This window comes from Pseudomonas sp. Pseusp88, from assembly GCF_047303955.1.
GTDB lineage: Bacteria > Pseudomonadota > Gammaproteobacteria > Pseudomonadales > Pseudomonadaceae > Aquipseudomonas.
On the sequence record NZ_JBGLYM010000033.1, the window covers coordinates 1 to 55,075 of the forward strand.

Consider the following 55,075-nt stretch of genomic DNA (forward strand, 5'->3'; position numbering starts at 1 on the left):
TTTTTTTTTTTTTTTATTTTTTTTGTTTTGGGCTTGTGTGCGTTTGTTGACTACCTTCCTTCACACCGCACGACTCCGGCAGCCGCCAAACGAGCTGTAACTCAATTTTTGCTGACAAACCCGGCAATCAAGCCATTGACCTGTTCCGCCGCTTCCATCTGCACCATATGCCCCTGGCCCGGCAGGACCTCGACCTGGGCATCGAGCCCGGCGCTGTGGCTGGCCGGAATGATTGAGTCATTGGCCCCCCAGATCAGCAGCGTCGGTTTCTCTGCTACAACACTGCGCAGGTCGTTGTGTTGCCGCCCTTCGGTAAACACCGTCGAGACCAACAGACTCAAGGCCGCATCCACGCCTTCGAGGCGCTTGTACTTGAGCATGTCTTCAAGCATCTGTCGGTTGACCAGCTCGGGATTGGAGAACAGCTTGACCAGTTGTGGCTTGAGAGCATTGCGATTGGCAGCGTCGACAAAGCCATGCAGGTACTCGCCATTGATCTCGCTGCCCAGCCCGGCGCTGCCGATCAGGGTCAGGGAGCGCACTCGTTGCGGCGCAAGCCGTGCTGTGTTCAGCGATACCGCGCCGCCCATGGAATGGCCGACCAGATGAGCCTCGGCAACATCCAGATGATCGAGCAGTGCCAGTACCACTTCGCTCAGCTCGGCCAGATCGCCGCGTTGCAGCTGTTTGGCCGATTCGCCATGGCCGGGCAGATCCACGGCGATCACCCGCCGCTCGCTCGCCAGAGCTTCGTGATTGAACATCCAGTTGTTCAGATCGCCGCCAAAACCATGGATCAGCAGCAACGGTACCCCGCCTTCACCGCGCTCGAAATAACGGATCACCCGGCCATCCAGCTCGACTTTCTGCGGCTTCGGCCCGCTGTCTTCCTCGGCGCCATCGCCGGGCACGAAACTGGCCTGGAATTGCTCGACCACTGTGTCGATTTCCGCCTCGCTGGCTTCGCCCTCAACCACGATGCCTAGCAAGGCGCCCACGGCCAGGGTTTCATCCGGGCGGGCGATCTGCCGACGCAGTACACCGGAAAACGGCGCTTCGACGCTGCTGGAGATCTTGTCGGTTTCCACATCCAGCATGTCATCGCCCTTGGTGACCGTTTGCCCCTCCTCCTTGAGCCAGACATCGACACGACCTTCGGTCATGGACAGGCCCCATTTGGGCATGGTCAGGGTATGGATCTGGCTCATGCCCGGCCTCCCCATTCGATAACCTTGAGTACAGCCCGCTCGATCTTCGCCGCGTCCGGGATATACAAGTCTTCCAGGGCATCGGAAAACGGCACCGGGGTATGCGGGGCGGTGACCATTTCAATCGGTGCTTTCAATGCGCCGAAAGCTTTTTGCGCGACCAGGGCCGAGATATCGGTGGCCATGGAGCAGCGCGGGTTGGCTTCGTCGATCACCACCAGGCGCCCGGTTTTTTCGACGCTCTCCAGAATGCTGTCTTCGTCCAGGGGGCTGGTGGTGCGCAGGTCAATCACTTCGCAATCAATACCGCGGCCAGCCAGGCTGCGGGCGGCGTCCATGGCGGTGTTGACCGTGCGTCCGTAGGAGACCAGGGTCACGTCCTTGCCATCGCGGAGAAAGTTGGCCTCGCCGAAGGGGACGGTATACAGTTCTTCCGGCACGTCGCCCTGCATGCTGTAGAGCAACTTATGTTCGCAGAAGATCACCGGATCGTTGTCACGAATGGCCTGAATCAACAGGCCCTTGGCGTCATAGGGCGACGACGGGCAGACCACTTTCAGGCCGGGAATGTGGGTCCATAGCGACGTGAGCATTTGCGAGTGCTGGGCTGCCGCACGCAGACCGGCGCCGACCATGGTGCGGATCACCAGAGGTGTGGACGCCTTGCCGCCGAACATATAGCGAAACTTGGCCGCCTGATTGAGGATCTGGTCCAGGCAGCAACCGGCGAAGTCGACGAACATCAATTCGCACACCGGGCGCACGCCACAGGTGGCCGCGCCCACGGCGGCGCCGACATAGCCCAGCTCGGACAAGGGTGTATCCAGCACTCGGCCGGGGAACTGGTGATACAAGCCTTTGGTCACCCCCAGCACGCCGCCCCAGGCATCGTTATCACCGGGAGAGCCTTCGCCGCCGGCGACGTCTTCCCCCATGATGAATACGCTCGGGTCGCGGCGCATTTCCTGGGCCAGGGCTTCATTGATTGCCTGCTGATAACTGATTTTTCTCGCCATGATTAAGGTCTCGATTGTTGTTATTGGACGAATCATTCGTAGGCGCGGTCGCGATACACGCTGTCTTTAGCCAGCCATGGCCCTGTAGGAGCTGCCGAAGGCTGCGAAAGCGGTGTATCAGTTGATCCATCCGCAGCCTTCGGCAGCGCCTACAGATCCCATTTCAATTCAGAGAGGTGTGCCGTGTTTGATAAAGGCGGCTGTGATCAGGGATAAGACACATACACATCGGTCAGCAGATCCGCCGCTGTCGGCTTGGGATCTTCCTTGGCCTTGCGCACGGCGTTTTCGATCAGTTGCTCGACTTCGCTGTCGATCAGGTCAAGTTGGCTGGTCTGGACCAATCCCGAGCGGGTGCTGCGCTCGCGAAATTGCATCAGGCAGTCGCTGCGTTCACGGAAGTTCTTCACTTCGTCCGGGGCGCGGTAGGTCTGGGCGTCGCCTTCGAAGTGACCGTAATAGCGGGTCAGCTTGACCTCGATCAACGACGGCCCCTCCCCGGCCCGCGCCCGTGCCACGGCGGCTGCGGCCGCTTCATGCACGGCAAAGAAATCGAAACCGTCGACGGTGACCCCGGGCATGCCGAACCCGGCGGCGCGGTCGGCGATATGGTCACAGGCCACTGACCAGTTGGACGCCGTGGCCTCGGCATAGCCGTTGTTCTCGGCGACGAAGATGCATGGCAGATTCCACACCGAGGCCATGTTCATCGACTCGAACACCGCGCCCTCGTTGGAGCCGCCGTCGCCGAAGAACGCCACGGCTACGTTATCGGTACCCTTGAGTTTGGCCGCCAGGGCCGCGCCAACCACCAGGGGCGCACCGGCGCCAACTATGCCGTTGGCGCCGAGCATACCTTTCTCGATATCGGCGATATGCATGGAGCCGCCCTTGCCCTGGCAGACCCCGGTTTTCTTGCCGTAGATCTCGGCCATCATGCCGTACACATCTACGCCCTTGGCGATGCAATGACCGTGGCCGCGGTGGTTGGAGGCGATGCAGTCGCCGTCGCTCAGATGTGCCATGACTCCGGCCGCCGAGGCTTCTTCCCCGGCATAGAGGTGGACGAAACCGGGGATTTCGCCGGTGGCGAATTCCACGTGCAAGCGCTCTTCGAAGACGCGGATGGTGCGCATCACCTGGTAGGCATGCAGCAATTGATCAGTGGTCAGCGATGTCGACATTTTTATTCTCCGATGTTGTCTTGATTGCAAAGATCAGGCGTTAAGAGGGTGCAGCGGATGTTCGCGGTCGATGGCCAGCAAATGCTGTTGTGCGGCATAGGCCAGGACCGTTTCGACGTCGATGGTCAGGGGGCCGTCGCCATCGAGGGTGACCGTGGGACGGTCATGGGGGTTGAATTCGATTTCGCGCTCGCCATCCAGAGCCAGGGTGCCGCGATCAAGGCACAACCGATGGGTGACGCCTGGCTCCAGGCTGCCGGCGCCGAGCACACCGCAGCCCTGCAACAGGCCCGGCGCCAGGGGCGCCAGCAAGGCTTGCGGGGCCTGAGGATCAAGACGCATCCAGGCCCCGCCCGGCGCCTGGCGTGGTACCGGAAACCACAGCCCGCACAGGGCCGAAATACCGATGGATTGCGGTTCGGCAAAGGTCACGAAGACTTCGGCCAGGTCCGCCCCGCTGCTGATCGCCCGGGCTCCGATGAAAGCCAGGGGTGATACCGCCACGTCGACCAGGGCCATCTCACAGAGACCGCGACTGGCCTCCCGCACCACCAGGCGCTTGTTTCGGCGCAGGGCCAACTCGGACGGCACCCGCTGGCTGGCAAACAGGCCACCGGCAAGGCCGACACTGGTGGCTTCGCGCAATTGCGGGAATGCGTTATTGGTGCCAGTGGACAGGGTCAGCAACGGGATATCGCCGACTTCGGCAGCCACCGCCTTGTGCGTGCCATCACCGCCCAGCACGGCAATCAGGCTGACCCCGCGCTCAGCCATCCAGCGTGCCGTGCGGCGGGTGTCTTCGACGGTCTGGCTCAGAGGCTGATCAAGAAACTCCAGCTGCGGCCAGTGGCGCCCCTGGCGAGCCTGGCTGTTTTTCAGAACCGCTGCCGCGATACCGGTCATGTCAGTGGGCATCAGCACCCGCTCGATACCGGTGGCACCAAAAGCTGCCAATAGACGCTGAATCACCGAGACCTTGTCGGTACTGGAAAACAACCCGGCATTGGCAGTCAGGCGGCGCACGTCCCGACCGGAGGCAGGGTTGGCAATGATGCCGACAGTCAGGGGCTGGCGATGGGCGTGCATGGGGCAACCTTTTTATTATTCGATTGCCAGGAGCAGAGCAAGGCCGGTGCCAACGCCGGTCAATATCGCGCAAAGCACCGGGCCAGAGCGCTTCCTGAGCAGCGTCGCGGGCTTGAAAAAAGCGACGATTGAGACAGTTGATATCAACTGGCAGCGAGGTCGGGCGAGACCCTGAGACATCCCGTCTCACCGACAGCCGCCGCTTGTTTGCCTTTGATGAACGGAGCTTAATAGCCCTACAACTAATAAGAAGATCGGAACGGAGGCCTGCAAAAATGCTTTCCGCACACTCAAAAGCGCACGTCGACTGCGTCAGCCGTGTCCTGAAAAACGCCGAACAACTGCCGCAGTTGCCCGTCTCGGGCGTGATTCTCGATTCCTGGCGGCGTTCCATGGAGCAACACCACCTCGACCCCGGCTCGCTGCAAGGCCCGCGGATCCTCTCGCAGAATGTCCTGCAGGAGTGCCGCGAGCGCTCGGAACTGTTTCTGCGTATCGCCAGTGAAGAAGTCGCCCGCCTCCATGGCCGGGTGCGTGATGCCGATTACTGCGTGTTGCTTACCGACGCTCAGGGCCGGACCATCGATTACCGGGTGGAAAGCAGCATCCGCAATGACTGCCGCAAGGCCGGGCTGTACCTGGGCACCTGCTGGTCCGAGGGCGAAGAAGGCACCTGTGGCGTCGCTGCCGTGCTGACCGCGAAAACACCGATCACCGTGCATAAGCGCGACCATTTTCGCGCCGCCTTCATCGGCCTGACCTGCTCTGCCGCGCCGGTGTTCGACCCCTTGGGTGAATTGCTTGGCGTGCTCGACGTTTCGGCCGTGCGTTCCCCGGATGAACGCCGTTCGCAGCATCTGATCCGGCAGATCGTGGTGCAGAGCGCCCGGGAGATCGAGCAGGCATTCTTTATGAGCAGTGCCCAGGGCTACTGGGTCTTGCGCGCCCATAGCAGCCCGAGCTACGTCGACAGCCGCCCCGATTACCTGATGGCCTGGGACGATGATGGCTGCCTGCAGGCCCTCAATCCTGCGGCACGGCAATGGCTGCTGCAGCGCTTCGGACAATTGCCGCAACACATTGGCCAGGTGTTCGATCAGCAGTTGCTGCATCGCGCGGCGGATCAGTCGCTGTGCCCGTTGCAGGGCCTGGACGGCAGCCCGACATTACACGGTCGCCTCAGCGCGCCGCGACGGGTCAAGGCCGCCGCCCCCCGGCCGGCCTTGGCGCCCAGCGAAATCGATCCGCGCGTGGAAGAAAGCCTGCGCCTGGCCGTACGGGTCAAGGACCGTAATCTGCCGGTCTTGATTCAGGGCGAAACCGGCTGCGGCAAGGAAGTCTTCGCCCGCCAGGTGCATCAGGCCAGTCGCCGGGGTGCCCAGCCTTTCGTGGCGGTGAATTGCGCGGCGATTCCGGAAAGCCTGATCGAAAGCGAGCTGTTCGGCTATGTCGCCGGAGCGTTTACCGGCGCGTCGAACAAAGGCATGCAGGGCCTGCTGGAACAGGCCCATGGCGGCACGCTGTTTCTTGATGAAATCGGCGACATGCCCCTGGCCTTGCAAACCCGTCTTCTGCGGGTGCTGTCCGAGGGCGAAGTGGCGCCGCTGGGCGCGTCCAGGCGCAAGGTCGTGGATATCCAGGTGATCTGCGCCAGCCACCGCGATCTGGAAAGCCTGGTGGCCACTGGAGAGTTTCGCGAAGACCTGTTCTTCCGTCTCAACGGCGCACGCTTTCGCCTGCCGCCGTTACGCGAACGCAGCGACCGGCTGAGCCTGCTCAACCGGATCCTTGGCGAGGAAGCCGGGCTCTGCGGGGCCAACGTGCAACTGGGCAGCGCCGCCCTGGAATGCCTGCTCGGCTATCGCTGGCCGGGCAATGTCCGGCAGCTGCGCCAGGTACTGCGCTACGCCTGTGCCGTGTGTGAAGACAACTTCATTCAGCTCGGCGACCTGCCCGAGGCCCTGCAAGGCAGCATTGAGCAACCATCCGACCGGCCCGAACATAATGCCAGCCCTGAACGTCAGGCCCTGATCGATGCCCTGGTCCGCCATCGCTGGAAACCTACCGCAGCGGCCAAGGCCCTGGGTATTTCCCGGGCGACCCTGTATCGCCGGGTGCATGTGCATGGGATTGATATGCCGGGGAGAAGTCGGGGGGCGCCGGGATTGGAATGAGGTTCTGTGGGAGCCTCGGTCAGCCGAATTATCCAGCCTGGCCCCATAAGTAAAACGCCCGATACCGGGTACCGGGCGTTCCAACTCCATCACAGCATCCGTCACGACCGGGGCTTGAGCAGCGTCCTGCTCGGCCCGGCCGTGCCGTTATTGATCTGCTTGCGCAGCACCAACAACCACCAGAGAGCCCCCACACTCAGGGTAATTGCAGTGGTGATCGCACCGGTATGGCTTTCCTCGGGAACACTCAAGGTCAGGATCACCGCCAACGCCCACAGTCCACCCAGTACGATCATTGGCAACAGCCAACGTCCGAGGCTAAACACCCCGGCCGGTGCATTGGGCATGCGTGCGGACCGGTAGGCGATGAAGGCCGCGATCAGGGTCAGCAGATAGGTGCAGTAGTAGGTCAGGCCGACCATCGAGTAGATCGCCGTGACGAAACCACCACTGGCCAGGTTGAGCAACACGGCAATGCCGGTAATCAGCAGAATGGCTCCGACCGGCGTGCCGAAGTGCGGATTGATCCGGCTCAGCAAGCGTGAGCCCGGCAGCATATTGTCCCGCGACAGAGCAAACGTCATACGGGTGGCCACGGCCATATTGGCGATCAGGCAGGCCAGGATCGAGGCGAAGGCAATCACAATCATCACCTTGCCCGCCGCATCACCCAGTTGCAGGCGCACGATATTGATCACCGGGTTTTGCGCCTGGCTGAACAGATCGGGGACGGAGCCAGGAATGGCAATACTGAGCAAGGCGAACACGGCAAAGCCCAGCACGCTGGAGACCAGTACCGCGCGGATCATTGCTCGAGGCGCCGCACGCCGCGGGTCCTTGGTTTCCTCGGACAGGTCCGCCGCCCCTTCCCAACCCAGCAGCACCGACACCGGCAGCAAGGTCGCCAGGGCAATGGTGGTAAAGCTGATGCTACCTCCGTTAACCGGTGCCGCCGAAGTGAGAATGGCCACGCCCTGGGTGTGTTCAAAGAAAAAGAACACGCCGAGGAACAAGGCAATCGCCAACAGGGCCGTACCGATGATCTCGATAATGGCGCCGATATCGTTGATCCGCGTAGCCAGGCGGATGCCGCAGATATTCAACAGCCCCACGACCAGAGTAGCGCCGATGCTCAGGCCCTGGATCTGACCCTGGGTCGGGTTCGGCCAGATTTCCGGGGCGAACACCGTGCCAATCGCCGCCGAAGTGGCCGCCGTACCGGCAATGAAGGAAATGAACGCCACCCAGCCGGTGAACCAGCCAAAGTGATTGCCGGCCAGCCGGCTGGACCATTGATAGGCATAGCCAGTCAGGGGAATCCGCCCGGCCAGGTGGCAATAGACCATGACGATGCAGCACACCAAGGGAATCACCAGCAGCCACAACAGCACGCCGATCCCCCCGACCCGGTTGAACGGGTCGGCAAACAGGGTCACCACGCCGGTATTGATCGACACCATGGAAAACGCCAGGGCGAACGACGTGAAAGCGCTCATGGTGCGGTGCATTTTCTGCTCGTAGCCCAGGCTGGCCAGGTCGGCGTCATCACTGGATAAAGGCGCAGTGCCTGCGGTTTTGGTGCTTGCCGCGTGCTCACTTTCGATGATGGTGCTCATACGCCCTGCTCCTCAATGATGCCGATGACCTCGTCCAGTACATCCAGGGATTTTTCCAACAGCGGTCGCTCGATATCCAGCGGCGGCTTGACTTTGATCAGATTGCCCAGGCCGGCATAGCGGCTTTCACCGAACAGCACACCACGCTCAACACCCAGGCGGTAAACCTCTTGCGCCTCACGGCAGGCAGGCTCTTTGGTCGCCCGGTCCTTGACCAGTTCGATGGAAACCATCAGCCCCGGGCAGCGTACGTCACCGATCAATGGGTGGCGTTTTTGCATCTCGAGCAGGCGCTCAGTAGCGTATTCACCCGCGAGCCGGGCTTTTTCACAGAGTTTGTCAGCGACTATGGATTCGACCGTGGCATAACCCGCCGCCAGGGACACCGGGAAATGCCCGAAGGTCAGCGCCTCCTCGCCTTCATCGAACCAGTTGAGCCTGTTGCTGGCCAGAATCCCTGCAAGAGGAAAGCCACCTCCGACGCCTTTGCCGAAGACAATGATATCCGGGGTGATGTCGTAGTAATCCGCAGCCCACATAGTGCCCATGCGACCAAAGCCGGTCTGAACCTCGTCAAAGATCATCAGCACGCCGAGGCGATCGCAGATCTCGCGCACCCCTTTGTAGTAGGAGCGTGGAAACTCGATATGCCCGCCATTGCCCTGAATCGGCTCCATCATCAGCGCAGCGACCGGGCCGTCAACGCCCTTGAGGATGGTTTCTTCCAGCAAGGCCAGGCACAGCTGCGATTCGGCCTCGGGGTCCATGCCCAGGCGGGGGCGATAGGGGTTGGGATGGGCGACCCGGGTAAAACGCGGCTGAATGGCCAGGAACGGGTTGTTCGGATGGGGCCAACTGGCACCCATGGTGGCCAGGGAACGACCGTGATAGCCATCTTGGAGCACCAACAGATTCTGCGCGCCGGGACGGTTTTTGAAGGCAAGCTTCATGGCCATCTCTCCAGCCAGGCTGCCATGCAGGGCAAAGCCGATCTTGCCCAGGCCCGCAGGGGCCACTTCCTGCAGCTTGCCGACCAGACGGGTATGAGCCGCCGAACCAAAGTTGGGGCGGATATGAGTCATCTCGCGCAGTTGGGCAATGGCAGCCTCGACTACGCGCGGGTCATTGGCTCCCAGGTTGTTGGACCAGGCCTGGGCCGTGCAGTCGATGTACTCCCTGCCCTGGTCATCCCAGACCTGTGAGCCACGGGCCTTGACCAGGTTGATCCTGCCGCTTGCGGGTCCAGTATTCGTCGGAGTGTTTGTCACGTCATTCATCTGCGTTTATCTCTATTGTTGGGGGCAGTTATCAATGGGTGCGCAGTGTTTTTGGAAGGCTCGCCTGCATCGAGTGGTCTTCATCCTAAAGCCCGGTGCCCTTGCATTAGAAAGACGGATTCCAGTGGGATTTATTGGCAGCGCTTATAAATGATGTAATGATCCGCGCATCATTCGCAGGTATGGCGGGACGGGCTCATGTCGATTTCGGGTGTGGATATTCGTCAGTTGCGGGCCTTTGTCATGGTCGCCCAGGAGCTGAGTTTTCTCGGCGCCGCCCAGCGTCTGTTCGTCTCCCAGCCTGCCTTGTCCCAGACGGTGCGCCAGCTCGAAGCGCAACTGGATGTCACGCTGTTCGAACGCAATACCCGTAAGGTCAGCCTGACGGAAGCCGGAGCGGCATTGCTGCCACAAGCCAGGGACATTCTTAAGAAACTCGACGGCCTGGCCCAGACCGCCCGGGATCATGCCAATGGCGTGCGTGGCTCGTTGAAAGTGGGCTTTCTGATTGGTGCCGGGGTTGACCTGATACCGCAGATTCTCAGCTCATTCGCCAAGCGCTTCCCCCAGGTCAAGGTCATCGTCAGCGAGTTTGATTTTGCCAATCCTCATGCCGGTATCACCGATGGCATGGAGGTGGCGATCCTCAGGCCACCGCTGGATATCGACGACGTCGAACTGATTACCCTCATCGAAGAAGATTGTGTCGCCTGTCTGCCCAGTACCCATCGGCTGGCGGGCGAGACCTCGGTGAGCATCCATGAGTTGCTCGACGAACCCATGATCGCTGCGCCGGGCAGCGGCATCTGGCGCAATTACTGGACTGCCAACCATTACCGCCAAGGCAGCCAGGCACCGGTAGTGCACGAGGCATCGACGGTTGAAAGCGAGTTGCAGGCAGTTGCCTCGGAGCGCGGCATCAGCATTACCGCCGCTTCCACAGCGCGTTTCTATGCCCGTCCCGGCCTTTCGTTCCCGGTGATCCATGACATGCCGCTGTGCACCGTCTGTGTGGCCCTGACCAGGGAGCCCAGCGTTGCTGCACGCAACTTCGCCCAACTGGCGGTGGAAGTAGCCCAGGGCAGAAAAGCCTGAGCCGCAGCCGCTACTGCCTGTCCCTTGCCTGCGGCTGCGGCCCGTCCACAGCCTCACCGGCCCTGTCACCCTCTTCACCCAATGCCTGATATTGCTTGCGCAAAGCATGCAATTGCGCTGGATCCATATCTTCCAGGTCGAGCAAAGCAAGGTGGGCGCGCTTGGTGGTTCGCAGCAATTCATCAATCTTGATATGCAGGGCGTCGTTGTCACGGTTCTGGGTGTTCTGGATCAGGAACACCATGAGGAAGGTGATGATGGTAGTGGACGTATTGATCACCAGTTGCCAGGTGTCGTTGAAATGAAATATCGGCCCGCTGACCGCCCAGGCCACAATCACGATCAGTGCCAGGGAGAAGGTCAGCGGGTGCCCGCTCCAGGTAGCGAGCTTTTGGGCGAGCTGTGAAAACTTCATGACGTGTTCCTCAACAAGCTGATATCTCAGACGACATCCTCGTTCCGCGCTTGGTTCAAGCCCTTGCCTCGCCCCGCCGTTCGTCAACTCTGCTGAACCCTGGCCCATCGGCATCAGTCGGAATCTACAGATCGTCATGACGGCGACCGTCTTCGCGCATCCGTAATTCCGATGTGTAATCAAGAGGAACAGGGCAATGGAACATGCAGACACTGTGAAGCCTCGCCCCGCCCACGGGAAGCTGCCATGAGCCAGATCCGCATCGGCATCTCCGGCTGGCGCTATGCGCCCTGGCGCAAGGATTTCTACCCCGAAGGACTACCCCAGGCGCGTGAGCTGGCATTTGCCTCTCGAGCGGTAAGCAGCATTGAGATCAACGGCTCGTTCTACAGCCTGCAAACCCCCGAGCGCTACGCCAACTGGCGCGACGACACGCCGGATGACTTCGTCTTCTCGGTCAAGGCACCGCGCTATATAACCCATGTGCGGCGGCTCAAGGATATCGAGGAGCCCATGGCCAATTTCTTCGCCTCCGGGCTACTGGACCTGGGCGACAAGCTGGGGCCTATCCTTTGGCAGTTCCCACCCAGCATGAAGTTTGATGAGGAGCGCTTTGCGCATTTTCTGCAACTGCTGCCCACCACCTGGACCGCTGCCGGCCGCTGCGCACGGCAATGCGCCGAACGCCTGAAACACAATCGCATTCCTCGAGCCAACGGCCGGTCACGGCTGCGTCATGCCGTAGAGATCCGCCACGACAGCTTTCTCTGCGACGCCTTTATCACACTGCTGCGCAAGCACAAGGTGGCATTGGTGGTGGCCGATACCGCAGGCAAGTGGCCCTACGTCGAGGAACTGACCAGCGACTTCCTCTACCTGCGCCTGCACGGTGACGCCGAGCTGTACAGCAGCGGTTACACGCCGGCAGCGCTGCAACGCTGGGCCCGCCGCATTGAGAAATGGAGCCATGGCGGCCAACCTGCCGACGCCCATCGCGTAATCAAACGCGCCCCTGTCCCGCGTAAATCCAGGGATATCTACTGCTACTTCGATAACGATCTGAAAGTGCGTGCGCCTTACGATGCCCGTCGTCTGCTCGAGCGCCTTGGCCTGGACAAGGGCCTGCAAACCGAGCCAGGGGTAGCGCCAGGAATGGAGCTTCAACAATGACATTGACCGAACCCGCTGACCGTATCGAGGCCGCTACGGCGGTACATCGCCTTACCGTCCTGACCATTAATGTGCATAAAGGCTTCACCGCCTTGAACCGGCGTTTCATCCTCCCGGAATTGCGTGAAGCGGTGCGTACCGTCGGCGCCGATCTGGTATTCCTGCAAGAAGTGCATGGCAGCCATCAGCATCATGCCCAGCGTCACCCCGAGTGGCCGACCATGTCGCAATATGAGTTTCTCGCCGACAGCATGTGGCCGCAGTTCGCCTATGGCCGCAACGCGGTCTATCCCCATGGTGACCACGGCAACGCCCTGCTGTCGAAATTCCCGATCCTGGCCTTCAACAATCTCGACGTGTCGATCCATGGCAACGAGCAGCGCGGGCTGCTGCACTGCCGCCTGGATGTGCCGGGTCATGATGGTGTGCATGCCATCTGTGTACACCTGGGGCTGCGTGAAGAGCATCGCCAGCAGCAGGTGCGCTTGCTGCTGGACTGCCTGGAACAGATCCCCGCCGGAGCGCCGGTAATCGTCGCCGGAGACTTCAATGACTGGCGCCTGCGCGCTGATGCCTTGCTCACCCGCGAATCCCTGATCGAAGTCTTTAGCCATGACGGCGGCGCGCCAGCCCGCAGCTTCCCGGCGCGTCTGCCACTGTTACGTCTGGACCGCATCTACCTGCGCAATGCCACCCCCCTTTCAGCCAAGGTGCTTTCAGCCCGACCCTGGTCGCATCTCTCGGACCATGCCCCCCTGACTGCGCAGGTACAGCTATGAAAAATACCGGTACCTACAACAGCTGGATCGCCGGTAACAACGTACAGCTATTGATCAATGGCGAGGATTACTACCCGCGGGTGTTCGACAGTATTCGCCAGGCCCGGGAGGAAGTGCTGCTGGAAACCTTCATCATCTTCGATGACAAGGTCGGTCAGGCTCTGCAACAGGCCCTGATCGAGGCCGCCCAGCGTGGCGTTCGGGTCGAGGTTGCGGTGGATGGCTACGGCACGGCCGACCTGTCAGAGAGTTTCCTCGGCGCCATGACGACCGCCGGGATCAGGATCCACTTCTTCGACCCGCAACCCCGGCGCGTCGGCGTGCGTACCAACCTGTTCCGCCGCCTGCATCGCAAGATCGTGGTGATCGACGGCAAACAGGCCTTTATCGGCGGTATCAACTACGGCGAGGATCACCTGGCGGAATTCGGCGCCATGGCCAAGCAAGACTACGCAGTTGAAGTCACCGGCCCGGTGGTGGCGCAAATCCATGCCTCAAGTCGACGCCTGCTGGCCGAGGTGCTTGACCCGCCAAGTCAGGTCAGGCCAGCGATAGAGCGGGTCGGCGATGCTCGAGCGATCCTGCTGGAGCGGGACAACCAGCAGCACACCAACGATATCGAAGACCAATATCTGGAGGCTATTCGCGCCGCACGGACGCGTCTGGTGGTTGCCAACGCCTACTTCTTCCCCGGTTATCGCCTGGTCAAGGAGATGCGCAATGCCGCCCAGCGCGGCGTGGCAGTGACCCTGATCCTGCAAGGACAACCGGACCAGCGTTGGGTCCGGGCCTTTTCACGTCTGCTCTATAACCGTCTGCTGCGCGATGGCGTGACCATCCTGGAATACACCCAGCGCCCTCTGCACGGAAAAGTCGCCCTGGTGGATGATGAATGGGCCACTGTGGGCTCGAGCAATCTCGACCCCTTGAGTCTGGCGCTCAACCTGGAAGCCAACCTGTTCATTCGTGATCGGGCGTTTAACCAGCATTTGCACACGCATTTGAAAGAACTCGCCGAGCGACACTGCAAGCGCATCAGCCTCGAACGCATGATCCGCGGCTATTGGTGGCGGGCGCCGCTGATTTTCCTGTGTTACCACTTTATCCGTCACTTCCCGACCATCGCTGGCTGGCTCCCCGCTCACCGGCCGACCCTGAAATCGGCCCCCATCCCAGCGGGCCCCGCACCCGTCGAAAACACCGCCGACTATCAGGAGGGCAAGACCTGATGAATACCCGACCCTGGCGCAAGTGGCTCAAGCCCGCCCTCACCCTGTTTTTCCTGCTGTTGATTCCAGCGCTGCTGTACATGATGGCGCGCAACCTGGACTGGAACGAGGTCAAGCAATCACTCCATGCCTACGGCCCGGGCACTCTGACCCTGGGGTTGGTCCTGGCACTGTGCAGCTATGGTGTGTTCAGCGCTTACGATCTGGTCGGCCGCGCCTATACCGGGCACCACCTGCCCGCCCGGCAAGTGCTGCCGGTGGCCTTTGTCTGTTATGCCTTCAACCTCAATTTCACCACCTGGGTCGGCGGCGTCGCCCTGCGTTACCGCCTCTACAAACGTCTGGGCCTGGATACCGCCACCGTCACTCGTATCATCACTCTGGGTATTATCACCAACTGGGTCGGCTACATGGCCCTGGCCGGGGCAGTGTTCGCCCTGCGCATGGTCAAGCTGCCGGAGGGCTGGGTGGTGGGCGTGACAGGCCTGCAACTGATCGGCTTCCTGTTGCTGGCCCTGGCGGCGGGTTACCTGTACGCCTGCGGTTTCGCCAAAAAGCGCACCTGGACCTGGCGCGAGCATGAGGTGGAATTGCCATCGCTGCGCCTGGCCCTGATCCAGGTCGGCCTGGGCGCGACCAACTGGGCGCTGATGGCGGCGTTGATCTTCTGGCTGCTGCCTCGGGAACTGTTCTATCCGTCAATCCTCGGCATCCTGCTGATCAGTTGCATGGCCGGGGTCATCGCCCATATTCCCGCCGGGCTCGGCGTGTTGGAGGCCGTGTTCCTCGCCCTGCTCCACGGCCAGCTTGGCCAGGGCACCCTGGTTGCCGCTCTGCTGGGCTACCGTACCCTGTATTTCCTGATTCCTCTGTTGTTGGCGGTCGCGACCTATCTGGTCCTGGAAAACCGCGCCAAGGCCATGCGCGAACATGGCAAGGCCACGCTCGGCAAACCCTGAGCGCGATGACGGTCATGGACGACCGTTTATCCGCGCGTCTGAACCCTTCTGCACGAAACACTGCTCTGAAGCTTAGGCAAGCGCATTAACGCTGATGGCTACGGAGGAGGAACGACCATGCCACGAGGAAGCAAAGCCAAGTACACCGAAAAACAGACAACCAAAGCCGAGCACATCGAGAAAAGCTACGAGGCCAAAGGTGTGCCCAAGGCTGAAGCTCAAGCCCGTGCCTGGGCCACGGTGAACAAGCAGTCCGGCGGCGGCGAACGCAGCGGCGGCTCTGGCCGGCATACCAGCGGTGAGAGCAAGCAAAAGGCCCGGCAGGCTTCGGCACATCGCGCCGCACAGACCCGCAAGGGCGTACCCCGCCCCGATCAGCCGTTGGAAGAGCTGACCAAGACCGAACTGCTGGACAAGGCGCGCAAACAACACATCGCCGGACGTTCGACCATGCGCAAGGCGCAACTGATCGAAGCCCTGCACCACGCTGCTTGAACACCCTGCCCGCCGCGTCCTGCGGCGGGCAGTTACAGGAAGATCAATAGCGCCCTCAGGAGCACAGCCATGAGCATCATCCAGGATCTGGACCCGGGCAATCTGCACAAACTGCTGCATGACTTTGCCCAACGTCCTCAGGTAAACGAGGCCGATAGTCGACTGGGCCAGCTCATGCAGGACCTGCAAGCCGCGCAGCTCGATCGCCTGCCCCTGCCCGGTCAGCAGACCCTGCGCCGCTGGCAGACCCTGGCGCGGGTCGCCGGCTGTGACCTGGCTCTGGCCAAGCTTTATGAAGGCCATACCGATGCCTTGGCCATTCTTGCCGAATGCGACGCAGGACATCTGACTGAAAGCAAAGGTATCTGGGGCGTCTGGGCGGCGGAGATGCCCGGCGCGCGCACTCTGATTAATGGCGAAAGCGAACAGGTCCGCTTGAGCGGCAGCAAGGCCTGGTGTTCCGGTGCCTTGCAGATTGACCGCGCCCTGCTCACCGCCTGGGACAGCCAGGATCAGCCACAGCTGGTGGCCATTGAGCTGCGTCATCCCAGCCAGCGTATCCATGGCGATAACTGGCAGGCGGTAGGCATGGCAGCGACCCAGAGCGTGGAAATCGAATTCGATAATAGCCCAGCCGTGCGGATCGGCCGGCCAGGACAGTACCTGTCGCGCCCCGGCTTCTGGCAAGGCGGTGGCGGCATTGCGGCCTGCTGGTATGGCGCGGCCCAGGCGCTGGCGGACTACCTGCACCAGCATCGCCGCCAACCGCGCCAGGATCCCCATGCCGATGCCCACCTTGGCGCGGTGGACGCGGCTCTTTACGGTGCCCGCGCCGCCTTGCGCGAGTGTGCCGCGTGGATCGACTGCCAGCCTGATGCCGATGCCAGTCTGCAAGTACGGCGCCTGCGTGCCCACGTGGAGAAGGCAGTCAATACAGTGCTCGAACATGTTGGCCGGGCCTTGGGCGCCGGGCCGTTTTGTCGTAACAGCCATTTCGCCCGTCTCAGCGCCGATCTGCCGGTGTTCCTGCGCCAGAGTCACGCCGAACGGGACCTTGCCAGCCTTGGCCAACAACTGGCCCGGATGCCATTGGGAGACTGGTCGCTGTGAAAGCCAATCTGATTCAAGACAGCCGCGGCACCACCCTGAGCGAATGGCAGCACTCCAGCCGACTGGCCAATGCGCCGGGCATCACCGTCGACGAACTGTGTCCGCCGGGTCAGCGCCTGGTGCTGGTGGCGCCCCATCCGGACGATGAAATCCTCATGGCCGGCGGCCTGCTGAGCGCGTTTCGTGGCCGTGAGCACGAACTGCTGATCGTCTCGGTCACCGATGGCGAATGCAGTCACCCCCATTCCAGTGACTGGACTGAGCAGCGCCTGCGCGAGCAACGACCACAGGAAAGCCGTGAGGCTTTGCAACGCCTGGGGCTAAACGTCGAAGCCATTGAATGGCTGCGCCTGGGCCTGCGTGATACGGATGTCGCCAAGGACGAACACCATCTGGTCAATAACCTGTGCCAACTGCTGGACAACAATGACGCCCTGATGACCACCTGGCAGGTCGACGGCCATGGCGATCACGAAGCCGTTGGTCGAGCCTGTGCTCAAGCCGCCCTGGCCAGCAATATCCAGCTGCTGGAAGTGCCGGTCTGGGCCTGGCACTGGGCAACCCCCGAAGACGAACGCCTGCCCTGGCACCGGGCGCGTCGCCTGGCCCTGGACGAGGACACCCTGGCCCGCAAACGCCAGGCCATCGCCGCCCACGCCAGCCAGGTCACCGAGGACGGCGGACGCGCTCCGATCCTGTCCGCTGCCACCCTTGAATGTCTGCTGCAACCCTTTGAACTGGTGTTTGTATGAGTGTCGACCCGCAATATTTCGCCCAACTCTACGCCGACAGTGATGACCCCTGGGCCTTTCGCAGCCGCTGGTACGAGCGGCGCAAGCGCCACCTGACCCTGGCCAGCCTGCCCCGGCAGTCCTATCAACGGATATTCGAGCCGGGCTGCGCCAATGGCGAACTCAGTGCGGCCCTGGCCAGACGCTGCGACAACCTGCTGTGCCAGGACCTCGACCCTACCGCCCTGGCCCTGGCCCGCGGTCGTCTGGCCGATGCGCCCCACGCCCACGTCGTAGCTGGCAGCGTGCCGGATGACTGGCCATCGGGGCTGTTCGATCTGATCGTGCTCAGTGAATTCGGTTATTACCTGGAGCCCGGGCAATGGCGCAAGGTGATCGAACGGGCGGCGACGAGCCTCACTAACGATGGTGCCGTTTTGGCCTGTCACTGGCGCCATCCCATTGAGGGCTGCCCGCAGAACGGTAATCAGGTACACGACTTGCTGGACGAGCATTTACCGCTGTTTCTCATCATGCGTCACGAAGAAACCGACTTCCTGCTCGAGTACTGGTGCCGCAAGCCTGATTCCATCGACCTGGACGAGACCTGCTTATGATCGCCGTCGTCATTCCCGCCCATAACGAAGCCCGTCGCCTCGGGCGTTGCCTGACTGCGGTCAAGATCGCCGCCCGGGAAGCCGAAGCCGCCGGGCATCAGGTGGAAATCCTCGTAGTGCTGGATCGATGCTGCGACAGCAGCGCCGTCATTGCCAGGCGTCACGGCGTGCAGACCCTGGAAATCGACGCGCAGAACGTCGGCCAGGCCCGCCGCGCCGGTGCCGCGCTGATGCTCGAGCGCGGCGCGAACTGGCTGGCCTGTACCGATGCCGACAGCCGCGTGCCACCGCACTGGCTGCTCTGGCAGATCGCCTGCGGCGCCGACGCGGTGTGCGGCATCGTTCATGTGCAGCGCTGGCAACCCTGGCAAACCGCCCAGCTGCGGCGGCTGTATCGCAGCCGCTACCAGGCCCGGGACGGCCATCGGCATATCCACGGCGCCAACCTCGGCGTCTGCGCCATCGCCTACCAGCGCGTCGGTGGTTTCCAGCCCCTGGCGGCCCATGAGGACGTGCAACTGATCAGCGACCTGCAGGCCAGCGGCGCCCATATTGCGTGGACAGCCGGGCATAGCGTAGCGACGGACAGCCGCGGTGACAGCCGGGCGCGAGGTGGGTTTGGCGATTATTTGAATGAGTTGGCTGAGGAACAACACTTAACTATTTGAATAAAAACAGATTATCTATAGAAGTTGCCTTGGCCGGGAGAGCGCTTTATTGGGTAGGAGCGAAGTGGCTTGCATAGCATCGTGGTAAAGAGAACGTAGCGACTGATGCCTGCCGTCCGAGCTGCCAATTCCAAACACTCGCGCGTATAGAGAACTGCGCTTTCGAGCGTATTGCCGGGCAAAAACCAAGCAGTCCAAAGCGTTGTGAACTTGCGCTTAGTGAACATTCCCGCCTTAAGAACCCGCTTGAAAAACCTCACTTTAGCTTTAAAAAAGGAAAGACTCGGCAGTTACCTTTTGTCGACTGGAGATGGCGCTCGTAAAACGATAAGCTAGATTAAGCCGGGTAGATAACAAGAGCACATCATCAAAGTAAATCACCCAGATCGCCACCTTCAAATTAACGTCTTCCTTGAATAGTAGCTCAAGTGATTATTTGCGGCGAGTACACACCAACAAGCCCAAGGACTCATGAAATGAACGGAAGACAAAAGAGCTTAAAAGAACTGTTTAAAACTCTCTTCTGGCCAGCCGCCGCCGGAAGCGTTTTTTGGTCGTTTTGTACAATACTCACAAGAACCGATAGCTTGCTTACAAAACCAGAAACCCTCTCAAGTTTAATAATTTTACTTCTACTGTCCACCTACCTTTCACTGGGCTGGCTTATGAGCTATGAAAATATACCTTCCGCCCTGCCTGCTAAATTCTGGATCTTTGACTGCATCCATGTGTGCGCTATTATTTTTGCTGCACTGAGCGCAACTCAAAACATACCACTGCTCACAAAAACCTCAATATTCTTTTTTGCAGCAACGGCTTTAGGCCACCTTATAGGCGCATGGGAACTTAAGGACCCAAAGAAAAAAGATAGATATTGGCTGACAATTATTAATCTTTCCGGGGTTATTATAATAGTGCTGGGTGATCAAATATCACTTGATGTATGGCCGCTACCTTCCAGCTATGCAGTGGTCATTTCTCTCTGGTTGATTTTTCGCCATAGCGAAGTCAAGGAATTATTCAAGAAGTAACACCGCTGACTAGAACCAAAGAATTTTAAGGTCAAACTTCTTTTCACCTGAATAGAAAAAAGGAGCGCTGAGCGCCCCTTTTTCAGGCTCTGTACGAAATGTTTTCGAGCGAAGGTCAGGCAAGGCGAAAACAGGCGAGGAACGCCGGGGTCGCGCTCGACTTTACTGGCTGTAAATGAGCATTCCGAGCCTGTTTTCAACGCTGCATAACCGAGCGCAGATACATTTCGTACCGAGCCTAGAATTGATCAAAAGCACGTCTGCCTACAGCTTATCCAGCCACCGAAGAATGAAGCGGTTGCCCTCCGGGCGATTTTCCGCCGTGCTTTCGAAATAGAGATTGGCATTCCAGCGTGCAATCGCTCAACTGACAGAGCCGCACAAACCGAATATCCATTGGCACTCCGCGACGTGATGACAGTCTGTCTCTACACTGCCCGCAAGTCCTATGGAGATCGCCATGATTATCGTCCACCACCTCAATAACTCCCGTTCCCAGCGCGTGCTCTGGCTGCTGGAAGAGCTCGGCCTGCCCTACGAGATCAAGCGCTACGAGCGAGATCCGCAGACCAATCTGGCGCCGCCGGAGCTCAAGGCCATCACGCCGCTGGGCAAATCCCCGGTGATTCAGGACGGTCCCCATACCCTGCTGGAGTCGGGCGCCATCCTTGATTATCTTATCCGCCGCCATGGCGAAGGGCGCCTGCAGCCTGATCCGACGACTGCCACCTATGACGAGTACGTGCAATGGCTGCACTTTGCCGAAGGCTCGGCGATGCTGCCGCTGATGCTCAACCTCTATGTCAGCCGCCTTGGCGAGGCCGGGGCACCATTAAAGCCGCGCATCGACGCGGAAGTGGCCAATTACCTGGGCTATCTGGACAGCGCCCTTGGCCTGAGTCCCTATCTGCTCGGTGATGAATTCACGGCGGCGGATATCCAGATGAGCTTTATCGGTGAAATCGCCAAGGCTTTTGGCAAGCTGGCCAGCTATCCCAATGTGGCAGCCTGGGTAGCACGCTTCCAGGCGCGCCCGGCCTACAAACAAGCCATTGAGCGAGGCGGCGAATACAGCTTTGCCCGTTAGTGGCTGATAGCGGACTCACAGCCGAACGTCAGGCAGTACGGGCGCAGTGCTGACAGGTCGCCGAGCAACTGCTGCAAGGCGGCCGACTCAAAGTGCTCAGTCATCGCCCGGGCACATGCCCAATCGCCCCGGATCAGCCAGGTATTGGCTCGCTGCGGATCAGGGCACAGGCCATAGCCGATACAGTCGGGGATGGCGGCCAGGACCTTAAAGGTTTCTTGCAGTGCCTCGGCCAGGGCAATGCCCTGATCAGACCGTAACTGCACAATTATCTGATGGCTGACCATGGAGTCGCTCTCTTGCTCGATTCTCGATGGTGCCTATTTTGCGGCGGTTAACGCACGGGCAAAACTCGCGTTTGCTTACGTCCGCCATAGGGTGCTCGGCTCAGCAAAGCCGAGGGTTGGGCGGGCAAGCGCCGCGATGGCCTGGCGTCTTATTCACATTTTTGCCGTCGCAGCGCATTCCGAGTCGGTTCAGCTATGGGCGCCGATACCGCCAAATTCCAGGTCCACACGCTGACTGATTTGCTCGGCCGTCAGATCTTCCTTGTGTGTAGCCATGAACCAGACGATACCGTAAGGATCACGCAAGACTCCGCTTCGATCTCCATAGAAATGATCGGTGGGTGCGCTGATCTCCACAGCCCCGGCCTGTATTACCCTGGCGAAACGCGCGTCGACATTGTCGACATACAGGTGCAGCGCTACGGCACCTGCCCCTGCGCCAATCGGCGAGCCCGGCAGGCGATCGGCAACCATCAGTGACGAATCGCCAATGCGCAGTTCAGCGTGGCCGACCTTGCCTTGAGCGGTAAACACGCTAAAGGTCTGTTCGGCACAAAACGCCCTGACATAGAAATCGATGGCTTCACTGGCATTGTCACAGGCAAGGTAGGCAGTAATGCCGTGGGGCCGTTTCGGTAGGGATTTGACAGTCATTATGTGAACCTCCTGGTTGATGTGACAGGCTCGCGCACGCCCGACAATCCTCCACAGCCACTTACGATGCGCCAGCATGTTCACTAATAGGTATAGGCGGTTTCGCGGCAGATACACGCTCGAGCCTTCAACTATTTCCTTACGGAACCTGCGGCAATAGACGAATGCTTCAACTTCTTGAAAATCTGGCTATATATCCTGCCCTCAAGCCCTGCCAAGCCACTAATCTGCGCGCTGTCGTTAAGGGTTCCAAGACCGGATTTGACCATCCGGGCTCAGGAGCCACGTGAGTTGGAATGAGTTTGTGTGGGAACCGGCTTGCTGGCGATGGCGCCAGATCGGTCACCGATACTGTCGCGAATTTTTCCACTAGGTCGCCACCAAGGCCGCCCCCCCCCATGCAAGTCCGTTAGAGGGTGTAAGAAATCCCCACCTGCACCGTACGCGGCGCACCTGGATAAGCGTAGATATTGCCGAACGCGCCTTCCTCATAGTCGCGATTAAACAGGTTCTTCACATCAAGATTGAGCCGAACCTTGTCGTTGACCTTATAGAAGCCGAGCAGATCGACCACGGTATAGCTGCCCATGGAGAAAGCCGTATTGGCGGTCTGCCCGGCGCGCTCGTCGACATAACGACCGCCAGCGCCCAGGCCGAGACCACGCAGGGCGCCGTCCTGGAATTCGTAGACGTTGAGCAGGCTGAAGCTGTTGCGCGGGATATTCAGCAGGCGAGTGCCGGACTCGATCACCTTGTCCTTGGTCACTTCGGCGTCGACATAGGCGTAGCCCCCGATCAGGCGCCACTGCGGTGTGAGGTTGCCGGTAACGTTGAGGTCCAGGCCACGGCTGCGCACTTGCCCGGCGGCGATGCCGAAGGTGTTGTCCACGGGGTCGGTGGTCAGCACATTGCGCTTATCGATCTGGTAGATCGCCGCATCAACGCTCAACTGGCGGTCCAGCGCCTCCCACTTGACGCCCATCTCCACGGACTTGCCCTTTTCCGGCTCAAACCCACCGCCCAAGCGGCTGGCGCCGGTGTTGGGCTTGAACGAACGAGCGGCATCGGCATAGATGGCAACGGTATCGGTCAAGTCATAGGTGATACCGACCCGCGGGGTCACGGCGTTGTCGCTGGCGCTCCAGTTGCGGCCTCCGGTCACGTAGGTCTGGTAATCGTGCTCGAAGCGCTCGAAACGTGCACCGGCCAATACTTTCAGGCGCTCGGTCAGAGCGACCTGATCCTGCACGAAAGCGGCATAGGTCTTGAGGTTTTCCCGGTCATCGGTCGGGGTTCGAGTCAAGGCGGGGCGAGCCTGGCCGTAGGTCGGGTTATAGATATCGGTGGTATAGGCCGTCACCGCACCGCTGGAGCGTTGAATGATCGAGGTGTAGTCATAACTCTCGTATTCCACACCGGTCAGCAGGGTGTGCTCCAGACCGCCCGTAGTGAAGTGCCCGGTGAGGTTGAGCTGGGTGTCCTTGTCGGTCCACTCAAGCTTGCGGTAGTTGAAGTTGCGCCCCAGGGTCCGACCGTCAGCAGCCAGGCCGTTGGCTTCGATGGCATTGCCCTGCAAGGTGCCGTCGAGCCACTGGAAGCCGCCGCCCAGGGTCCAGTTTTCATTGAGCATGTGCTCGAAGCGCAATTGCGCCATGTTGTTGTCGTTATGCAGCTTGCCCACATCCTTGTCGCCGAAGAACGTCGAGCGCGATGCGGTGCCGGTCTGGGCGGGATAGCGGGTCAGGCCACGGTCCAACGGGTGATTGTTGCGCATGAAGTCGCCTTCGAAAACCACCTTGGTGGCGTCGTCGACCTGCCAGCTTAGCACCGGGGTCACACCGTAGCGTTCGGTCTCCACATGATCGCGGAAGGTATCGCCGCCCTCACCCACCACATTGACGCGATAACCCAGGCGGCCCTGCTCATCCAGCGGCCCGGACGCATCCAGGGTGCCACGACGCATGCCCTGATCATCCAGTTGGCTGCCCAGGGTGACGGTACGTTCTGCCAGGGGTTGCTTGGACACCACGTTGAAGGTGCCGCCGGGGTCGCCACGGCCATAGAGCATGGTGGCCGGGCCGCGCAGCACCTCCAGGCGCTCGATGGTGTTGGCATCGGGCATGTTCGGGTAACCACGGTTGATCGGGAAGCCGTTGCGGTAGAACTCACCGGTGGTGAAGCCACGCACGGTAAAGGTGGTCAGGCCCTGACCACCAAAGTTATTGGCACGGCCGACGCCACCGGCGTAATCCAGGGCATCCTGCAAGCGGGTCGCGCCAAGGTCTTCCACCACATCCTTGGTCACCACGCTGATGGACTGCGGAGTTTCATGAATTGAAGTATCGGTGCGCGTCGCACTGGCCGAACGGGTGGCGCGGTAGCCCTTCACCGGACCCTGGGCGGTTTCATAGTCCTGCGTGCCGACAATATCGATGGCTTGCAACTCAAGGCGGGATTTGTCGGCGGCGGCCTCTTCAGCCAGGGAAAACGGAGAAAACGCTTGCAACACGCAGAGGGAAAGCAGAGTACGACGCATCGTGGAGTTGCCTTGTTGAAAGAAGCAGGACGAATGGCATACAAGCCAAAAAATGGACGCGAATGGTATGCCATAACATATGCGAATGACAATATTTCTTATTTGTCACTTTCAAATGAAATCGGTCAGCTTTTTCAATCAGGTCATGTCCGCAGTCGATCTACAGGGCCTTGGCCGCCCCCAGCAGAAACGAGCGCACCACCCGCTTGTGTATCGGACTGATTACCGCGATATAGGATCGGCCCAAGGTGTTATGGCAGTGCACCACCGTGGAAACCACCACTTCCCGCCCCCGCCCTGACGACTGCTGCCGGATCAGCACCGACAACTGGAAATCCAGATGGCTGTCCTGCTCACCCAGGACAATCTCGTCCGGCGTGCGCTGAAGGATGCGGAAAAAATCGATATGTTCGAAGCCCTGGGCCACCGAGGCATCGCGCAGCTGCGCCGACGTCTTCACTCCGAAAACACTCATGATCCGGTCCCTGGCACGCATCAGCCCGTGGAACCACGGCGCCGGACTGCTGAGGATCAGCCGCGCCAGATCCTCGGCATTGCCGTTGAAATGCGCGGGCAGCGGCGTGGCAAAGGCATCGGCCAGGTGATTCGTCTTGAAGGCAGAACGAACCAGGCTGTGCTCGGGCACGGCCACGGCGCTGACCAAGGGGGTGGGCATGCTGACTCCTTAGAAAATGCTTGAATCCGAAATCTAGCATGTCAGCTTGAGATACATCGTCAGCTGAACCCACTTGATATCGTGGAGCCGCTCGACGCTCAGGAATGACCCGCAGCAAATCCGGGGTTGAAGGCCATGGCGTTCCCGTACGACACTTCGATGCCCTGCTGCATCTGGACCAGTGGCAAGCCCTGGCGGCGCGACTCAAGGCGGCGGGCACCGAGTTCATCATCGAGCCGTATATTCGCTTCAAGGGCGAACCCGGCGAGCAGGCCACCATATTTTTCCTCGTTCCCAGTGGCAACGCCCTGGAATTAAAGGCCTTTGCCGACCTGAGCATGCTGTTCGCAAAATAGAGCGAGATTGAAATGAAACGTTGGAATATCGCGATAACCGGCTTTGGCTCGATTGGCAAAGCCGTGGCGCAGATCGTTGCACAGCGCCAGTCGCACTATCAGACGCGCTACGGCGCAGATGTACGGGTGGTCGCGGTATGTGGCTCACGCGCCGGGCTGATCGACCCGCGGGGGCTGGCCCTCGACGGCGAGGCGCCTGTGACCTTGCAGGCAGGCGTGACCGGTGACAGTTTTCTGCAGAATGCTGGCGCTGATGTACTGATCGAGGCCGGCCTCACCGACTACGAAACCGGCGGCGCTGGTTACCGTTACATTCGCGAGGCGCTGGGCCGGGGCATGCACGCCATCAGCATCTCCAAGGGCGCCCTGGTCTTCGATTACCCCGGCCTGGCGGAACTGGCGCGCAATAACGGCGTGCAGTTGAAGATCAGCGGTGCCACTTCAGCGGCATTACCGACCATCGACCTGCTGCAATACAACCTGGCCGGATGCCGGATTCTCGAGGTCGAAGGCATCGTAACCGCCACCAGCAACTTCGTTCTCAGCTCGATGATGGACGGCCGAAGCTTCGACGATGCCGTGGCCGAAGCCCAACGCCTGGGCATGGCCGAGCCCAACCCGCGCTTCGATGTCGAGGGCTGGGACACGGCCTGCAAGATCAATATTCTGGCCAACGCCGGTTTCGGGGCGAACCTCGGGCTGCACGATATTCCGCGCGCGGGCATCGAGCAGATTTCAGCGGCCGATATCGCCCGCTGGAAGTCCGAGGGCGTGGTACCCAAGCTGGTGGGGCGTATCGACAACCTTGGCGATAGCCTGCGGGCCTCGGTGGAATTGCGCACCTACGCTCTGGACGATCCGTTTGCCCAGGTCAGCGCCAAAATGAAGGCCATTCGGGTCCGCACCGACATCATGGGCGAAATCATGGCCATTGGCGTCACCAGCCCGCTTGCCACCGCTGCGGCGGCCCTGAAGGATTTCGAACACCTGTTGATGGCAAGCAGCCGCTAACCCACTTTCTGGAGTCACCATGCGCGTCCACGTCCTGCAACACGTGCCCTTTGAAGACCTGGGCAATATCCAGTCCTGGCTTGATGAACGAAATGCCCGCATCAGCTACAGCCGCTTCCATCAGTCCGCCGAGCTGCCTGAGCTGGAGTCCATTGACCTGCTGATTGCCCTGGGCGGACCGATGAGCGTCAACGATGAAATCGAGCTGCCTTGGCTGGTCGCGGAAAAACGCTTTATTGCCCAGGCCATCCAGCAAGGCATTCCCATGCTGGGCATTTGCTTGGGGGCGCAGTTGATCGCCTCGGCCCATGGCGCTCGGGTCTATCCGGGGCTGGAGAAAGAAATTGGCTGGTTCCCCATTACAGCGTCCGCCCCTGCGCCGGACTGCTTCAGTTTCCCGGCCAGCATCGAAGTACTGCACTGGCACGGTGAAACCTTCGACCTGCCAGCAGGCGCCACGCGCCTGGCCAGTAGCGCAGTGTGCCCGAACCAGGCGTTCCAGCTCGGCCCACGGGCGATCGGCCTGCAGTTCCATATGGAAATGAACCGCGCCAGTGTCGAGGCAATTCTGGCGCATTGCGCTGATGAGCTGGTGGCCGGCCCTTACGTGCAGACCGAAGAAACCCTGCGTGCCACGACGGACGAACGCTATAGCAACGTCGAGCCGCTGATGCATGAGGTGCTGGCGTATCTCACCCGGCCTTGAGCTGAACCTAAAAGGCATCGCGACGGCCCAACCTGTTTACCCTTGTACAGGAGACAGACCATGGACAGACAAGCGCTGCGCGAAGCCTATCAAGGTTATATCGATTGCCTTAACCGTCAGGACTGGCCGGCCCTCGGTCAGTTCGTCGGCGAGCAGGTTCACTACAACGGCAAACTGATCGGCCTCGACGGTTACCGGCACATGCTCGAAGGCGACTTTCGTGCCATTCCCGATTTACGCTTTGTCATCACCCAACTGATTGCCGAGCCGCCTCACATTGCAGCGCGGCTCAGTTTTGACTGCACACCGGTGGGCGAGCTGTTTGGTTTGCCGGTGAATGGGCGGCGGGTGCAGTTTGGCGAGAATGTGTTCTATGAGTTCAGCGACGGCAGGATTTGTAACGTGTGGTCGGTGATTGACAAGGCGGCGATTAAGCAACAATTGACATGAGATATACACATTAAGCCAATGATTTTATTTGAATTTATAAACCAATACTCCTTAACAGAATGCATAGTTCTTGTAGGAGCTGGCTTGCTGGCGGTAGCTGCATGACAGGCGACACCCTCGTTGCCCGACCTGACGCTATCGCCAGCAAGCCGGCTCCTACGGGTCTCATTTCAACTCGATAGATATAAATAAATACCTTATAATTCAATAGGTTAAATCAATATTTTAACCTAATATCTCACCACTATGATCCGCCTCCCCACGCTTTCAGTAGCCACTGGCAGGCACACGATCTTTATCAATCCCGCGTTTGCGCAATAGCCTGCGAATGACGATCACCTGGGCGGGCAGCGCCGTTTCATCGCCGAACAGCAGGTAGAGGCGAATACCCGGATCGATGGCAAAAGCCGCTGGCAGGGTGCGCCTCGCTGATTTCCAACCGCCCCCCCACCTGAGCGCAAGCGGCCCAAACCGAAAGCGGACCGTTGTCACCGTCCAGGACTAAGTCGAGACCCAGGGCCGCCGGGCAGGCTGCCATCGACAGCCGGGATAAAAGACCGGATAGCGGAGCCCGGCCATAAGATTGTTCAATTCAGCTCGGACAGGGTGATGGTCGGCACATTGACCTTAGGCTCAGAGTGACCTGAGCGCTCCGCCAGGTAGCGGGCTGGCGGTTTGCCCACCGCCTTGCGGAACATGGTGACGAAACCGCTGGCATTTTCGTAACCCAGTTCCAGCGCGACCGTCTGCACGCTGTCACCCTGAGTCAGGCGTTGCAACGAGAGGATCACATGCAACTGGCGGCGCCAGCGGCCGAAGCTCAGGCCAATTTCCTCCAGCAGCAGACGGCTCATATTGCGCTCGCTCATGCCGATACGGCTGGCCCAGTCGGCCATGCTGGTTTTGTCGCAGGGTTCAGCCAGCAGTTGCTCGGCCAGGCGCCGCAGGCGCGGGTCCCGGGGCATGGGCAGATGCAGGTCCTCCACCTCGGCCACCGCCAGTTCATCGAGCAGAGTCGCGATCAACCGCTCCTCCCGGCCGCCCGGCGGGTAGAGCTCAGGAAATTCCGCCGCCTTGAGCAGCAGCTCCCGCAGCAGCGGCGATACCGCCAGGGTGCAGCAGCTTTGCGGCAGGTCCGCAGCGGCAGCGGGCTCGACGAACAGGCAATAGCACTCGGTCCGCCCGGAACCCCGGGATGAATGTGCCAAGCCGCCGGGAATCCAGACTGCACACTGCGGCGGCACAATCCAGACGCCTTCTTCGGTCTCGCAATTGAGCACGCCACGCACTGAATAGAGCAGTTGCCCCTTGCGGTGCTGATGCCGAGCGTATTCCCAGTCCTGGGACACCATCGACGCGCTGAGGGCTGAAACGGCACGGGGAATGCTGTCGACATCGCGGGAGTGGGACAGCTCCAGGGAAGTTGGCATTGACAAGATCGTGCACTCGATATTTGGCTGGATTGCGAAATAGTGTGGCTAGATTGTGCAATGACGTCTAGCCGCAAGGCGATTATCTTGGCATTGCTAATCGAAATCACTCGCAGCAGGTTATGCCATGCCAATCACTGCCATCAATACCGTCGCTATCCACGGCATCCCGGGACAAGCCGCGCCCCTGCACGCCCGCCTGCAACAGCTGCTGGAAGTACTGCTCCGCCACTCCGGCTGTGCCACTTACGGCCTGATCCGCAGCCATGAGGATGACAATACCTGGATCATGACCGGTTACTGGTACTCGGCCGCGAGCCTGATCGAGCACCTGAACATGCCGTGCCTTGGGGCGTTGTTCGAACTGACGGCGGACAGGCTGGCGACTGGTCTGCGGTTTGCGACCTACCGGATTGCGGATTCAGCGTCATCTTGAACTTGAATGACATTCTGCAGGAGCTGCCGCGATGTCCCTGGCATCGCGCAGTTGCGCAACAAACAATGCCTCGCTCCCGCCAGCTCCTGCAGCCTCATTTCAACTCGGGATAGATCAGATCCCCTGCCCACCCGACACTTCGATCCGTTGGGCATTGACCCATCGATTGTCTGCGGACAACAGGCTTGCAATCATCGGCCCGATATCGTCCGGCACACCGGCGCGTCCGAGGGCGGTCATGTCGGCAAAGATCTTGTTCACTTCAGGGTTGTCCCGCACGGCACCGCCGCCAAAATCTGTCTCGATGGCGCCCGGAGCCACGGTATTGACCGTAATCGCGCGACTGCCCAGTTCCTTCGCCATATAGACCGAAAGGATTTCCACCGCGCCCTTGACCGCCGCATAGGCGCCACAACCCGGAAAGGATACGCGGGTCAGGCCGGAGGACAGGTTGATGATGCGCCCGCCGTCGGCAATCAACGGCAGCAGCGCCTGGGTCAGAAACAGCACGCCCTTGAAGTGCACGTCGACCAGGCGATCGAACTGCGCCTCAGTGGTATCGGCGATCAAGGCGTAGTCACCGTGACCGGCGTTATTGATCAAATGATCGAAACTGTCGCGCTGCCAGGTGTCGCGCAATGCCTTGCCCAGGCGCTCGGCGAACTGGGCAAAATCGCTGACCTTGCCGGTATCAAGCTGCAAGGCCACAGCATTACGGCCAGTGCGGCGGCCTTTGCCGTGGGTTACGAGAGCGTCTCCCAGTTCACCCGGGAGTACAGCCGCATGTTCGGCCTGCCGCCGGTCAAGGATGCCCTCGCCTTACGGCAGAACGCTTAGGGGGACACTTACAGGGGGCAGGACGCCATTGGCTGACCATCGCTGTCCTCGGTCAAAACCTGCGCCGTCCAGCCTTCGGCAAATACCAGGTCGTAACGCTCTACCAGAGACTCAATGACCAGACAGCGCTCCCTGGCCTCGGCTGGCGTGCCGTCAATCACGGCATAAACAGCGCGATCTTCGACAGAGTATTCAGGCGGATGGGCAAGGTCGCCCTCACTTTCCAGTACCTGCGTCAATAACAAAGCATTGCGCGCCGACTCATCTGCGCTGACAGCAGCCGCTGCGGCGCCCGCCTGCTGCGCGCTCGTCAGCGCCAGAAAACAACTTATCACTACGGCATAGGTACGCTTCACTTCCCGGCTCCTTATTGGCGATGGCGGATACTAAATCATGATCCGGGGCGCAATCATTCTTTTGATCGATATCCACTGTAGAAAAAATGAATTTCTCGAATGGGTGGCCGGTCGACAACTATGTAGGCAATAAATCTGATGAGGTAACAGTCATGACTATCCACGCAGATACACTTGCACAACTTACCGAAGCGCTTCAGGAGCGTGGTCTTTATCTGATGGCAGACGTGCACTTTACCCGTGCGCCGTACCGCCACAATCATCGCTGGGTGTGTGCGGTGGAGTAACGACTTACGTTGCCAGGCCCTGGATAAACGCCAGGAACCGCCGTGTCTTGGCTGACGGATGAATACGCGATGGATACAGCGCATATAACGTGAAGCGTTCATCCGGCCAGTCCGGAAAAAGGTTCACTACTTGCTGTTGGGCCAATAACGCTTCGGAACCAAAAGCCATGATCTGGGCGACGCCATAGCCGCTGACGCACAACTCGTGCATGGTGCGCACATCGTTAAGGGTTATCTGACCTTCGACCGGCACTCGCACTACGCTGCCGTCGCGATGAAACTCCCAATCGAAGGGCCGACCGGTTTCCGGATCGCGAAACTGGATGCAGGCATGTTTCAACAAGTCCCTGGGGGTTTGTGGCTGGCCGTGTTTCTTCAGATAAGCCGGTGAAGCGACGGTAAGAATCCGCGTATCGAACAGCGGCCGGGCAATCAGGCTGGAGCTGCGCGGCTCACCGAAACGCACGGCCAAGTCGAATCCATCGGCGACCATATCGCCCATGCGGTCACGGCTGACCAGCTCCAACTCCAGCTCCGGGTGCTCGGCCATGAAGGCGCCCAGTTGCGGCCCCAGCAACAGACTGGAAAACAGCGGATCAACATTGACCCGCAAACGCCCGCGCACCGCCCTCGCCCCCTGTGATGCCGAGCTGGACACCTCTTCCAGTGCGGACAATAACGGCACGATCTGCTGATGAAACCGCCGACCTTCATCCGTCAGGGTGACCGAACGCGTGGTGCGATCAAACAGACGAATTCCCAATCGCGCTTCAAGTCGAGCGACTGAGCGGCTGACGCCGGGTGGTGACATGTCCAGAACCTGGGCGGCGGCGGCAAAAGTGCCGGTATCAACGATGGCGGTAAAGACCCCCACGCCATTGAGGACTCGTTCGTCGAACGCCATGATTAGTGCTCTTTTGTAACCTATGAAGTGACACCCATGCTATCGATGGATCAATACCATCACAACATACTGGCCTCCACGCGATATCCCAGCGTTATTCGAGGAGAGTGTTCATGTATGTCATTACCGGTATTACAGGTCAGGTGGGCGGTGTCGTCGCTCGTAATGTGCTGGCACAGCAACTGAATGTTCGGGCCGTGGTGCGGGACGTGCAGAAAGGTCGGGCATGGGCCGCTCAGGGTTGTGAAGTGGCGTTGGCCGATATGAACGATGCCTGCGCCCTGACCCGCGCCTTTGCTGACGCCGAAGCAGTCTTCGTCCTGCTGCCACCGGTTTTCGATCCATCGCCGGACATGGCCGAAGCCCGCGCCACTATCGAAGCCTTGTATCAAGCCCTGCACGCCAGCCGACCGCAACGCGTGGTGTGCCTGTCCACCATCGGCGCCCAGGCCAGCCAGCCCAATCTGCTCAATGCCCTGGGCCTGATGGAACAGCGCCTGGGTGAACTGCCGATGCCGGTGACCTTCCTGCGCGCAGCCTGGTTCATGGAAAACTTTCTCTGGGATGTCGCCAACGCCCGGGATGCCGGGGTGCTTTATAGCCATCTGCAGCCGCTGGATCGCCCTGTGCCCATGATTGCTACGGCGGATATCGGCGCGCTCGCCACCGACTTGCTGCAACAGACAGTGACGGCCAACCGCGTCGTCGAACTGGAAGGCCCCGAACATTGCAGCCCCAACCACGCCGCCTTCGCCTTCAGCCGCCTGCTTGGCCATACCGTCCAGGCCCAGACCGTCCCCCGGGAAACCTGGGAAGGTGCCTTTCTGGCCCAGGGTATGAACAACCCGCTGCCACGGATGCAGATGCTCGATGGCTTCAATGAGGGCTGGATCTGCTTTGAAGGTCAGCCGCTGAAGGGCACGACGTCGTTGGAGACGGTGTTGCAGGAACTGCTCACACGCGCTTGAGACCATCCCGAGCACCAGATTCAGACCGCTGCTACAGGACCACCGCGCCATGCTGCTGGCCAATACGTTGGCTTCTGCCTGCGTCTTCACCGGAGAACCACCATGAACACCCAATCCACCGCCCTGATCGTCGGCGCCTCCCGTGGCCTGGGCCTCGCCCTGGCCGAAGAATACTGCCGCCGCGGCTGGCAGGTGATCGCGACCTCACGCGGCCCTTCAACCGGTCTTGATACCCTCGCCCGGCACTATGGCGATGCCCTGGACATCATGAGCGTCGATATCAACGACCTGCCATCGGTACAAAGCCTGCGCACCAACCTTGATCATCGAACCCTCGACGTGCTGTTCATCAATGCCGGTATCTGCCGGGCCCACGAGCAGAACGCCGCCCAGGTGGACGAGCGCGACTACCTGGATATGTTGCTGACCAACGCCCTGGCGCCGACCCGGGTGCTGGAGCTGTTCCATGACAGGGTCAGCCCGCAAGGCGTGGTCGCGGTGATGTCGTCGGAGCTGGGCAGCATCGCCAATAGCAACGGTTTCTGGCAGCTGTACAGCTCCAGCAAGGCGGCCCTGAACATGCTGCTGAAAAGCTTCGCAGCTCGCCATCCCGACGATACCCGCGCCCTGCTGGCCATTGCGCCGGGTTGGGTGCGCACCGACATGGGTACGCAAAACGCCGCATTGAGTATCGACCAGAGCATCCCGCTGGTGGTGGATCTGGTAACGCGCAAGGCCGGGGTGGCGGGGTTGAACTTTGTTGATCGTTTTGGCAATGAGCTGCCGTGGTAACCCCCAGACATCCTCCCGCTGGAGAACGCCGCTTCCCTTGGCCCAATCGTGCGCCTGCCCGGCTCGATTGACGCCAGTTGGATAAAAAGAACAGCCCAACATTAAGGGAACCTGAAGCGCCCTCCCCCCCGGCGCTTCGCCTCGACCTCCAATAAAACGGGAACCCACTATGACCAAGGCAAAACCAAGTCTGGCCTGGCAGATCGTCATCGGCCTGCTGCTGGGAATCGCTGTCGGCGCATGGCTCAATCATTCCGGCACCGATAAAGCCTGGTGGATCGGCACGGTATTGCAGCCCGCGGGTGAGCTGTTCATACGCTTGATCAAGATGATCGTGATTCCGATTGTGATCTCCTCGCTGATCGTCGGTATCGCCGGGGTTGGCGACAATCGTCGGCTCGGGCGCATCGGCATCAAGACGCTGCTCTACTTCGAGGTCATCACCACCGTGGCGATCATTGTCGGGCTGGTGCTGGCCAATCTGTTCCAGCCTGGTCACGGCATCGACATGAACCAATTGGGCACGACGGACATTTCCCAATATGAGAAAACCACCAGCGAGGTTCAGGCCAACCATGCCTTCACCTCGACGCTGCTCAATCTGGTGCCGAGTAACGTGTTCGCCGCCATGGTACGTGGCGATATGCTGGCGATCATCTTTTTCTCAGTGATGTTCGGCCTCGGCCTGGCCAGCCTCAAGGATGAATTGCGCCTGCCCTTGGTCAGCGTGCTGGAGGGTGTATCGCAAAGCATGTTCAAGGTCACCCACATGATCATGGGGTATGCGCCCATCGGTGTTTTTGCGTTGATTTCAGTGACCATCGCCAACTTCGGCTTTGCTTCACTGTGGCCGTTGGCCCGTCTGGTGGTGCTGGTTTATGCGGCAATCGCCTTCTTCGGCCTGGTGGTGCTGGGGCTGGTGGCACGTTTTTGTGGCTTTTCTGTGATTCGACTGATGCGCATCCTCAAGGCTGAGATGATCCTGGGCTACTCAACCGCCAGCTCGGAAACCGTGCTGCCGCGCATCATCGAGAAGATGGAGGCCTATGGCGCGCCGCCCGCCATCAGTCGCTTCGTCGTACCGACCGGCTATTCCTTCAACCTGGACGGCTCAACCCTTTATCAGAGCATTGCGGCGGTGTTTATCGCTCAGCTGTACGGTATTGACCTGTCATGGGGCCAGCAGCTTACCCTTGTGCTCACCCTGATGGTGACATCCAAGGGCATCGCCGGTGTGCCGGGGGTATCCTTTGTCGTGTTGCTGGCGACGCTGGGCAGCGTCGGTATTCCCCTCGAAGGGCTGGCATTCATTGCCGGTGTCGATCGCTTGATGGACATGGCCCGCACCGCCTTGAATATTGTTGGCAATGCCCTGGCCGTACTGGTCGTCTCGCGGTGGGAAGGCCTGTACGATGATGCAGTCGGCGACCGCTACTGGAAATCCCTGTTGGTTCCTCAGGCCTCGCGCGAACAGGCACTGGCACCATGAACTAATTTAGAGAGGTCGCTGTAATGGCCCATGTTTCGCCCAAATTCAGCGATACGTCGGCGGACGTATTTCGCTTCGAGATCAGCGAAGGCAGCGGCTATGTTCAGGACTGGCACTCCCATGACTGCCATATGCTGCTGTTGCCTCGCCTGGGCGGCTTGTTGCTTTCAACTGAACTAAACGCCACGCCGGTGCACCTCTCGCGGCAGTCGTTTTCCCTGGTCCCCGCCGACTTCGATCACTCGACCCAGTCGGCGCCGGGGCGGGAGAAACACGTGGCGCTGTATATCGACTCCGATTACATCCGTCATCAAGGCACGCTCGCCAGCAACGGTCGCTTCGACGAGCAGACCCGCCGCTCCGGTCTCTGGCAGGGCAGCGACACGCTGGACAGTATCCTGCGCCTTCACGATCAGCTGGCCCAGGTCTCGTCCGCCGAGGCCTTCCAGCGACAACTGCCTCATCTCAATCACCTGCTGTTCGATGAGTGCGTCCGGCTCATCACCCACCAAGAGTGCGCGCCCCTGCCAGATGAACGCCAGCAGCACGCATTGCTGGTGCGCGATATCCAGCGCTATGTGCAGAATCACCTGCAGGACGATCTGAGCGTGGATGTGATCGGCTATCAGTTTCACTTGTCGCGCAGACATCTGACGCGGCTGTTCCGTGAGTTCGCCAACGAGACCCTCGTCGACTTCACCAACCGCACCCGGGTCGAAACTGCAGCCCGGATGATTTCCAGCACAAGGCTATCCATTCTCGATGTCAGCCTGGGGGTGGGCATTGACTCGCCGTCCTATCTGGCCCGACTGTTCAAACGCTATCTGGGCATGCTCCCCAGCGAATTGCGCAAGGGTCGTTGAGGCGATGGCCCAAATGTACGCTTGTACGACCCGATCCACTTAGAAGCCTCGCAGCCTGCCACCCACAATCGACCCCGTCTCCCAGCTCCGCAGGAGCGTTTCGAGGTCAACCATGAAAGATGTACGCGTTGTAGAGGTGTTCAAGTCAAGCCTGGGCGGTGGTAACCCGGCACCCATCGTGATTGATGCCCAAGGCATGAACCCCGAGCAGATGACAGCCATTGCCAGGGCCTACGGTCACGAAAGTGGTTTTGTCTTCCCGGCGCGGGACGGTAACGACTACCAGTTTCGTTTTTTCGTTCCGCTGCACGAAATGAGCATGTGCGGCCATGCCACCATCGGCACCGTCTGGCTCATGCACACCCTCGGCCTGCTTGATCGCCGCCAGTTGTCCATCGAAACCCTGAGCGGCACGGTCAGCGCGTTTGTCCATGACCATGGGGATCACAGCGAGCATGGACCCTTCATCGAGATATCCCAGCCGCAGGGCATGGTCACAGCGATCGACAAACCCCATCTGCGCGAGCAAATCATCGACGCCATCGGCCTGAGCCCCGACGACCTGCTCGACCTGCCGATCCTGAATGCGTCCACCAGCCGGGTGAAGACGCTGATCCCCCTCAGGGATCCACAGCGCCTGGATGCCGCACGGCCGGACTCGGCCCGGATCGAGGCCCTGTGCCAGGCTCTGGATTCAACCGGCTTTTACCCGTTCTGCCCGCATCCCGGCCGGCCACGACAGTTCGACAGCCGGCAGTTTCCCAAAGCCTCGGGCTACCCGGAGGACGCCGCAACAGGCATCGCCGCCACTGCGCTGGCCTTCGGTCTGCTCGAATACGGCCTGATCAAGGCCGACGCTACACCCGTGTTGATTCATCAGGGCCGTGCCATGGGCTGCCCATCGGATATCCATGTGCGTTTCGACCTGGACCCGACCCGAAATCCCATTGCCTGTTTCGTCGGTGGCTACAGCGCTTTCTCCCTGGACCAACAGCCACGGGAGCATGCTCATGCGCGATAAACCGCAATGGCTGCCCATGAGCCAGATAAGCCCGCCTTACCGGGACAGGCTCGCGGCGCTGTATCCTGCCCCACCCCGCAGCTTTGTTGTTCCCGATTATTTTCAGCTGAGTGTGCTCGACGGCGATCTGCTGTGGGTCTCGGGTCAGGTGCCACGTTTCGAGGACGAAATCCACTACACCGGCATCGTCGGTCAGGACCTGTCCATAGAACAGGCGCAGGATGCCGCCCGGCTGTGTCTGGCCAATTTCCTGTCGATTGTTGCAGCAGCCTGTGATGGCGACCTGGATCGCATCAGGCAAGTGGTGCGGATCACAGGCTACGTCCGCAGTAATGCGTCCTTCGGCGCACACTCGGAGGTGATCAATGCAGCATCCGCGACATTGATCGAACTGCTCGGCGAGCGTGGCCGACACGCCCGCTCGGCCATCGGCGTGCACTCCCTGCCGGGAGGCGCAGCCGTGGAAATCGAAGGCGTCGTGCGGCTTGCGGGCCCCTTTAACGAGCAGACAGCAATGCGTCTTTGAGCCAGCGATACAGGTTCAGCCCCTCCCGTGAAAGCTCACCGTCAGCGCGGCGACACAGGTAATACGCGCGCCCGTCGTCCAGGCTGTGCTCGAACAGCCTGACCAACTCACCACGCTGCTGCAGCGGCCTGACCAGGGGTTCGCGCAGCAGCACGCAACCCAACCCGTTCAGGGCCGCCGTCAGGGCCAATTGCCCATCCTCGAACAACAACCCCCGCAACGCTCCCGGATGGCGGACCCCGGCGCTCTGTAGCCACTGACTCCAGGTGCCACGCTCTTCATCGTGCAGCAACGGCAGGTCAATCAGGGCCTGGGGTGATTCGATGGGACCGTGGCGTTGAAGAAACTCACGGCTGCACCAGGCCGTGACCGCCCCGCAAATCAGCAGTTCACTGTGATACCCCGGCCAATGCCCGGTGCCAAAGCGAATGGAGATATCCGCCGCATCGCTGGGATAGCTGCGGTGATTGGCATAGGTGACATTGACGTCAACCCCCGGATTCTCGCCAAGGAACTCGCCCAGGCGCGGAATAAACAGGTTAATGCCAAACATGGGGATCAGGCTGATGGTGACCTGACGCGTAGCCGTTTTCTCCCGAACATGCTCGGTGGCGCTGCGCAGTACCGCGAAGGCTGAGCGAATGGCCCGGTAGTACTCGCGACCGTCCTCAGTAAGGATCAGGTTTCGCCCCTGGCGCGCGGTCAGGGCCTGGCCGAGAAACTCCTCCAGCAAGCGCAATTGATGGCTGATGGCCGAGGCTGAGATCTCCAGTTCCCGCGCAGCCGCATTGACACCACCATGCCGGGCGAAGGCTTCAAAGATGCGTACGGCGCGCAGGGGTGGATCGCTATCAAGCTGTTCTGTTTTATTCATGTATTGAGCATAAACGCTAGGTTAAAGCTTGAAAAGTAACCTTTTAGCTTATTCATCGCGCCTTGTTCGCTTGGCTTATTGATATCCACCGACAATTATTGATAAATACAGAACAAACGAGTGGCAACCCCATAGTTATAGGCGGCAGCCCTGTACCTGACCGTGAATGAGAGGAATATCGAGATGAGCGCAGTCGAAGGCGAATTGGGCATCCTGGCCCGGCGGCGGATCGAAGCCGAGATCATCAAGCCGATCTACGAGATACTTGTGCGCGACTATGGCAAGGACAAGGCGCAGGCAGTGATTGGCGAAGCGGTCGCCGGGGCGGCAGTCAAGGCCGGTGAATATTTCGCCTCCCGTGAACCCAATGGCCCGGACCTGGCCGGTTTTGTTGCGTTGCAGGAGCTGTGGGAAAAGGATGACGCCCTGAAAGTCGATGTCATCGCCAGCGACGCCACTCATTTCGACTATGACGTGCACCGCTGCCGCTATGCCGAGATGTACCGTGAAATGGGCCTGGGCGAGATCGGCCATTTGCTGTCCTGCAACCGCGATGAGTTATTCATCGTCGGCTATGACCCACGGGTGCAACTGACCCGCACCCAGACTCTGATGGAGGGCGCCAGTCACTGCAACTTCCGCTATCAGGTCAAGGATGAGGCGGCGAAGCCATGACCTGCCCTGCCCGCATCAATTCGGCACGCCTGTGGGATTCGCTGATGGAAATGGCGCAAATCGGCGCCACGGCCAAAGGCGGCGTGTCGCGTCTGGCCCTGACTGAAGAAGACCGCCAGGGCCGCGACCTGTTCGTGCGCTGGGCGACTGAAGCCGGCTGCAGTATTCGCATCGATGCAATGGGCAATATCTTTGCCCGTCGCCCCGGCCGCGATAACAGCCTGGCGCCAGTGGTGACCGGTTCTCACGGCGACTCCCAGCCCATGGGCGGCAAGTTCGACGGCATTTATGGCGTGCTGGCTGGCATCGAGGTAGTGCGTACCCTCAATGACCACAATATCGAGACCGAGCGCCCCATTGAAGTGATTAACTGGACCAACGAAGAAGGCTCGCGCTTTGCCCCGGCGATGATCGCTTCGGGCGTCTACACCGGGGTGTTTGATCTGGAATACGGCCTGTCGCGCACCGATGCCGAAGGCATTACGTTGGGCCAGGCATTGCAAGACATTGGCTACGCCGGCGACCAGGCCATGGGCGGCCAGCCGATCCATGCTGCCTTCGAGTTGCATATCGAACAGGGGCCGATCCTTGAAGCCGAAGACATCACCATTGGTGTGGTGACGGGCGCCCAGGGTCAGCGCTGGTACGAGATAGAACTGTTCGGCCGCAGCGCCCACGCTGGCACTACGCCGATGAAACATCGCCTCGACGCCCTGCTCGGTTTGTCCCGAGTGGTCGAGGCCGTCAATGAACTGGGCCTGGCCCAGGGTGAGGAAGGCCGCGCCACAGTGGGTTGGGTCAATGTCTTTCCCAACTCGCGCAATGTGGTGCCGGGGCGGGTGTTGTTCAGTGTCGAATTCCGCCACCCCGATGAAGCCGTGCTGGAAACCCTTGATGGCCAGCTGCGCAACGCCGTCAGCGAAATTGCCGAGACCATCGGCCTGCAACACAGCCTCAAGCAGATCTTCCAGTACGCGCCCATCGGTTTCGACCCGGACTGCATCGCCCAGGTAGAACAGGCCGCCCTTACCCTTGGCTACAGCCACAAGCCGATGATCTCCGGCGCTGGTCACGATGCCTGCTACCTGAGCAAAGTGGCGCCCACTTCAATGATCTTCGTGCCCTGTGTCGAGGGGTTGAGCCATAACGAGGCCGAGCATATTCACCCGCACTGGGCTGAGGCTGGGGCGAATGTGCTGTTGTTGGCGATGTTGGTCAAGGCAAAGGTCTAGCTTCGCTGACACGAATGTGTTGGATGTATTGGCCCCTTCGCGGATAAATCCGCTCCCACAGATTCGATGATATTCACGGACTACTGTGGGAGCGAATTCATTCGCGAAAGCTTTATTCCGGACGCCGCCAATGTGTTGGATGTATTGACCCCTTCGCGGATAAATCCGCTCCCACAACATCTATGCCTCATTTCACCCTCACAATCGGTTACCGCATTACGCAGACGGCTGCGTATCAACCCTTCCAGTTACCACCTTCAACGATCACATCTTCAGGCCTGGTGTCATCGCTCAGGGACTTGCGCACATACTGGTCATACAGCTTGAGCAGGTATTTGTCCTGACCCAGCCTGGCCAGTTCAGCGTTGACCCAGTCACGCAGTTCGATATTGCCCTTCTTCACCGCCGGGGCAATCGGTGCTTCGCCGCCGAGCTTTTCCGGCAGAACGCGGTAACCGGGGTTTTGCTTGGACCAACTGAACAGCACCAGGTTGTCCTGAGCGTAGGCATCGCCACGGCCGTTGGCCAGTGCCTGCAGGGACTCGGAGTTTTTCTCGAACTTCAGGAGTTTCCAGTCCGGGTGGGTCTTGGTCAGCCATACGTCCGCCGTGGTGCCGGTGGTGACGATTATGGTCTTGTCGGCCAGGTCATCGAGCTTCTTCACCGCGCTAGCGTCCGGCACCAGGGCCTGGACCGCCACTTTCAGATTCGGATTGGTGAACTCCACCGCCTCCTTGCGCTCCGGGGTCACGGTCATGTTGGCGAGGATGATGTCGACCTTGTCGCTCTGCAGGAACGGGATACGGCTGGCCGGTTCCACGGCGACGAACTCGACGTTGCTTTCATCGCCCAGCAGATCCTTGGCAAATTGCCGACCGATATCGGTGTCGAAGCCAACGTACTTGCCCTTCTCATCGACAAAGCCGAATGGCGGCTTGTCGGTAAACACGCCGACCACCAGCTTGCCACGGGCCTTGATCTTGTCCAGGTAGCTGGCGGCAGGTGCCGCTGCGCTGGCAGTGGCCGCCGTTTTGGCGGGCTTGTCACCATTGCCGCAACCGGCCAGCAGGCCGATCCCCAGCAGCGGTATCAGTAACAGCGATTTAGCGGATTTCAACGAGGCAGTGTTCATAAGGTTTCCTTGGTTACAGTCTTTTTAGGCATGGTTTCTACATAAGAGAACTTCTCCAGAAACTGCTGCGCCCGTGCGCTCGCCGGATGATTGAAGAAAGACTCGGGATGGCTTTGTTCGAGGATGCTGCCGGCGTCCATGAACACGATGCGGTCGGCCACCGCGCGGGCGAAAGCCATTTCGTGGGTGACGATCAACATGGTCATGCCGCCCTGGGCCAGGTCGAGGATCACTTCCAGCACTTCCTTGACCATTTCCGGATCAAGGGCGGCGGTGACTTCGTCGAACAACATGACTTTGGGGTTCATGCACAGCGAGCGGACGATGGCGATGCGTTGCTGCTGGCCGCCGGAGAGCTGGCGCGGGAAAGCATCGCGCTTGTCCGCCAGACCGACCCGGGCAAGCAACTGCTCGGCCTGGGCCAGGGCTTCGGCCCGCGCGCGACGCTGCACTTTCAGCGGGCCGAGGAGGATATTGTCGAGCACAGTCATATGGGGAAACAGGTGGTAGCTCTGGAACACCATGCCGATGTCCTGGCGCACCTGGCGCCAGTCGGTCTTGCTGTCCAGCAGTTCGCGCCCGGCAAAGCGCAGATGGCCGCCATGGGCCTGTTCCAGACCATTGAGGCAGCGCAGCAAAGTGCTCTTGCCGCAGCCGCTGGGGCCCAGCACCACGATCACTTCCCCGGGCGCGACACTGAGATCAACTGCCTTGAGCACCTGGTTGCTGCCGAAAAACTTGTCCAGCCCCTGGAATTCGATCAACGCGCTCATGCCTGGCTCCAGCGCCGCTCAAGCACGCGGGATGCGGCCGACAGCGGATAACAGATAAAAAAGAAGAACAGAAACAGCGCGCCATAGATCAACACTGACTCGTAGGTGCGTTCGATGATTTGCTGGCCGACCTTGATTACGTCTACGACACCTATCAGCACCGCCAGTGAGCTGGTCTTGATGATCCGTGTGTATATATTGATAGTCGGCGGGGTCATGCGCTTGAGGGCCTGGGGCAGCAGGACGTAGCCGAACAATTGCGGCCCGGACAGGCCGATGGACAACCCGGCCTCGCGCTGCCCACGGGGCAATGACAGCAACGCGCCGCGTACCACTTCCCCGACCTCACTGGCGCCCCACAGCGACAGCACCAGCACCGCGCACCAGAAACCGGGGATGCTCAGGGAGAAGAAGATCGGCAGGCCAAAGAACATCAGGTACAGCCAGACCAGCACCGGAATAGCCCGGAACAACTCCAGATACACCCGCAGCAGCAGGTTCAGCCAGCCGATGCCCAGGGTACGCAGCGAGCCATACACCACACCGCCCAGGGTGCTGAAAATAATGCTCAACAGGGAAATCGCCAGGGTCTGTGCAGCACCATCAGCCAGCATCGGCAACGACACCCACAGCAGATCAAGACCCGAACTGGCCATGTTGCAGCCTCCTTTCCAGACGGCTTAGCAACAGCGACAGCGGCAGGAACAGCAGCACACAGATAAGCGTGAGTACCGTGAGCATCTCGTAGGTCTTGTAATACAGGGCGATATAACTCTTGGTGGTGTAAAGGATCTCCGGCACCGCCACGGCAGACACCACGGTGGTCTCCTTGAGCAGAAAAATGAAGTTGGCGAACAGCGCCGGCAGGCTGAGGATTCCGGCCTGGGGCAGGATCACGTGACGCAGCAGTTGCCCGTCCGACAGGCCGATGGAGCGCCCGGACTCCAGTTGCGCCGCAGGCACCGCCTCGACACCGGCACGCAACACTTCAGTGAGATAGGCGCCGCCAAGGAAGGTCATGGTGATGATCGCGGCGGCAAAGCCCGAGACCTTCACCCCTAAAGTCGGCAAGGCGAAGTAGATGAAAAACAGCTGGATCAGCAGCGGCGTATTGCGCGCCAGTTCCACATACAGGCCAACCAGACGATGCAGCACCGGAGTGCGGAACATGATGATGGCAGTGTTGATCAGTGCCACCAGCAGCGAGGTGCAGATGGCGATCAGGCCCACCTGCAAGGTAACACCTATTGCTTTAACAAAAGCTGGCAAGGTGCTGATAATAAAAGGGTAATCAAAGGTCATTGGATACAGTTTCTTTTTCAATTATGGGCGCCGTTGGAGCGAGGCTTGCCCGTGAAGAGGTCGTCACATCCGACACCTCTTCAGGGCATGAACGATTGCTTCGCGGGCAAGCCTCACTCCAAGGGATCGGGCCAGCCGGGAACTACCAGTTGTACGTCACCCGCCCGTAATAAAACGCCCCGCTGTACCCGTACGGCGAAAAGGTGCTGTAGGCCAGGTTGCCGCCGCTCGATGCATAGGCATTGAGCTTCTCCGGGTACTTGTCGGTGACGTTGTCGCCGCCCACGGTGAACACCCAGTTCTTCAGCTTGTAATCCAGGGCGAGGTCCAGCAGCCAGGCGGCGCTGAAGGTCTGGTCGTTGATCTTGTCGGCCTGGTAACTGGTGAATTCGCCATAGCGCACCAGATTCGAATGCAGGGCCCAGCGGCCGTATTCGAAGTCGTTGGCCAGGCTTAGCTTGTGTTGCGGCGTGGTGTCACCCAGCAGGCCGATGCGCTCGCGGCGGTCGACCCGCAGCAGGTTGACGCCCAACTGATCGAGAATGGCCGGGTTGGCCTTCACGTCGGTGACTCTTGTGTGGTTGTAGTTGTAGCCGATGGTGCTGTTCCAGCGGATGCCGTTATCCAGCGGGTAGCGGTAGTTGGCCACCAGGTCGATACCGTCGGTGCTGGTGTCAGTGGCGTTGGTGAAGTAGCGCGCCGTGGTGTAGTTGATATTCCCTACGCCATTGGCTTGCAGGTAATTCACAGCTGCGGGGTTCAGCACGAGGTTCGACGACAGCGAGATGCGGTCCTTGATATCGATACGGTAGACATCGGCGGTTACCGTCAGATTATCCAGCGGCTCCAGTACGAGACCGACGCTGTAGTTGTGCGATTTTTCCGCTTTCAGGTCGTCGGCACCCAGCAACTGGGCCACCTTGCTATTGGCCGGGAAAGTCCCCGCCTCCTGAATGGTGTTGCCGATCAACTGCGACGAGGTATAGGTGAAGTTCTGCTGGGCCAGGGACGGCGCGCGGAAACCCGTGGAGACGCTTCCACGCAAGGCCACCTGCGGGGTGAAGTCATAGCGCGCCGAAAACGAGCCGCTGACATTGGAGCCGAAGTCGCTGTAGTCCTCATGCCGTACCGCTGCGGAAACCCCGAGCTTCTCGGTCAGGTTGGTCTCGACATCCAGGTATTGAGCGAAGTTATGCCGCGAGCTGCTGCCGGCATCGTCAGCGCGGAAGCCGCCCAGCCCGGAACTGCCGCTCTGGTAGTAAGACTCCGGCTGCCCGGCCTGGATCTGGTAACCCTGGCGCAGATATTCGGCACCGAAGGCCACCGAGACCGGATACGGCAATACACCGGTGTCGAACTCGCGGGACAGGTCCAGGCTCAGTTGCTTCTGATCGTTGACCAGGGTGCCGTTATCGAAGGAGTGCGGCGTGGCCAGGCCCAGGGAGGTATTGATGGTCTTGGTGCCCAGCTCGTAGGAGTTGCGCCCGTAGTTGGCCGACAGATCGTAATGCCAACTGTCCGCCAGCTCGCCACGCAGGCCGACCACCAGGGAGGTGTCTTCCAGCACGCCATCGATCAGTGGCAGGTAGCCATTGGGGAAGATCGTCGGATTGTTGTTCGAGGCATTGCTGGCCCGGTAGAAGGCTGCCGTCTCGCCCCGGCGCTTGCTGTAGCCGCCAAAGCCGTACAGCTCGGCGCCGTCGTTGAAGCTGTAGGCCGAGTTGAACTGCACCTTGCCCTCGTGGGTTTCTGGCTCGCCCTGGCGGAATACGTGCTGGCCATAGGTGGTGGAGCCGATGCTGGCAGCGCGGTAATCATCGCCTGCACGGTCGGTGTAGTCGTTGTTGGCACCCTCCCCGGCAATGTCGAAGAAGCCGTTGGAGCCAATAGCAAAGCCGCTATTGCCTGCGACCTGGCGCTGAATGCCGTCGCCCTTCTTGTACTCGCCAAACTGGCTCGATATCGAGCCGCCATGGTCAGCGTGCTTGAGGATGATATTGATCACCCCGGCGATGGCATCGGAGCCGTAGCGCGCGGAGGCGCCGTCGCGCAGCACTTCGATATGATCGATGGACGACAGAGCAATGGCATTCAGGTCCGCAGGGGCCGAACCGCGCCCCACCGCGCCACCGAGGTTGACGAAAGCCGAGGTGTGACGGCGCTTGCCGTTGACAAGCACCAGCACCTGATCGGGCGACAGGCCACGCAGCTGCGCGGGCCGGGTCAGCTCTGCGCCGTCGACCAGGCTGGGCCGGGGAAAATTGATCGATGGAATCAGCCGCGCCAGGACTGTGCCCAGTTCGTTGGAACCCGAACTGCGCAGGCTGTCACCGCTAATCACATCGATGGGCGACAGCGAGCCACTGGCGGTGCGTTCCTGCACCCGGGTGCCGGTGACGATAACCGTGTCCAGGCTTGCGGTAGTCGATGCCTCAGCGCTGTCGTCGCTCGCCGTCGCGGCGATGGCCAGGCTGCTGCTCAGCAGCTGTGCCGAGATGATCGCCGTTGCCAGGCGATGTCGTGTGAAGCTCCTCATTCCCGCGTTCCTTTCTCTCTATACGGACCCAGGTCGACTGGTGCGGCAGTCAACGAACGATCCGTATGGCGAACGGTAGCGGTCATCCTTGCTTCATGAATAAGTCGGTGGCCCGATGCCATATACGATAACGAGATATATAAAATTATTTAAATATCTATATGGAATAAGCAAAGTCATAAGCAGAAAACGTCTTTTAAGCTCGAAATGGAATTACCAAATGCCAACTCAGTATTTCTGGGTCTAACGCGAACGCGCTACCTTGGCTCCACTCACAACGCCATCGAGAGCGCATCATGCAAGCGACCGCCCCTGTCATCGACCTCACCCGCTATCGCCAACGCCGTCAGGCGCGCCGCAATGCCGAGCTGATGTGGGAAATGTACGCCGCGCGCGCCGGGCTGGCCGAGTGGACCGTGGCCCAGGTCAACAAGGCGCTAGAGCTACGCCAGGTCAAGCCATGACCCTGCTGCGTACCGCCATCGTGCTCGATGAAACCGCGCCCCCCTCCAACGAACAGAGCCTCACCGATGACGACCTGATTGGTGATCGCGTCTCACAGAACCTGCAACGCCTGCGCAGCAAGCGCTACCTGTCCCTGGATGCCCTGGCCCGCCTGTGCGGCGTGAGCCGGGCGATGCTGGCGCAGATCGAGTCCGGGCGCAGCGTGCCGTCGATCAAGGTGCTGTGCAAGATTGCCAAAGGCCTGAAGGTTTCGGTGGCGGCGTTCCTTGATACCCGCACCTTCGAAGGCGTCGAACTGCTGCCCGCGCAGCAAAGCAAACGCCTGGTAAGCGCCAACGGCACCTTTGTCAGCCGCGCGCTGTTCCCCTTCGATCGATCACGGCAGACCGAATTCTACGAAATCCGCCTCAGCCCACTCGGTGAAGAGATCTCCGAAGGCCATGCCGCCGGAGTGCAGGAAAATCTGGTGGTGGCTCAGGGCGTACTGGAAATCAGTGTCAACGACGAACGCTACCTGCTGTCACCCGGCGACTCGATCCTGTTCTACGCCGATCAGCCCCACCGCTACCGCAACCCGGCGGACAGCGAAGCGATTGCCTACCTGGTGATTACCCATCCGGAGCAGTTGGATTGAGCCGTGACGCCATCGCCAGCAAGTAAGCTCCCGCCTGGACCTCATTCGTCCTGCCGGAAACGAAAAAGCCCCCGATCTTGCAATCAGGGGCTTTTCATTGAAACCTGGAAGCCTGGCTAAGGCCTGAAACGCTCAGCTATCAGCAAGTGCAGCACATCATCGGCATGCCATTGCAGCTCATCATCATCGGCATGCTGCAGTCGTTCATCATTTTCATCATCAGCATGCAGCAGTTGTTCATCATGTCCATGGTCATGCCAGGCATTGGCATCATCTTGCACTTCATGCAGTCGGCTTCGACCATGCATTCCATGAGGCATTTCATCATCGGCATCGGCATCGGCATGCCCATCATCATCGGCATGTTCGTGGTGCCCATCATATTCATCATGGCCATGCCATCGGCGGTCATGCACATCATCGACATATTGGCGCAATGCATCATCATCGGCATGCCGCAGTTCATCATCATCGCCATCATCTCGGCGTTGTTCTTGAACATGGCCATGTCCATACCGGCCGCAGGCTTCATGGTGCACATCATGGCGTCGGCCATCATTTCGCATTCCATGGTCGCCATCATCATCGGCATGCCCATCATTGGCATCATCGGCATGGTCTGATTCATTGGCATCTGCATTGCGTTCATCATGTTCGAAACTCCGTTATCGAATAGGCTGTGGTGTTGCTTGGCGCCGATTCTAGGAGTTTGGGCCGGCGCTACAAGACGCTGGCATTGCGCCGTAAAAAGCCACCCGTGACGCAGTAAAGCCCAAGTTCACGACCTAAAAAGCTGTCATTGCATCTAAACAGGGGCAATCACATCCCCACTAGAGACAGACACGTCGATATGACTGCGATGGATATCCCTTTGCGTTCTATTGACCTTTGATTCATGCATAAACGATCTAACCGACTAGGCATTTTCTATAGCCCGAGGCGCTGTCGCGGTGGTTTCGAGCAACCGGGTGATGGCATTGAGTACCTGCTCAGGGCGTTCGAGCATCAATTGATGGCCGCATTGCGCCAGAACCTGGAACTCGGCATTGGCCAGATGCCGGGCCAGCGCCTCGCCGCCACTGGCCGGGGTCAGGCCGTCCTGGTCGCCGGACACCACCGAGACCGGCAGTTGCAGGCTGTCCAGTTGTTCGCGGGTTGGCCAGAGCGCCTGGCGGCTCAGGGCCTTGAACACGTAGAGCGGGTTGTTCTCGGTGAGTTTTTCTTCGTAGTCGATCAGCGCCGGATCAGCCGCCGGGTGCCAGGCCCGCTCGCGGAATCCCTTGGCCAGCCAGGGCCGCAGCAGGCGCAGGATCCACACCGGCAAGGACAGCACGCCGGGCTTCAATTGAGGCCGTTTCAGCACCGTGCCCAGCAGCACCAGCCCGTCGATGCCGGCGGCCTGCCCTTGCCGGATCAATTGCACCAGAGCGCTGAGGGTCAGACCGGTGCCAAAGGAATGGGCGATCAGCAGGTTATGTTTGCCGCGATAACGTCGCAGCACTTCCAGATAGTCCTCCACCAGTTCCTGCCAGGCATAGGCCGACTGGATATCGGGCTTTTCACTGGCACCATGGCCCAGCAGATCCAGGGCAACCAACGGATAACCGGCGGCGGCCAGGGCCTGCCACTGGGCACGCCATTGGTCCTTGTTGCCGCCAGCGCCATGGCAGAAGAACAGCACCGGCGCATCGGGGCGGCTACCAGGCTGATAGGCCACATCGAGGATACGGCCGGGGCGGATTTCAATCGCCTGGCCGACCACGACGGGGCCGAAGGCGGGGATCAGAGAGTCAGCCATGTGGTAGTTCCTTCCAATAAAGACTTCAATGATGCGGCTCGCTCGTTGGAGCGAGGCTTGCCCGCGAAGAGGCAGGTACATCCAGTACATCTTCTGAGTTTGAAATATCACCTTCGCGGGCAGGACTCGCTCCAACGGTTATATTCAGATGCTCACGCAGCGTACGCCCGGCGTACTGCCGTCGAAACAACCCGCGCTTCTGCAACTCCGGCACCACCTGCTCGACAAAATCCTCCAGCCCACCCGCCAGATACGCCGGCATGATATTGAAGCCATCGGCAGCGCCCTGGATAAACCACTGCTCCAGGCGATCGGCGATGGTCTTTGCCGTGCCCACCACCACATGATGCCCCCGGGCAGCGGACATGCGCAGGTACAGCTGGCGAATGCTCAGGCCTTCCTTGCGCGCGACGTCCAGCAACAGGTGCTGGCGGCTGACTCCGGAGTTGGTCGGTGGCAATTCGGGCAAGGGGCCGTCCACCGCGTAGGCGCCCAGGTCCAGACCGCCAGCGATATCGGAGAGCAACGACACCCCCACCACCGGCTCGACCAGTTCTTGAAGTTGTTGATACAGGTCCTCGGCCTGTTGTTCGGTGCGACCGACAATGGGCATGACACCGGGCATGATCTTCAGGCTATCGGGATGGCGACCAAACCCTGCCATACGGCTTTTCACGTCGGCATAGAAGGCTTGGGCACCGGCCAGTTCGGGCTGGGCGGTAAACAGCACCTCGGCGTGGGCTGCCGCCAGCTCGCGGCCTTCAGCGGAAGCCCCGGCCAATACCTGCACCGGCGCCAGACCTGCCGTCTGCCATTGCTGGCGCACGTCGCGCAGAAAGCTGCGGGCCGACTCATAGCGATCACCATGGCCGTAATGCTGCTCACGGCCAAAGTTCAGGGATTCCCGGGCATTACTCGACGTCACCAGATTCCAGCCGCTGCGCCCGCCGCTCAAACGTTCCAGGGAGGCAAAGCTGTCGACCAGGGTCCGCACGCTGTTATAGGACGAGGTGGCTGTGGCGATCAGGCCGATGCGGCGGGTCACTGCGGCCAGGGCAGCGAGCAGGGTCAGGGGCTCGAAATGTTCGGTGCGGGCCATGCGCTGCAAGGCCTGGGTCTGGCCCGGCAGCATCGCCAGGGTGTCCGACAGGAAAATCGCATCGAAACAGCCGCGTTCGGCAGTGGCAGCCAACTGTTGGTAGTGGGCCAGGTCGAGGCCGCCCGCCGCATGGGCCTGGGGGTGGCGCCAACCGGCAATGTGATGTCCGGTCGCCATGAGAAAGGCGTTGAGGCTCATCTGGCGCGTCATACGGGTACTCGCAGTAAGGTGCTGGAGTCTCTGGTCACCGGGTTGACCGGCAGCGCAGCGAGCAATGCCCGGGTGTAGGCATGTTGCGGCTGGCCAAAGACCTGGGCGGTGGGCCCGGTTTCGACGATACGGCCGTGTTGCATCACGGCAATGCGGTCGCTCAGGCGTGCCGCCACATGCAGGTCATGGGTGATGAACACCAGGCTGAGCTTCAGGCGCTGTTGCAGGTCTTCCAGCAGCTCGAGGATCTGCACCTGAATCAGCGCATCCAGGGCGGAAACGCATTCGTCGGCGATCAGCACGCGCGGCTGCAGGGCCAGGGCCCGGGCAATGCCGATACGCTGGCGCTGGCCGCCGGAAAACGCCTGTGGATAGCGGTCGAAGGCGGTGGCAGGCAGGCCGGTCAGTTGCAACATGTCCAGGGCAATGGTGCGTGCCTGTTCAGGCGAGGCACCGTGGACCAGCGGCCCGGTCATGATGATCTGGCCCACCCGCTGGCGCGGATTGAGCGAGGCGAATGGGTCCTGAAAGATCATCTGCACGTCGCTGCGCCGCTCGCGCAAGCGGGCTTCAGGCAGGCGCGCGACGTCGTCACCGAACCACTCGACCCGGCCGCTATCGGGCCGTAGCAGGCGAATCAGATGCCTTCCCAGGGTCGACTTGCCGGAGCCTGACTCGCCGACAATACCCAGGGTCTCACCTTCGCGCAGGCTCAGACTGACGTCGGCCAATGCCTGGGTCGTGCGCTTGCGCCCCCAGCCCAATGATGCGCGGAAGGACTTGTTCAAGGCCTCGGCATGCAGCAGTACCGGCGCATCGGTGGCCAGCGTACGCGAGTGGCCCTGGACCGGTGCCGAAGCTTCGACCAGCCTGCGCGTATAGGCCTCGCGCGGGCGGCGCAGGACCTCTTCAGCACTGCCCTGCTCCATCAGATGGCCCTTTTCCAGGACCAGCACCCGGTCGGCCACGGCCCGCACCACCGAAAAGTCATGGGTGATAAACAGCATGGCCATGCCCTTTTCGCGCTGGATGCGTTTGAGCAAGGCAATAATCTGCGCCTGGGTGGTGACGTCCAGGGCTGAAGTCGGCTCATCGGCAATCAGCAACAGGGGGTCAAAGGCCAACGCCATGGCGATCACCACCCGCTGGCGCTGGCCGCCGGACAACTGGAACGGATAGACCCGCTGCAAACGCGCAGGATCCGGCAGGCCGACATATTCCAGCAGCTCGAGCACCCGCTGGCGGCGTTGCTGCTTGCTGGTCACGCCGTGATCGAGCAACACTTCCCCGATCTGCCGCCCGACGCTCAGCAGCGGATTAAGCGCGCTCATGGGCTCCTGGAAGACCATGCTGATATGCCGACCGCGAAGCTGACGCATCTGTTCTTCGCTCAGACCGGCAAGGTCCTGCTGCTGGAAGTGGATATGCCCGGCCTCAGGCGCCATGCCGGTCGGCAGCAGGCGCAGAATCGCGCTGGCAAGCATGGACTTGCCGGAGCCGGACTCCCCCACCACGCACAGGCACTCCCCCGCATCGATATGCAACGACAGGCCGTGCAGCGCATGACTGCGATCAGCCCCTTGGGGCAACGGGATACGCAGGTCGCTGACCTGCAACAATGGCGGATTGGCGATTGTCATGGCCGCCCTCCTTGTCTGCCCAATGGCTCGAAAGCGATCCGCAGCCCCTCGCCGATTCGATTGACCGCCAGCACGCAAAACATGATCGCCAGCCCCGGCAGCAGGCTCATCCACCAGGCCTGGCGCAGCATATTGCGCGAGGCATTGATCATGTAGCCCCAGCTCATGGCGTCTGGGTCGCCCAGGCCGAGAAAGGCCAGGGCCGCCTCGGTCAGGATCGCCGTGCCCATTATGAACGACATGGTCACCAGCAAGGGCGACAAGGCGTTGGGCAGGATCTGCCTGAAAATGATCGCCAGCGGTTTCTGCCCCAATACCTGGGCGGCCTGGACGAACTCACGCTGACGCAGGGTCAGGAACTCGCTGCGCACCAGTCGCGCTACCGGTGGCCAGGCCACCAGGGCGATGCCGATCACCACAGAGGTCAGGGACGGTTCCAGTACTGCGACCAGAATCACCGCCAATACCAATTGCGGAATGATCTGGAAAAACTCGCCCAGACGCATCAGGGCTTCATCGACCCAGCCGCCGGCATAACCGGCCAGGCCACCGATGATCAGACCCACCAGCAGCGTTGCCAGCGTCGACAGTGCACCAACGGCCAGAGACATCCGCGCGCCGTAGATCAGCCCGCTGACGATATCGCGGCCGAGCATGTCGCTGCCCAGCCAGTGCCTGGTTTCGGCAAATGGCGGCAACAGTGGCTTGGCTGTCATGGACCACGGCGAGTCGATACCGAGCCACGGCGCGGCCACCGCCAGTACTGTCAGCAACAACAAAAACAGGCCTCCGAGCACGGCGCTGCGCTGGCCCACGAAGCGGCGCAGTACCGAAGGTTGCGCAAAGAATTCAGCTTGGCTCATCAGTTCAGCTCCCACTGCCGGTGCGCGGGTCGAGCCAGCGGCAAATCAGGTCAGTCAATATGTTGAACGCCACCACCAGCACGGAAATGACCAGAAATACCCCTAGCAGCAAGGGGTAATCGCGTTGGCTCAGGGCGTCATAGAGCAGGCGGCCGATACCCGGCCAGGCGTACACCACCTCGATCAGCAGCGAGCCGCTGGCCAGTTGGCCCAATTGCAGGCCGGCATAGGTCACCACGGGCAACAGGGCGTTGCGCAGGACATGGTCGTAGAGAATGCGGCCGGGCTTGAGCCCCTTGGCGTTGGCTGTTCGCACGTATTCCTGGCCCATGACTTCCAGCACCGCCGCCCGGGCTAGCTGCACGTACAGCGCCAGGAACATGAAACTCAAGGACAGCGCCGGCAGCAACAAGTGGCTGGCATAGTCGCGAAACAGCGCCCAACCGTGCAGATCGGCGTCCACCGACGCCATGCCGAAGGCCGGCAACCAGTCCAGCAGCACCGAAAACAGCAGAATCAGCAGCAACGCCAGCCAGAACGACGGCGTCGCATACAGCACCATTGCGGTATGGGAGATCAGCCGGTCCAGATAGCCGCGACGGCGCTGGCTGCGGGCTGCGAGCACGCCCAAGGCCACGCCGATCAGCGACGACAGGACAAAGCCAGTGCCCATCAGCAACAGGGTCGCGGGCAAGCGCTCGGCAATCAGCGACCAGACACTGGCCTGGTTGCGATAGGAATAACCCAGGTCGAGCCGCGCAGCATGGCCCAGATAGGTCAGCAGCTGTTGGGCCAAGGGCTGGTCCAGGCCCATGTCATGGCGCAGTTGGGCGACATAGCCCGCATCATCGACTCCCGCCTCCCCGGCCATGAGCATGGCCGGATCGCCGGGGGCCAGGCGCACCAGCAGAAAACTCAGCACCAGCACCCCGACAATCACTCCCAGCCCGCGCCCCAGGCGACCGCCCAGATAGCTGAAGAGTGCTGTCATGGCGCACTTCGCTCCAGGTACACGGTGTCGTAGCTCTCGTTAAGGCTGGTGGCGGTTTGCAGCAGGTTCTTGACCTGGGTGTGATACAGCGTCGGGAAGCGCATCTCGAAGATCGGCGCCAGGGGCAGATCGTCGTTCAGATGGTGTTCCAGTTCGCTATACAGCGCCTCGCGTGTAGGCCCCGGGGTGATATCCGCGACTTTGTTCCACAGGGCATCGACCTGCGGGTTGCTGTAGCCGCCAACGTTATTGAAAGGTGTGCCCTTGACGATATTGTCCGAGCGATAGAGGTACGACGTGGTCAGGTACGGGTCGCCAATCTGGAAGACGAAGTTATAGCTCAGGTCGAAATCCCAGTTACTGACGCGCTGATACCAGGTCGCCGCATCGGAGGTCACCACATCGACCTTGAAGCCCAGGGGTTGCAGGGACTGCTTGGTGTACTCGGCCAGACGCTCCCACGCGCCGCCCTTTTCGCCATTGAGCAGGCGAATATGGGTCTTGCCGATATCCACGCCGGACTCGGCGATCAGAGCCTTGGCCTTTGCCAGGTCGTAGGTGTATTGCGGCAATCGGGCATCGTGAAACGGCGTACTGGAGGCGAATGGGCCCTGGGCGACTTTGCCGGCACCGAAAAAAATGTTATCGACAATAAACGCACGATTCAGCGCATAGAGAATTGCCTGGCGTACCTTGACGTTATCCAGTGGCGGCTTGCGCAGGTTGATCTGCAGGAACGCCAGACCAGCGTACAGCTCGTAACCCTTATCGCTACTGGCCACGCCTGGCAAGGCGCTCAGGCGGGCCAGGTCGGCATAGTCGGCATCGCCGCTGCGCAGCACCTGCACATCGTTGCGCTCGAAGGCTGCGGCCCGTGAAGAGGCATCGGGCAGTACATGGAAGACGATTTCATCCAGGTACGGCAGGCCTTTCTTCCAGTAATCCGGGTTCTTCACCAGTTTGATATAAGACCCGCGCTTCCACTCCTTGAACACGAACGGCCCGGTGCCCACCGGCTTGAGGTTGTAGGGGTTGCTGCGGTAGTCGGTGCCTTCGTAGAGGTGCTTCGCCGCGATAGGCCGTAAACCGCTGCCCAGGGCCGAGAGCAAGGGTGCGAAGGGTTTCTTCAGGTGAAACACCACTTGCAGCGGACCGGTCTTGTCGATGGACGCCACGTAGTCGTTAAAGATATCGGCCAGGCGCTTGTCGGACTGCGGGTAGAACTCCTTGAAGCTGAACAGGACGTCATCGGCGCTGAACGGCTGGCCGTCATGCCAGCGTACACCGTCCTGCAGATCGAAGGTGTAGGTCAGGCCGTC

The 55,075-nt window shown here is 60.4% G+C and carries 55 protein-coding genes and 1 pseudogene (1 of these 56 cut by a window edge); 29 read left to right on the forward strand and 27 right to left on the reverse strand.

Translation table 11 applies throughout. The features are described 5' to 3' along the window. Positions 1 to 101: 101 nt before the first annotated feature. From ACCD02_RS27175 to ACCD02_RS27190, 4 genes are all read right to left on the reverse strand, one after another. A complete protein-coding gene (locus ACCD02_RS27175) occupies positions 102 to 1,208 on the reverse strand; it encodes an acetoin dehydrogenase dihydrolipoyllysine-residue acetyltransferase subunit (RefSeq protein ID WP_413308865.1) in 1,107 nt (368 codons plus the stop codon). After that, the gene (locus tag ACCD02_RS27180; RefSeq protein ID WP_413308867.1) at positions 1,205 to 2,224 is read right to left on the reverse strand and encodes an alpha-ketoacid dehydrogenase subunit beta; all 1,020 of its coding nucleotides are present in this window, start codon (positions 2,222 to 2,224) and stop codon (positions 1,205 to 1,207) included. The genes ACCD02_RS27175 and ACCD02_RS27180 overlap by 4 nt, the downstream gene beginning before the upstream one ends. Before the next feature lie 206 nt (positions 2,225 to 2,430). Beyond that, the gene (locus ACCD02_RS27185; protein WP_413308869.1) at positions 2,431 to 3,408 is read right to left on the reverse strand and encodes a thiamine pyrophosphate-dependent dehydrogenase E1 component subunit alpha; all 978 of its coding nucleotides are present in this window, start codon (positions 3,406 to 3,408) and stop codon (positions 2,431 to 2,433) included. A 33-nt stretch (positions 3,409 to 3,441) separates the two neighbouring features. Next, positions 3,442 to 4,494, reverse strand: coding sequence for an ATP-NAD kinase family protein (locus ACCD02_RS27190; protein WP_413308871.1), 1,053 nt, complete (start codon positions 4,492 to 4,494; stop codon positions 3,442 to 3,444). Positions 4,495 to 4,769: 275 nt separating this feature from the next. Between ACCD02_RS27190 and ACCD02_RS27195 the strand changes: the two genes are divergently transcribed. After that, complete coding sequence (locus ACCD02_RS27195) at positions 4,770 to 6,668, forward strand: sigma-54-dependent Fis family transcriptional regulator (RefSeq protein WP_413308873.1); 1,899 nt, start codon at positions 4,770 to 4,772, stop codon at positions 6,666 to 6,668. Between the two features lie 101 nt (positions 6,669 to 6,769). Here the strand turns inward: ACCD02_RS27195 and ACCD02_RS27200 are convergent, their stop codons facing one another. Continuing rightward, positions 6,770 to 8,284 carry an APC family permease gene (locus ACCD02_RS27200; RefSeq protein WP_413308875.1) on the reverse strand — a complete coding sequence of 505 codons (1,515 nt, stop codon included), beginning with the start codon at positions 8,282 to 8,284 and terminating at the stop codon, positions 6,770 to 6,772. Continuing rightward, positions 8,281 to 9,561 (reverse strand): aspartate aminotransferase family protein, encoded by a 1,281-nt coding sequence (locus ACCD02_RS27205; protein WP_413308877.1) that lies wholly within the window; start codon positions 9,559 to 9,561, stop codon positions 8,281 to 8,283. Before ACCD02_RS27205 ends, ACCD02_RS27200 begins: the two co-directional genes overlap by 4 nt. A gap of 198 nt (positions 9,562 to 9,759) precedes the next feature. Between ACCD02_RS27205 and ACCD02_RS27210 the strand changes: the two genes are divergently transcribed. Next, positions 9,760 to 10,656: a LysR family transcriptional regulator gene (locus ACCD02_RS27210; protein ID WP_413308879.1), complete on the forward strand. Its 897-nt coding sequence runs from the start codon at positions 9,760 to 9,762 to the stop codon at positions 10,654 to 10,656. A 10-nt stretch (positions 10,657 to 10,666) separates the two neighbouring features. Here ACCD02_RS27210 and ACCD02_RS27215 read toward each other — a convergent pair whose 3' ends face one another. Further along, complete coding sequence (locus tag ACCD02_RS27215; RefSeq protein WP_413308881.1) at positions 10,667 to 11,071, reverse strand: low affinity iron permease family protein; 405 nt, start codon at positions 11,069 to 11,071, stop codon at positions 10,667 to 10,669. Positions 11,072 to 11,317: 246 nt separating this feature from the next. Between ACCD02_RS27215 and ACCD02_RS27220 the strand changes: the two genes are divergently transcribed. From ACCD02_RS27220 to ACCD02_RS27270, 11 genes are all read left to right on the forward strand, one after another. Further along, on the forward strand, positions 11,318 to 12,241 hold the full coding sequence (locus ACCD02_RS27220; RefSeq protein WP_413308883.1) for a DUF72 domain-containing protein: 924 nt from the start codon (positions 11,318 to 11,320) through the stop codon (positions 12,239 to 12,241). Then, positions 12,238 to 13,020, forward strand: coding sequence for an endonuclease/exonuclease/phosphatase family protein (locus tag ACCD02_RS27225; RefSeq protein ID WP_413308885.1), 783 nt, complete (start codon positions 12,238 to 12,240; stop codon positions 13,018 to 13,020). The genes ACCD02_RS27220 and ACCD02_RS27225 overlap by 4 nt, the downstream gene beginning before the upstream one ends. After that, positions 13,017 to 14,249 (forward strand): cardiolipin synthase ClsB, encoded by a 1,233-nt coding sequence (gene clsB, locus ACCD02_RS27230; protein WP_413308886.1) that lies wholly within the window; start codon positions 13,017 to 13,019, stop codon positions 14,247 to 14,249. Before ACCD02_RS27225 ends, clsB begins: the two co-directional genes overlap by 4 nt. Then, entirely contained in the window at positions 14,249 to 15,208 is a 960-nt protein-coding gene (locus tag ACCD02_RS27235; RefSeq protein ID WP_413308888.1) for a lysylphosphatidylglycerol synthase domain-containing protein, read from the forward strand. The genes clsB and ACCD02_RS27235 overlap by 1 nt, the downstream gene beginning before the upstream one ends. Positions 15,209 to 15,325: 117 nt before the next feature. Next, positions 15,326 to 15,703, forward strand: a complete 378-nt coding sequence (locus tag ACCD02_RS27240; protein WP_413308890.1) for a Rho termination factor N-terminal domain-containing protein — start codon at positions 15,326 to 15,328, stop codon at positions 15,701 to 15,703. A 69-nt stretch (positions 15,704 to 15,772) separates the two neighbouring features. Then, positions 15,773 to 16,813: an acyl-CoA dehydrogenase gene (locus ACCD02_RS27245; protein WP_413308892.1), complete on the forward strand. Its 1,041-nt coding sequence runs from the start codon at positions 15,773 to 15,775 to the stop codon at positions 16,811 to 16,813. After that, positions 16,810 to 17,565, forward strand: coding sequence for a PIG-L deacetylase family protein (locus tag ACCD02_RS27250; RefSeq protein WP_413308893.1), 756 nt, complete (start codon positions 16,810 to 16,812; stop codon positions 17,563 to 17,565). Before ACCD02_RS27245 ends, ACCD02_RS27250 begins: the two co-directional genes overlap by 4 nt. After that, positions 17,562 to 18,161, forward strand: a complete 600-nt coding sequence (locus tag ACCD02_RS27255) for a methyltransferase domain-containing protein (RefSeq protein WP_413308895.1) — start codon at positions 17,562 to 17,564, stop codon at positions 18,159 to 18,161. The genes ACCD02_RS27250 and ACCD02_RS27255 overlap by 4 nt, the downstream gene beginning before the upstream one ends. Further along, positions 18,158 to 18,829 carry a glycosyltransferase gene (locus ACCD02_RS27260; protein ID WP_413308897.1) on the forward strand — a complete coding sequence of 224 codons (672 nt, stop codon included), beginning with the start codon at positions 18,158 to 18,160 and terminating at the stop codon, positions 18,827 to 18,829. Before ACCD02_RS27255 ends, ACCD02_RS27260 begins: the two co-directional genes overlap by 4 nt. Positions 18,830 to 19,305: 476 nt before the next feature. Continuing rightward, the gene (locus ACCD02_RS27265) at positions 19,306 to 19,860 is read left to right on the forward strand and encodes a hypothetical protein (RefSeq protein ID WP_413308899.1); all 555 of its coding nucleotides are present in this window, start codon (positions 19,306 to 19,308) and stop codon (positions 19,858 to 19,860) included. Positions 19,861 to 20,320: 460 nt separating this feature from the next. Further along, positions 20,321 to 20,947, forward strand: coding sequence for a glutathione S-transferase family protein (locus tag ACCD02_RS27270; protein WP_413308901.1), 627 nt, complete (start codon positions 20,321 to 20,323; stop codon positions 20,945 to 20,947). Here ACCD02_RS27270 and ACCD02_RS27275 read toward each other — a convergent pair. The 4 genes from ACCD02_RS27275 to ACCD02_RS27290 all read right to left on the reverse strand — a co-directional run bounded on the left by ACCD02_RS27275 (position 20,944) and on the right by ACCD02_RS27290 (position 25,100). Then, on the reverse strand, positions 20,944 to 21,234 hold the full coding sequence (locus ACCD02_RS27275; protein WP_413308903.1) for an antibiotic biosynthesis monooxygenase: 291 nt from the start codon (positions 21,232 to 21,234) through the stop codon (positions 20,944 to 20,946). The two genes, ACCD02_RS27270 and ACCD02_RS27275, sit on opposite strands and share 4 nt — an antisense overlap. Positions 21,235 to 21,423: 189 nt before the next feature. Continuing rightward, positions 21,424 to 21,888, reverse strand: coding sequence for a VOC family protein (locus ACCD02_RS27280; RefSeq protein ID WP_413308904.1), 465 nt, complete (start codon positions 21,886 to 21,888; stop codon positions 21,424 to 21,426). 409 nt (positions 21,889 to 22,297) lie between these two features. Continuing rightward, positions 22,298 to 24,424, reverse strand: a complete 2,127-nt coding sequence (locus tag ACCD02_RS27285; protein WP_413308906.1) for a TonB-dependent siderophore receptor — start codon at positions 24,422 to 24,424, stop codon at positions 22,298 to 22,300. Positions 24,425 to 24,584: 160 nt separating this feature from the next. After that, positions 24,585 to 25,100 (reverse strand): DUF2867 domain-containing protein, encoded by a 516-nt coding sequence (locus ACCD02_RS27290; RefSeq protein WP_413308908.1) that lies wholly within the window; start codon positions 25,098 to 25,100, stop codon positions 24,585 to 24,587. Between the two features lie 125 nt (positions 25,101 to 25,225). On the opposite strand from ACCD02_RS27290, the pseudogene ACCD02_RS27295 reads away from it, so the two are divergent. The 4 genes and pseudogenes from ACCD02_RS27295 to ACCD02_RS27310 form a co-directional block, all read left to right on the forward strand. Further along, positions 25,226 to 25,456, forward strand: a pseudogene (locus tag ACCD02_RS27295) (VOC family protein); the annotation flags it as partial. 12 nt (positions 25,457 to 25,468) lie between these two features. Further along, entirely contained in the window at positions 25,469 to 26,467 is a 999-nt protein-coding gene (locus ACCD02_RS27300) for a homoserine dehydrogenase (RefSeq protein WP_413308910.1), read from the forward strand. A gap of 19 nt (positions 26,468 to 26,486) precedes the next feature. Then, the gene (locus ACCD02_RS27305; protein WP_413308912.1) at positions 26,487 to 27,173 is read left to right on the forward strand and encodes a type 1 glutamine amidotransferase; all 687 of its coding nucleotides are present in this window, start codon (positions 26,487 to 26,489) and stop codon (positions 27,171 to 27,173) included. Between the two features lie 60 nt (positions 27,174 to 27,233). Next, entirely contained in the window at positions 27,234 to 27,623 is a 390-nt protein-coding gene (locus ACCD02_RS27310; protein WP_413308914.1) for an ester cyclase, read from the forward strand. A gap of 587 nt (positions 27,624 to 28,210) precedes the next feature. On the opposite strand, the gene ACCD02_RS27315 is transcribed toward ACCD02_RS27310, so the two are convergent. Beyond that, positions 28,211 to 29,053: an AraC family transcriptional regulator gene (locus ACCD02_RS27315; protein WP_413308916.1), complete on the reverse strand. Its 843-nt coding sequence runs from the start codon at positions 29,051 to 29,053 to the stop codon at positions 28,211 to 28,213. Between the two features lie 127 nt (positions 29,054 to 29,180). Between ACCD02_RS27315 and ACCD02_RS27320 the strand changes: the two genes are divergently transcribed. After that, entirely contained in the window at positions 29,181 to 29,489 is a 309-nt protein-coding gene (locus ACCD02_RS27320) for an antibiotic biosynthesis monooxygenase family protein (protein WP_413308917.1), read from the forward strand. 114 nt (positions 29,490 to 29,603) lie between these two features. Here the strand turns inward: ACCD02_RS27320 and ACCD02_RS27325 are convergent, their stop codons facing one another. The 3 genes from ACCD02_RS27325 to ACCD02_RS27335 all read right to left on the reverse strand — a co-directional run bounded on the left by ACCD02_RS27325 (position 29,604) and on the right by ACCD02_RS27335 (position 31,873). Then, a complete protein-coding gene (locus ACCD02_RS27325) occupies positions 29,604 to 30,299 on the reverse strand; it encodes an SDR family NAD(P)-dependent oxidoreductase (RefSeq protein WP_413308967.1) in 696 nt (231 codons plus the stop codon). 35 nt (positions 30,300 to 30,334) lie between these two features. Then, the gene (locus ACCD02_RS27330) at positions 30,335 to 30,682 is read right to left on the reverse strand and encodes a hypothetical protein (protein ID WP_413308919.1); all 348 of its coding nucleotides are present in this window, start codon (positions 30,680 to 30,682) and stop codon (positions 30,335 to 30,337) included. Positions 30,683 to 30,973: 291 nt separating this feature from the next. Continuing rightward, the gene (locus tag ACCD02_RS27335) at positions 30,974 to 31,873 is read right to left on the reverse strand and encodes a LysR family transcriptional regulator (RefSeq protein ID WP_413308921.1); all 900 of its coding nucleotides are present in this window, start codon (positions 31,871 to 31,873) and stop codon (positions 30,974 to 30,976) included. 113 nt (positions 31,874 to 31,986) lie between these two features. Here ACCD02_RS27335 and ACCD02_RS27340 point away from each other — a divergent pair, with 113 nt between their 5' ends. From ACCD02_RS27340 to ACCD02_RS27365, 6 genes are all read left to right on the forward strand, one after another. Further along, complete coding sequence (locus ACCD02_RS27340) at positions 31,987 to 32,841, forward strand: NmrA family NAD(P)-binding protein (protein WP_413308923.1); 855 nt, start codon at positions 31,987 to 31,989, stop codon at positions 32,839 to 32,841. A gap of 102 nt (positions 32,842 to 32,943) precedes the next feature. Then, positions 32,944 to 33,633, forward strand: a complete 690-nt coding sequence (locus tag ACCD02_RS27345; RefSeq protein WP_413308925.1) for an SDR family NAD(P)-dependent oxidoreductase — start codon at positions 32,944 to 32,946, stop codon at positions 33,631 to 33,633. 169 nt (positions 33,634 to 33,802) lie between these two features. Next, positions 33,803 to 35,122 carry a glutamate/aspartate:proton symporter GltP gene (gene gltP / locus ACCD02_RS27350; RefSeq protein WP_413308927.1) on the forward strand — a complete coding sequence of 440 codons (1,320 nt, stop codon included), beginning with the start codon at positions 33,803 to 33,805 and terminating at the stop codon, positions 35,120 to 35,122. Between the two features lie 23 nt (positions 35,123 to 35,145). Next, positions 35,146 to 35,985, forward strand: coding sequence for a helix-turn-helix domain-containing protein (locus ACCD02_RS27355; RefSeq protein WP_413308929.1), 840 nt, complete (start codon positions 35,146 to 35,148; stop codon positions 35,983 to 35,985). 112 nt (positions 35,986 to 36,097) lie between these two features. Continuing rightward, positions 36,098 to 37,006, forward strand: coding sequence for a PhzF family phenazine biosynthesis protein (locus tag ACCD02_RS27360; RefSeq protein ID WP_413308931.1), 909 nt, complete (start codon positions 36,098 to 36,100; stop codon positions 37,004 to 37,006). Further along, complete coding sequence (locus ACCD02_RS27365) at positions 36,996 to 37,532, forward strand: RidA family protein (RefSeq protein ID WP_413308933.1); 537 nt, start codon at positions 36,996 to 36,998, stop codon at positions 37,530 to 37,532. The genes ACCD02_RS27360 and ACCD02_RS27365 overlap by 11 nt, the downstream gene beginning before the upstream one ends. On the opposite strand, the gene ACCD02_RS27370 is transcribed toward ACCD02_RS27365, so the two are convergent. Further along, on the reverse strand, positions 37,504 to 38,406 hold the full coding sequence (locus tag ACCD02_RS27370; protein ID WP_413308935.1) for a LysR substrate-binding domain-containing protein: 903 nt from the start codon (positions 38,404 to 38,406) through the stop codon (positions 37,504 to 37,506). The genes ACCD02_RS27365 and ACCD02_RS27370 overlap by 29 nt on opposite strands. A gap of 183 nt (positions 38,407 to 38,589) precedes the next feature. Between ACCD02_RS27370 and ACCD02_RS27375 the strand changes: the two genes are divergently transcribed. Both ACCD02_RS27375 and ACCD02_RS27380 read left to right on the forward strand, forming a co-directional pair. Beyond that, a complete protein-coding gene (locus ACCD02_RS27375; RefSeq protein WP_413308937.1) occupies positions 38,590 to 39,081 on the forward strand; it encodes an L-2-amino-thiazoline-4-carboxylic acid hydrolase in 492 nt (163 codons plus the stop codon). Further along, positions 39,078 to 40,313, forward strand: a complete 1,236-nt coding sequence (locus ACCD02_RS27380) for a Zn-dependent hydrolase (protein WP_413308939.1) — start codon at positions 39,078 to 39,080, stop codon at positions 40,311 to 40,313. Before ACCD02_RS27375 ends, ACCD02_RS27380 begins: the two co-directional genes overlap by 4 nt. Before the next feature lie 235 nt (positions 40,314 to 40,548). Here the strand turns inward: ACCD02_RS27380 and ACCD02_RS27385 are convergent, their stop codons facing one another. The 5 genes from ACCD02_RS27385 to ACCD02_RS27405 all read right to left on the reverse strand — a co-directional run bounded on the left by ACCD02_RS27385 (position 40,549) and on the right by ACCD02_RS27405 (position 46,056). Then, positions 40,549 to 41,430 carry a transporter substrate-binding domain-containing protein gene (locus tag ACCD02_RS27385; RefSeq protein ID WP_413308969.1) on the reverse strand — a complete coding sequence of 294 codons (882 nt, stop codon included), beginning with the start codon at positions 41,428 to 41,430 and terminating at the stop codon, positions 40,549 to 40,551. Between the two features lie 11 nt (positions 41,431 to 41,441). Beyond that, the gene (locus ACCD02_RS27390; protein ID WP_413308941.1) at positions 41,442 to 42,218 is read right to left on the reverse strand and encodes an amino acid ABC transporter ATP-binding protein; all 777 of its coding nucleotides are present in this window, start codon (positions 42,216 to 42,218) and stop codon (positions 41,442 to 41,444) included. Then, entirely contained in the window at positions 42,215 to 42,874 is a 660-nt protein-coding gene (locus tag ACCD02_RS27395; protein WP_413308942.1) for an amino acid ABC transporter permease, read from the reverse strand. The genes ACCD02_RS27390 and ACCD02_RS27395 overlap by 4 nt, the downstream gene beginning before the upstream one ends. After that, positions 42,855 to 43,520 (reverse strand): amino acid ABC transporter permease, encoded by a 666-nt coding sequence (locus ACCD02_RS27400; RefSeq protein ID WP_413308944.1) that lies wholly within the window; start codon positions 43,518 to 43,520, stop codon positions 42,855 to 42,857. Before ACCD02_RS27400 ends, ACCD02_RS27395 begins: the two co-directional genes overlap by 20 nt. Before the next feature lie 142 nt (positions 43,521 to 43,662). Then, positions 43,663 to 46,056, reverse strand: a complete 2,394-nt coding sequence (locus ACCD02_RS27405; protein WP_413308946.1) for a TonB-dependent receptor plug domain-containing protein — start codon at positions 46,054 to 46,056, stop codon at positions 43,663 to 43,665. 296 nt (positions 46,057 to 46,352) lie between these two features. Between ACCD02_RS27405 and ACCD02_RS27410 the strand changes: the two genes are divergently transcribed. The 3 genes from ACCD02_RS27410 to ACCD02_RS27420 all read left to right on the forward strand — a co-directional run bounded on the left by ACCD02_RS27410 (position 46,353) and on the right by ACCD02_RS27420 (position 47,778). Then, positions 46,353 to 46,520 carry a hypothetical protein gene (locus tag ACCD02_RS27410; protein WP_413308948.1) on the forward strand — a complete coding sequence of 56 codons (168 nt, stop codon included), beginning with the start codon at positions 46,353 to 46,355 and terminating at the stop codon, positions 46,518 to 46,520. Further along, positions 46,517 to 47,155 carry a helix-turn-helix domain-containing protein gene (locus ACCD02_RS27415; RefSeq protein ID WP_413308950.1) on the forward strand — a complete coding sequence of 213 codons (639 nt, stop codon included), beginning with the start codon at positions 46,517 to 46,519 and terminating at the stop codon, positions 47,153 to 47,155. Before ACCD02_RS27410 ends, ACCD02_RS27415 begins: the two co-directional genes overlap by 4 nt. 146 nt (positions 47,156 to 47,301) lie before the next feature. Next, a complete protein-coding gene (locus tag ACCD02_RS27420) occupies positions 47,302 to 47,778 on the forward strand; it encodes a hypothetical protein (protein WP_413308952.1) in 477 nt (158 codons plus the stop codon). Between the two features lie 293 nt (positions 47,779 to 48,071). Here ACCD02_RS27420 and ACCD02_RS27425 read toward each other — a convergent pair whose 3' ends face one another. The 6 genes in view from ACCD02_RS27425 to ACCD02_RS27450 are tightly spaced (at most 25 nt apart) and all read right to left on the reverse strand, a layout consistent with a single transcriptional unit that may run on beyond the window. Next, positions 48,072 to 48,953: an alpha/beta fold hydrolase gene (locus tag ACCD02_RS27425; protein ID WP_413308954.1), complete on the reverse strand. Its 882-nt coding sequence runs from the start codon at positions 48,951 to 48,953 to the stop codon at positions 48,072 to 48,074. A gap of 25 nt (positions 48,954 to 48,978) precedes the next feature. Continuing rightward, positions 48,979 to 50,262 carry an LLM class flavin-dependent oxidoreductase gene (locus tag ACCD02_RS27430; protein ID WP_413308955.1) on the reverse strand — a complete coding sequence of 428 codons (1,284 nt, stop codon included), beginning with the start codon at positions 50,260 to 50,262 and terminating at the stop codon, positions 48,979 to 48,981. Beyond that, positions 50,259 to 51,902, reverse strand: a complete 1,644-nt coding sequence (locus ACCD02_RS27435; RefSeq protein ID WP_413308957.1) for an ABC transporter ATP-binding protein — start codon at positions 51,900 to 51,902, stop codon at positions 50,259 to 50,261. Before ACCD02_RS27435 ends, ACCD02_RS27430 begins: the two co-directional genes overlap by 4 nt. Beyond that, positions 51,899 to 52,765, reverse strand: a complete 867-nt coding sequence (locus ACCD02_RS27440) for an ABC transporter permease (protein ID WP_413308959.1) — start codon at positions 52,763 to 52,765, stop codon at positions 51,899 to 51,901. The genes ACCD02_RS27435 and ACCD02_RS27440 overlap by 4 nt, the downstream gene beginning before the upstream one ends. Positions 52,766 to 52,769: 4 nt before the next feature. Further along, positions 52,770 to 53,756: an ABC transporter permease gene (locus tag ACCD02_RS27445; protein WP_413308961.1), complete on the reverse strand. Its 987-nt coding sequence runs from the start codon at positions 53,754 to 53,756 to the stop codon at positions 52,770 to 52,772. Then, a protein-coding gene (locus ACCD02_RS27450; RefSeq protein ID WP_413308971.1) for an ABC transporter substrate-binding protein crosses the window boundary here: on the reverse strand, positions 53,753 to 55,075 show its 3' portion. Its footprint extends 246 nt past the window's final position; the window shows 1,323 of its 1,569 coding nt (coding positions 247–1,569); its start codon lies beyond the right edge, outside the window; its stop codon occupies positions 53,753 to 53,755. Before ACCD02_RS27450 ends, ACCD02_RS27445 begins: the two co-directional genes overlap by 4 nt.

What these genes read in the sequence shown, in the direction of transcription:
- ACCD02_RS27175 (WP_413308865.1), bottom strand. Translation starts at nt 1,208, where the DNA reads ATGAGCCAGATCCATACCCTGACCATGCCCAAATGGGGCCTGTCCATG.
- ACCD02_RS27180 (WP_413308867.1), bottom strand. Translation starts at nt 2,224, where the DNA reads ATGGCGAGAAAAATCAGTTATCAGCAGGCAATCAATGAAGCCCTGGCC.
- ACCD02_RS27185 (WP_413308869.1), bottom strand. Translation starts at nt 3,408, where the DNA reads ATGTCGACATCGCTGACCACTGATCAATTGCTGCATGCCTACCAGGTG.
- ACCD02_RS27190 (WP_413308871.1), bottom strand. Translation starts at nt 4,494, where the DNA reads ATGCACGCCCATCGCCAGCCCCTGACTGTCGGCATCATTGCCAACCCT.
- ACCD02_RS27195 (WP_413308873.1), top strand. Translation starts at nt 4,770, where the DNA reads ATGCTTTCCGCACACTCAAAAGCGCACGTCGACTGCGTCAGCCGTGTC.
- ACCD02_RS27200 (WP_413308875.1), bottom strand. Translation starts at nt 8,284, where the DNA reads ATGAGCACCATCATCGAAAGTGAGCACGCGGCAAGCACCAAAACCGCA.
- ACCD02_RS27205 (WP_413308877.1), bottom strand. Translation starts at nt 9,561, where the DNA reads ATGAATGACGTGACAAACACTCCGACGAATACTGGACCCGCAAGCGGC.
- ACCD02_RS27210 (WP_413308879.1), top strand. Translation starts at nt 9,760, where the DNA reads ATGTCGATTTCGGGTGTGGATATTCGTCAGTTGCGGGCCTTTGTCATG.
- ACCD02_RS27215 (WP_413308881.1), bottom strand. Translation starts at nt 11,071, where the DNA reads ATGAAGTTTTCACAGCTCGCCCAAAAGCTCGCTACCTGGAGCGGGCAC.
- ACCD02_RS27220 (WP_413308883.1), top strand. Translation starts at nt 11,318, where the DNA reads ATGAGCCAGATCCGCATCGGCATCTCCGGCTGGCGCTATGCGCCCTGG.
- ACCD02_RS27225 (WP_413308885.1), top strand. Translation starts at nt 12,238, where the DNA reads ATGACATTGACCGAACCCGCTGACCGTATCGAGGCCGCTACGGCGGTA.
- clsB (WP_413308886.1), top strand. Translation starts at nt 13,017, where the DNA reads ATGAAAAATACCGGTACCTACAACAGCTGGATCGCCGGTAACAACGTA.
- ACCD02_RS27235 (WP_413308888.1), top strand. Translation starts at nt 14,249, where the DNA reads ATGAATACCCGACCCTGGCGCAAGTGGCTCAAGCCCGCCCTCACCCTG.
- ACCD02_RS27240 (WP_413308890.1), top strand. Translation starts at nt 15,326, where the DNA reads ATGCCACGAGGAAGCAAAGCCAAGTACACCGAAAAACAGACAACCAAA.
- ACCD02_RS27245 (WP_413308892.1), top strand. Translation starts at nt 15,773, where the DNA reads ATGAGCATCATCCAGGATCTGGACCCGGGCAATCTGCACAAACTGCTG.
- ACCD02_RS27255 (WP_413308895.1), top strand. Translation starts at nt 17,562, where the DNA reads ATGAGTGTCGACCCGCAATATTTCGCCCAACTCTACGCCGACAGTGAT.
- ACCD02_RS27260 (WP_413308897.1), top strand. Translation starts at nt 18,158, where the DNA reads ATGATCGCCGTCGTCATTCCCGCCCATAACGAAGCCCGTCGCCTCGGG.
- ACCD02_RS27265 (WP_413308899.1), top strand. Translation starts at nt 19,306, where the DNA reads ATGAACGGAAGACAAAAGAGCTTAAAAGAACTGTTTAAAACTCTCTTC.
- ACCD02_RS27270 (WP_413308901.1), top strand. Translation starts at nt 20,321, where the DNA reads ATGATTATCGTCCACCACCTCAATAACTCCCGTTCCCAGCGCGTGCTC.
- ACCD02_RS27275 (WP_413308903.1), bottom strand. Translation starts at nt 21,234, where the DNA reads ATGGTCAGCCATCAGATAATTGTGCAGTTACGGTCTGATCAGGGCATT.
- ACCD02_RS27280 (WP_413308904.1), bottom strand. Translation starts at nt 21,888, where the DNA reads ATGACTGTCAAATCCCTACCGAAACGGCCCCACGGCATTACTGCCTAC.
- ACCD02_RS27285 (WP_413308906.1), bottom strand. Translation starts at nt 24,424, where the DNA reads ATGCGTCGTACTCTGCTTTCCCTCTGCGTGTTGCAAGCGTTTTCTCCG.
- ACCD02_RS27290 (WP_413308908.1), bottom strand. Translation starts at nt 25,100, where the DNA reads ATGCCCACCCCCTTGGTCAGCGCCGTGGCCGTGCCCGAGCACAGCCTG.
- ACCD02_RS27300 (WP_413308910.1), top strand. Translation starts at nt 25,469, where the DNA reads ATGAAACGTTGGAATATCGCGATAACCGGCTTTGGCTCGATTGGCAAA.
- ACCD02_RS27305 (WP_413308912.1), top strand. Translation starts at nt 26,487, where the DNA reads ATGCGCGTCCACGTCCTGCAACACGTGCCCTTTGAAGACCTGGGCAAT.
- ACCD02_RS27310 (WP_413308914.1), top strand. Translation starts at nt 27,234, where the DNA reads ATGGACAGACAAGCGCTGCGCGAAGCCTATCAAGGTTATATCGATTGC.
- ACCD02_RS27315 (WP_413308916.1), bottom strand. Translation starts at nt 29,053, where the DNA reads ATGCCAACTTCCCTGGAGCTGTCCCACTCCCGCGATGTCGACAGCATT.
- ACCD02_RS27320 (WP_413308917.1), top strand. Translation starts at nt 29,181, where the DNA reads ATGCCAATCACTGCCATCAATACCGTCGCTATCCACGGCATCCCGGGA.
- ACCD02_RS27335 (WP_413308921.1), bottom strand. Translation starts at nt 31,873, where the DNA reads ATGGCGTTCGACGAACGAGTCCTCAATGGCGTGGGGGTCTTTACCGCC.
- ACCD02_RS27340 (WP_413308923.1), top strand. Translation starts at nt 31,987, where the DNA reads ATGTATGTCATTACCGGTATTACAGGTCAGGTGGGCGGTGTCGTCGCT.
- ACCD02_RS27345 (WP_413308925.1), top strand. Translation starts at nt 32,944, where the DNA reads ATGAACACCCAATCCACCGCCCTGATCGTCGGCGCCTCCCGTGGCCTG.
- gltP (WP_413308927.1), top strand. Translation starts at nt 33,803, where the DNA reads ATGACCAAGGCAAAACCAAGTCTGGCCTGGCAGATCGTCATCGGCCTG.
- ACCD02_RS27355 (WP_413308929.1), top strand. Translation starts at nt 35,146, where the DNA reads ATGGCCCATGTTTCGCCCAAATTCAGCGATACGTCGGCGGACGTATTT.
- ACCD02_RS27360 (WP_413308931.1), top strand. Translation starts at nt 36,098, where the DNA reads ATGAAAGATGTACGCGTTGTAGAGGTGTTCAAGTCAAGCCTGGGCGGT.
- ACCD02_RS27365 (WP_413308933.1), top strand. Translation starts at nt 36,996, where the DNA reads ATGCGCGATAAACCGCAATGGCTGCCCATGAGCCAGATAAGCCCGCCT.
- ACCD02_RS27370 (WP_413308935.1), bottom strand. Translation starts at nt 38,406, where the DNA reads ATGAATAAAACAGAACAGCTTGATAGCGATCCACCCCTGCGCGCCGTA.
- ACCD02_RS27375 (WP_413308937.1), top strand. Translation starts at nt 38,590, where the DNA reads ATGAGCGCAGTCGAAGGCGAATTGGGCATCCTGGCCCGGCGGCGGATC.
- ACCD02_RS27380 (WP_413308939.1), top strand. Translation starts at nt 39,078, where the DNA reads ATGACCTGCCCTGCCCGCATCAATTCGGCACGCCTGTGGGATTCGCTG.
- ACCD02_RS27390 (WP_413308941.1), bottom strand. Translation starts at nt 42,218, where the DNA reads ATGAGCGCGTTGATCGAATTCCAGGGGCTGGACAAGTTTTTCGGCAGC.
- ACCD02_RS27395 (WP_413308942.1), bottom strand. Translation starts at nt 42,874, where the DNA reads ATGGCCAGTTCGGGTCTTGATCTGCTGTGGGTGTCGTTGCCGATGCTG.
- ACCD02_RS27400 (WP_413308944.1), bottom strand. Translation starts at nt 43,520, where the DNA reads ATGACCTTTGATTACCCTTTTATTATCAGCACCTTGCCAGCTTTTGTT.
- ACCD02_RS27405 (WP_413308946.1), bottom strand. Translation starts at nt 46,056, where the DNA reads ATGAGGAGCTTCACACGACATCGCCTGGCAACGGCGATCATCTCGGCA.
- ACCD02_RS27410 (WP_413308948.1), top strand. Translation starts at nt 46,353, where the DNA reads ATGCAAGCGACCGCCCCTGTCATCGACCTCACCCGCTATCGCCAACGC.
- ACCD02_RS27415 (WP_413308950.1), top strand. Translation starts at nt 46,517, where the DNA reads ATGACCCTGCTGCGTACCGCCATCGTGCTCGATGAAACCGCGCCCCCC.
- ACCD02_RS27425 (WP_413308954.1), bottom strand. Translation starts at nt 48,953, where the DNA reads ATGGCTGACTCTCTGATCCCCGCCTTCGGCCCCGTCGTGGTCGGCCAG.
- ACCD02_RS27430 (WP_413308955.1), bottom strand. Translation starts at nt 50,262, where the DNA reads ATGACGCGCCAGATGAGCCTCAACGCCTTTCTCATGGCGACCGGACAT.
- ACCD02_RS27435 (WP_413308957.1), bottom strand. Translation starts at nt 51,902, where the DNA reads ATGACAATCGCCAATCCGCCATTGTTGCAGGTCAGCGACCTGCGTATC.
- ACCD02_RS27440 (WP_413308959.1), bottom strand. Translation starts at nt 52,765, where the DNA reads ATGAGCCAAGCTGAATTCTTTGCGCAACCTTCGGTACTGCGCCGCTTC.
- ACCD02_RS27445 (WP_413308961.1), bottom strand. Translation starts at nt 53,756, where the DNA reads ATGACAGCACTCTTCAGCTATCTGGGCGGTCGCCTGGGGCGCGGGCTG.